Source organism: Paenibacillus brevis, from assembly GCF_018919145.1.
GTDB classification, from domain to species: Bacteria; Bacillota; Bacilli; order Paenibacillales; family Paenibacillaceae; genus Fontibacillus; species Fontibacillus brevis.
Genome location: NZ_JAHLQJ010000011.1, coordinates 1 through 57,671 on the forward strand (window position 1 = coordinate 1; position 57,671 = coordinate 57,671).

Here is a 57,671-nt window from a genome sequence, read left to right on the forward strand (position 1 = left end):
CCAAAAGCAAACGGCACAGGGGTTATCCCCGTGCCATTTTAAATTTCATTGACTTCTTGGTTTTGAAATTACCCTAACTTAATGACATTGCCCGCAAGGGAGCTTCTTTTTTGATCTCTTTTAGAAAATTGGATTTGCTTCAACGATGACCTTCACCTGATTAATGTAACGATCCTCCGGGCCTTTAACTGGCAGCCCGACCTCTACATGATCGACGATATAGTCGATATGGCTCTGGGAGATCACCTCACCCGGCAGCAGGATTGGAATTCCCGGCGGGTAAACATAGATGAACTCCGCAATAATCCGGCCTGCAGACTCCTTGAACGGAATAACCTCAGTATCCGCATAGAAGGCGTCCCGAGGAATCAGCGAAAGATGCGGAATCTCCGGAATTTTAACCACCAATTCGTTAGCATTGTTCTCTTTATAGTAGGTCTCTGACAATTCCCGCAAGGCCGCAAGCAAGGTATCCACCGATTCCTTCGTATCTCCAGGGGTAATGATACAGAGAATATTATACATGTCGCTAAGCTCGACTTCGATCCGGTAATGCTCGCGCAGCCAGTTCTCTGTCTCATAGCCGGTTATGCCAAGGTGCCGAACATGAATCGTTACCTTAGTCGGATCCAGATCAAAGGTAGCCTCGCCGCCCAGAATTTCACGGCCGAAGCTGTACAGACCAGGGATCTCATTGATTTTACTTCGCAAATCATGGGCAAGCTCAAGCGTCTCCCGGATCATCTCATGCCCGTGAAGGGCGAGATTTCTTCGGGCCGCATCCAGCGAAGCCAGCAGCACATAAGAAGTTGAGGTTGTAGTCAGCATGCTGATAATCGTCTGCACCCGCTGAGGGTTGATGTATCCGTTCTTGGCGTTGAGATTAAGCACGGAGCTCTGGGTCATAGACCCGCCAAGCTTATGCACGCTGGTAGCCGCGAGATCGGCCCCGGCCTCCATTGCAGACATTGGCAGCTCCTCGTGGAAATGAATATGCACGCCATGCGCCTCGTCTACGAGCACAGGCACATGGAAGCTGTGCGCAAGCTCAACAATTTCCTGCAAATGAGCACATACCCCGAAATAAGTCGGGTTGATGACAAGCACTGCCTTCGCATCAGGATGCCGCTCCAGAGCGCGGCGAACCGAAGAGGTAGTAATCCCGTGGTCTATTCCAAGATTCTCGTCCTGAGCCGGAGATACGAATACGGGCTTGGCGCCGGCGAAAATAATAGCCGACATCACGGATTTATGGACATTTCTCGGGACGATGATCTTGTCCCCTGGAGAGCAGACAGACATGACCATGGTCATGATGGCCCCGCTTGTCCCCTGAATGGAGAAAAAGGTATAGTCAGCGCCGAATGCATCGGCGGCGAGCTGTTGCGCTTCCTCAATGACTCCGGTCGGCTGATGAAGATCATCGAGCGGAGCAATATTGATCAAATCGATAGCAAGGGCGTTATCGCCGATAAATTCGCGGAATTCGTTATCGGTTCCGAGCCCTTTTTTGTGCCCGGGAATATGAAACTGTATGGGACCAGCAGCAGCGTGCTGCTTCAGTGCGGTGAATAGCGGCGTTTTTTGATGATCCATAGAGCCGTCCCTGCCTTTCATGTAAATTTTCAACAAGCTTGAGTATAGCAAAATGGGCCCGGAATGCAAGCGAAGTTTTAGGAGAAATCCGTCTTGGATACCGCAAGGCAATATACAGGGTTATGATGAAGCCCGGAGAGGAAATAATAGGATAGACGGAGCATAATCAGACTGTAAACGGAGGGGGGAGATCACATGGAGATTCCTTTGCCGAAAGTAAACCGTAAGTTGCTTACGCCCACCTTTATCTGCTTGTGGACGATGATGTTTTTGATTGAATTTGTAAAAGGCGCGCTCTTGGTCTCTATTCTTCCTGTCTATATGGGAGATGTGCTGGGTCTTAGCGCTCTCGCGATTGGTTTGTCATTCTCCACTCAATATATCGGTGACAATCTGTTCCGGGCCCCTGCCGGCTGGCTGATCGGAAGAATCGGCTTCCGGCTCACGATGACGCTGGGCATCAGTATTATGCTGATTGCGGTCCTGCTGATTGCCTTCACGCATCAGATCAGCTACATAGTGCTCGGCTGCGCGCTGCTTGGGGCGGGGACCTCTCCCTTGTGGCCCTGCGTCATGCTGGGGGTGTCATCGGTTACGGAGAAGAATCAGAATTTTGCCACAGCCATGGGTGTGATTCAAATTTCAAGTCTGGGCGGGACAGGACTTGGTCCGGTCCTGATTAATTTTCTCGTCGGAATTTCCTATTCCCTGGTGTTCAGCGTATTGCTTGGCTGCATCGGAGTCGTTCTGCTGATTTCACTGGCATTGCCTGGCGCAGAAAAGCCGGCGGAAATAGAGGAGGCTCCAAGGAGAGAAGAAGCTAATACAGCAAAGCCATTTGACAAACTCAAGCATCTTCAGGAGCGGTTGGTGCAGACGATAGGAGAGGTGCGGCGAAATATTCATGTGAGCCGATTGCTGTATCCGGCGTTATTCCTGCAATCTTTTGCCGTGGGGCTGCTGACACCAGTGATCACTCTGTTTGTGCGAACCGAGCTGGGACTGTCACCTGAGCAGTTCAGCCTCATGCTGATTGTGGGCGGGGGATTTACTGTGCTGGGGCTTATCCCGGTCGGACGGCTGGCAGATCAATGGGGAACGACCTCGTTTTTGAATGCCGGATTCGCTTCGGCTTCCGTGTCCATCGGCTTGTTCGCGTATGCAAAAGGAATGCCGGATTTGCTGGTATGGGGGCTTGTCATTCTGATCGGGGCCAGCTATGCCTGTATCCTTCCGTCCTGGAATACGATGGTATCGACACTTCTGCCAAAGAAAGAAAAGGGGGCGGTCTGGGGATTCTTCCTTGCCATTCAAGGGACAGGCATGGTGATTGGCCCGGTCGTGTCCGGCAGGCTTTGGGACTTCTTCGGTCCGCATGCTCCGTTCCTCGCAAGCGCCGGGGCGATGGGCCTTTTGTTTCTCCTCCATTTGCGGCTCTTACGCAAAAAAGTCCGCCGCGATGGGCAAGAAGCACTTCCACCGGCAGCGGACAGGGATCGCTTAGAATGAAGCTTTGTACAATGGAAGCAGCGCCGTAAATGTCTCCTCAATCGTGGTGGAGAGGCGCCCTCCATCCATCAGCAGCGGATCATCGCGGTCAATGCGCAGGCCGCAGAGAATTTCTGCTTTTTTAACAGTCCGCAGCTTTTCCGCCATTTCTTGCAGGCCCTTGACGCTAACCTCTCCGTTGGGCGTTCCTCCCGGATCCATATGATCCATGGACCAGTAAAAATGGTCTGGCAGCATCTTTTTATACTTGGAGGCTTGTTTCCGTAAAGATTCGGCGAAAATAGACTTATTCGGACTTTCGTAAATAACTGCAAAGATCACGAATAAATGAGATTCAAACATGCCAACCTCAAAATGCGGGAATGCTTTATAGCCCCGTTTATTAGGCGCCCAGGCTACCCAGGTATCCTTTGGCGGGTTTACTTTGCGTCTGGCATGCTTGGCCACATGAGGATACATCTCTTCTCCGCACAGTGCGGAAAGAAGGGGAGCAAAGGACTGTCCGAGCTCCTCAAGCTTCGGTCTGATATGGGTAATGATCGCGTTCATCCGCGGCTCAAGCCCGGGCACAGTCAAGCTATCGAAATCTTGTCCGGTAAATCCGGGATAAGTCATCTTGATTCCTCCTGTCAAAAGTCTTCTCCTGTCGAACATCATGTCCTAAGTCTTTATTATAGCACAGGCCATGACGCCTGCTTGCGTCAGAAATAGCCCGAAACGGGTAAAAATAATCAATAAACCAAGTCCCGTTACATAGGATGTAGTAAACGCAGGAGTGTCATTCGATAGGGAGGGAGTGCCGTGAATAAAAGCTATGAAGTGGAATACTGCAATCTGGAACTCCGTTTTGACCGCCGGCACATACAGCAGCTGATTCGCGATTTGATCCAGGATGGATATTCCTTATATTGGAGCGAAAATGAAGATGTATTCATTATCTCTGTGCGCACGGGCCGCAAGCTGACCAAGCTGCATTTTCAGCGCATGGGTCAAGAATACCGGCTGGCCGGTGACTACGTAATCCGCGATGCGAGGCTGGCGGAGTGGCTGGAGAAGCTGATCGGCGACTTGCGGGGGCATGCCGTAGTGAAACGCTTCAAGGATCGGCAGATCCTGGTGGAGAACATTTTGTTCGGAGAGGTTATCCGTCTTGTTGAGATTACGGGGGTAGAGCATCGGATCCTGTATCAGAAAAACATGATGATGGACGCGGAGCAAATGATCGACCTGTTCATCTCCCAGTCGGCCGAGCGGCAGCTGGAGCAGCTTCAGCGGGAGCTGGATCACGAGCTTGAACGGTTGCATGAAGCGCTTCAGAGCGGGGATCGAACGGCTTCGGAGCAGTGCAAGGAGCGGCTGAAAAAGATCAGACGGCTGCTACTTCAGCTTGAGTGGTAAGGAGAACGATCATACAACAGCTTTCGCCGGGTTTGGCTTAGCCCCCTGAGACTCAGGGGGATTGTTTTGTGGAAAAGGAGATCGGAATTTACGATTTAACGTCTGTACTCAAAAGAGTTAAAATGATATTATTGTTAAAAAAGTGAGAAAAGGATGGAGAATATGTCAAAACAACAGATTGGCGTTATCGGCCTGGCTGTCATGGGCAAAAACCTGGCCTTGAATATTGAAAGCAGAGGCTTCACCGTATCGGTGTTTAACCGTTCCCCGGAGAAGACGCATGACCTTCTTGAACATGAAGGTAAGGGCAAGAAGCTTGTGGGCACATTCTCTGTGCAAGAATTTGTTGAGTCTTTGGAAGCTCCGCGCAAAATTTTAATTATGGTACAAGCCGGTAAAGCGACAGACGCTACGATTGAGAGCCTGCTGCCTTACCTGGATCAAGGCGATATTATTATTGACGGGGGCAATGCTTACTTCCCGGACACGCAGCGCCGCAGCAAAGAGCTGGAAGAAAAGGGCTTCCGGTTTATCGGTACCGGCGTATCCGGCGGCGAAGAGGGGGCGCTGAACGGTCCTGCGATCATGCCTGGCGGACAAGAGAGTGCCTACAAGCTGGTTGAACCGATTCTGACGGCAATTTCGGCTAAAGTAAACGGTGATCCTTGCTGTACATATATCGGACCTGACGGTGCAGGCCATTATGTGAAGATGGTTCATAACGGTATCGAGTATGGAGATATGCAGCTGATTGGCGAGGCTTATCATTTGCTCAAGGATGTTCTGGGTCTGGATGCCAAGGAGCTTCATGAGATCTTTACCGAATGGAATAAGGGCGAGCTGGACAGCTATCTGATCGAGATCACGGCAGATATCTTCTCGCAGTACGATGAAGAGACCGGCAAGCCAATGGTTGACGTGATCCTGGATGCTGCTGGACAAAAGGGTACGGGCAAATGGACAAGCCAAAGCGCGCTGGACCTTGGTGTGCCACTCTCCATGATTACGGAATCGGTGTTCTCACGCTTCCTGTCCGCCATGAAGGACGAGCGGATTGCGGCAAGCAAAGTGCTGAGCGGTCCTGCAGTGAAATCCTTCGCCGGCGACAAGGCGGAGTTCATTGAGCAGGTACGCAAGGCGTTGTTCGCCAGTAAGATCGTATCCTATGCCCAGGGGTTCGCTCAAATGCGCTATGCTTCCGATGAATACGGCTGGGATTTGAAATACGGCAACATTGCGATGATCTTCCGCGGCGGCTGCATTATCCGTTCGCAGTTCCTGCAAAATATCAAGGATGCTTATGATCGTGATCCGCAGCTTAAGAACCTGCTGCTTGATTCCTATTTCAAGAATGTAGTCGAAAGCTATCAGGACGCATGGCGTAAAGTTGTGGCAGCTGCTGTGGAGAACGGAATTCCGGTTCCCGGCTTCTCCAGCGCGCTCTCCTACTATGACAGCTATCGTACGGAGCGTCTGCCAGCCAACCTGCTGCAGGCACAACGCGACTACTTTGGCGCTCATACGTTCCAACGGGTGGACAAGGAAGGCGTATTCCACCATCAATGGTTCTAAGAGCAGACGCTTGCTTGAAGAAGGGCGCCCGGCCGCGGAAAATCCGCAGGCTGCGGCGCCTTTTTTTAATCTGGATGCCGAAAGCTTCCGGCGTGTGTTATGATATGAAAAAAAGTTTGTGATATGAAAAAGTTAAATACGGCGGCCTGATGAAGCAGGCTGTGCCTAAGCGGGTGAGATGGTGAAGGAGAAGCAGGATAACATCGTGCTGATCGGCATGATGGGCACCGGCAAGACAACCGTTGGCGCAAGGCTGGCAGAGGAGACAGGCTATCCGCTTGTTGATCTGGATGCCTTGATCTCTGAGACGGCCGGTTGTCCGATCCCGCAGCTGTTTGCAGAGCGGGGAGAGCCCTATTTCCGAGACTTGGAGGCCGCTGTTCTGAGGGACGTGCTGACACAGGAAGGCATTATCCTGGCTACTGGCGGCGGTGCGGTGCTCCGCGAAGAGAACTGCCTGGAGATGACCTCTCGGGGCTGGGTCGTGGCCCTGAAGGCTACCCTGGACGAGATTGTCAGCCGGGTCGGCGAGGACCCTGGGCGGCCGCTCTTGGCCGGCGGAGCCAGATCTCGGATAGAGGCTTTACTGGAGCAACGAAGGCAGGCGTATGATTTTGCCCATGTGATCATCGATACCTCCGGGAAAAGTCCGGAAGAAGTATCGGCTGAAATTTTAACGCATTACCGCGGTTCATCGAATTAATCAATTAGCGAATTGAATGAAGAGGAGCTGTATCCATGGACTTGATCGTGAGACCTACACCGGAATTGAATGGCGAAATCGGAGCATTATCGTCAAAAAATTATACGACACGCTATTTATTGGTTGCCGCTCTGGCAGAAGGAACAAGTACGGTCTATTATCCGGCTCATAGCGAAGACAGCGATGCCATGCGCCGCTGCATTCAGGATCTGGGCGCTGTGCTGGAAGAGGATGAAGAGAAGATTGTGATCACCGGCTTCGGAGGCCGTCCGCACGATGTGAAGGAGCTGAATGTCGGCAATGCCGGGGCGGTGCTGCGATTTTTGATGGCGATCGCCTCGCTCTGTCCGGATGTTACCTTCGTGAACAGTTATCCTGATTCACTTGGCAAGCGGCCGCACAGCGATCTGATTGTTGCGCTTGAAGGCATGGGCGTGCAAATCGAGCATCAGGACGGCAAGCTGCCGATCCGGATTAGAGGCGGGAAGCCGCAAGGCGGCAAAATATCGGTCTCCGGCGAGGTAAGCTCCCAATATTTGAGCGCCCTGCTGTTCTTAACGCCTCTGTTGGAAGAGGACAGCGAGATTACGGTGCTCGGCGATTTGAAGTCGAAGGTCGTCATCGGCCAGACCCTTGAGGTGCTTGAGCAGGCGGGCATCCAGATCGATGCTTCCTCCGACTACTCCCGGTTCCGCGTGCCTGGACGCCAGATTTATCAGGCCAAGAGCTATACGGTCCAAGGGGACTATCCTGGCTCTGCGGCGATTCTGGCGGCTGCGGCCGTCATGAAATCCGATGTGAAGGTACATCGCCTGATGGAGAAGAGCAAGCAGGGCGAACGGGCGATTGTAGACGTGCTGCAGATGATGGATGTGCCGCTGAAGCACCAGGATGATACGGTTCATGTAACAGGTAATGGCCGCCTTCGTCCGGTTGAATTCGATGGCGATGCGGCGACGGATGCCGTGCTTGCGATGGTGGCGGCCGCCGTCTTTGCGGATGGAACCTCTAGATTCTATAACGTAGAGAACTTGCGGTATAAGGAATGTGACCGGATCACAGACTACTTGAACGAGCTGAAGAAGGCGGGAGCGAAGGTCGAGGAAGGCAGATCAGAGATCATTGTGCACGGCAGACCTGGCGGTCTGGAAGGCGGCGCCACGATCAATGCTCACTTTGATCACCGGGTTATCATGGCGCTTACCGTTGTCGGCTTACGCTGCAAGGAGCCGCTTTTGATCAAGGATGCGCATCATGTAGCTAAATCGTATCCGCAGTTTTTCGACCATTTGCAGGCGCTTGGCGCTTCGGTGGAATGGGTAAAATAAGCTTGAGTCTGAAAGGAGAGATGCTTTGTGGCATTTGAAAATCCGGATCGCGAGCAAATCAAGGAGATTCTTGAAAAGGCAGGCAATATCGCTGTTGTAGGTTTGTCGGACAAAAGCGACCGTACCTCGTATATGGTTGCTGCTGCCATGCAGCAAAAAGGCTACCGGATCATTCCGGTAAACCCTGCGGTGCAGGGTGAAATTCTAGGAGAGAAGGTCTATGCCTCCCTGTCCGACATCCCGGAGCCGGTTGATATCGTGAATGTATTCCGCCGCAGCGAGCATACGCCAGAGGTTGCACGTGAAGCCGTTCAAATCGGGGCGAAGGTGCTGTGGCTGCAGCAGGGCATCGTGAGCGAGGAGGCAGGGAACATCGCTGCCGAGGGCGGACTTACCGCGATCATGGATCGCTGTATCAAGGTAGAAGACAGCATTTTGCTCGGAAAAAGATAAATGAATCAAGCCATGATCGGCAGACCCGGCTGTGTCCAGACCATCCGGGTCTTTTTTCGTTCCGCGGAATTTCCTTTGACAAATTTGACAGGCTGGGCTTACCATAAGGAACTAGAGAGAAGCAAATCCTAACTTGCGAGAATAAGTACGGCAGAAGATTAGGGGGTCGAAACATGATACAGGGTATCGGTGCAGCCTCGGGCGTAGCTATCGGCAAGGCTTTTGTGCTGCCCGCCTGGGAATGGGATGTTCCGGATCGCCGGATGGAAAAGGTGGATCTGGCCAAGGAATTTGAGCGCCTGTACGAAGGAATCCGTACGTCCAAGACCGAGATCGAGGTCATGAAGAACGAAATCAGGGAAACCGTCGGTGCTGAGGAATCCAGCATTTTCGATGCGCACATTGCAATTCTTGACGATCCTGTATTTATGAGTGAAATTCAAGGAATCATCGAGCGTCAGTATAAAGCGGCCGAGGTTGCTGTGAAAGAAGCCATCGACCACTTCGTCACGATGTTCGACCTGCTGGATGATGAATACATGAAGGAGCGGGCACTGGATATTAAGGACGTAGGGAACCGGCTGCTGAAGCATCTGCTGGGTACACCGGAGATCACGCTGCCTTCTGATACACAGCCTTATATTCTGGTGGCTAAGGAGCTGTCTCCCTCCCAATTGGTTCATTTGAATCCGGAAAATGTTCTCGGGATGGTGACCATGTCAGGCGGAAAGACCTCCCATTCCGCCATTATGGCCCGCGCACTCGGAATCCCGTTGGTGTCGGGGCTGGAAAGCCTGACGGAAGAGCCGCTCTCAACCGGCGATCTGCTCATCATTGACGGGGATGAGGGCACGGTATACCGGGAGCCTTCCCGGGCGCTTCTTGAGCAGTTCAACCGTATTGCCGAGGAGCAGCGCCTGCGCAAGGAGCAGCTTCAACTGCTGGCTTCGGTCGAAGCGGTCACCAAGGACGGTTATCGCATGAGACTAGCCGGCAACATTAGCTCTGTGAAGGATGTAGAGCAAGCGGTCAAATATGGGGCCGAAGGGGTCGGATTGTTCCGGACGGAGTTTCTCTATATGGACCGTCCTACCTTTCCATCCGAAGAGGAGCAGTTCGAAGTGTATCGACAGGTCGTGGAAGCGGCGGGCGGGCATCCGGTAGTGATTCGTACGCTTGATATTGGAGGAGATAAGCAACTGGAGTATTTCCCCCTGTTTGAGGAGGAGAATCCTGTCCTCGGCTTCAGAGCGATTAGAATCAGTCTGGATGAGGCTGAGATGTTTAAGACCCAGCTCCGGGCGCTTCTACGGGCAAGTGCCTACGGACAGATCAAGATTTTATATCCGATGATCCACACCCTGGAAGAGGTGCGGCAGGCCAATGCGTTTCTGGAAGAAGCCAAGCAGGAGCTATTACGCCGTGAGCAGCCCTTCAACCATGAGATTGAGACAGGAATCATGATTGAGATTCCTGCGGCAGCCGCAATCGCCGACTTGCTGGCGCGAGAGGTTGACTTCTTCAGTATCGGCACGAATGACCTGGTTCAATATGTGTTGGCCGTAGACCGGATGAACGAGAAGGTTGCACATCTCTATCATCCATATCATCCGGCCGTCATTCGTTTGCTGCGGCAGACGGTGCTTGCGGCCAAGGAAGCCGGGATTTCCGTTAGCGTCTGCGGGGAGATGGCCGGCGATGAGAGGGCGCTCCCGCTCTGGCTCTATCTTGGTGTGACCAATCTGAGCATGTCGCCTCAATCCCTGCTTCGAGTGAAGCACCGGATTCTGAACAGCACATTGGCCGAGGGTATGGAGCAGGGCAAGCACTGCTATACGCTCACAACCAGTGAAGAGATTGAAGCAGCACTTGCTAAATGGACAAAAAGTTAAAGACATAGCGAAAAGGGCAATTTCATGGAATGAACCGATTCCGTGAAATTGCCCTTACCCTTCTATCATGAGTCGAACTAGAAAACTACGTAGAAGGGGCATAAGTGTGAAGTGTACTGAAGAAGCGTTAGCGTTCGCCTTTGTGAGCGGATTTCTACCGTATAATATCTTAGTTCAATTAGAGAAATCCGCGAACAACAGCGATCGTAAGCACACTTCACACGTTGCCCCCAGAACGTAAAATTCAGTAGTTCAACTTAAATAACTCGATTTAGGACTGTCCTGCAACGGCATCCACAAATGCCTTACCGTATTCCGGCAGATCAGGCGGCCGGCGTGCTGAAATAATGTGGCCGTCAACGACGACGGCTTCATCCTTCCAGATGGCCCCCGCATTTTCCATATCATCGCGAATGCCTGGGGTTGAGGTGACAGTGACCCCTTTTAAAATCCCTGCCGAAATAAGCACCCATCCCGCATGACAGATTTGCCCGATCGGCTTCTTTGCTTCGTGCAGCTCTCGGACCACCTCAAGCACTTGCTTGTAGCGGCGAAGCTTATCCGGGGCCCATCCGCCGGGAACAAGAATGCCGTCATAATCAGCAGCAGACAATTCGTCGAAGGAAAGCTCGCTTTCCGCGGGAACACCGTATTTTCCAATGTATTTTTTGCCTTTCTCCGGGCCGGCAAGATGTACAGTCGCCCCTTCTTCACGAACGCGATAAATCGGATACCACAGCTCCAAATCCTCAAATTCATCATCGACCAAGGCAATGATTCTTTTACCATATAATCTCAAATCCGTCTCCTCCTGTCTATTATTTCCGTTGACGAGCAGCCCTTTCCATCCGTAATATTTAGATTGTATCAAAAAGTTGTGATTCATTAAAATTTTTTCCATGAAAATTGCTGATGATTAGATGAGGTGATCCTGTGCGCAAGCTATGCCGTTGCGGACATCGTATGAGCCTCGGCTTCCGTCTGGTTATATACAAGAATGGGATTCAGGTAGACCGGGTGCCGATTATGGAATGTGATGATTGCGAACGCTATGAAGTACTTCCTGCTGTGAAATCCGATCTGCTGGATCTTCTGTTTCAATTGGAGGAGAAGGGCGAGACCGGATTAATCTTGTTTTCTGAGATGAATGAACTGGCTAACGTCCTGTACGGCTTGTTCACGGATCCGATGCTGGAAGGTGAGCTCAATGAGGCCATGTTGGTGAAGAGCTGTGAGGAGCGAATTAATCTTTTGCTCGACTTATATGGCTGTGCCCAAAAATCGGACGACAAAAATTGGATGGATGAAATCACGGTCCGTTTAGCCACTCTGTCGAGTTTTGTTAGCAAACGCCAATTTTCTGGGGCGAAATAATGAGAATTTTAGATGATTTTCTTAAATGGAGTTGTGTTTAACTTTCTTTTTTTGGTAAGATATGATTAGAAAATGAAAAAGCAGTTTTCTGAAAGGGATGAAACTTCATGCCGGAATGGAAAAGAATCGTCTCCAAAGAGGAACTATCGGCCTTGCTGACACAGTCGGCAGACCAGCCGGTTCTGCTGTTCAAGCACAGCACAAGATGCCCGGTCAGTGCGCGAGCCTATCGGGAAGCAGAAGCTTATTTGAATCAGAAGCCGAATGCACAAGTTACATACGGTTTGATTTATGTAGTGGAAGATCGGGAGATATCCAATGAGGCTGCGGACAAGCTGAGGGTCAAGCATGAGTCTCCGCAGGCGATTCTGGTCAAGAACGGACAGGCGGTTTGGAACACCTCCCATTCGAGAATTACTGCAGACGCATTAGAGGAAGTCTTAGCGAATTAAAGCGTTATCATTGCGTAAAGTATTTTTTTGTCGTATCATATTTTTAATTGAAAATCTATTGGCAATGGAGAGAAGAATGTGACGGTAACCATTTACGATGTGGCACGTGAAGCGGGCGTCTCGATGGCTACGGTTTCCCGGGTTGTGAACAACAATCCGAATGTGAAGCCGCAGACTCGAAAGAAAGTCTATGAAGCGATTGAACGGCTCGGATATCGCCCGAATGCTGTGGCAAGAGGCCTCGCCAGCAAGAAGACGACCACGGTAGGCGTGGTCATTCCCGATATTTCCAATTCGATTTTTGCGGAAATTGCACGTGGTATCGAGGATATTGCGAACATGTATCACTACAACATTATTTTGTGTAACGCCGACAAGAAGAAGGAGAAGGAAATCCGTGTAATCAATACCTTGCTTGAAAAGCAGGTGGACGGACTTCTGTTCATGGGCGGCACCGTAACCGAGGAGCATCTTCAGGCGTTCCAGACCTCTGCGGTTCCGATTGTTCTGTGTGCGACGAGTGAAGAGCACGATACAATTCCTTCTGTCGACATCGACCATGAAGCAGCTGCATTTGATGCGGTGAGCACTTTGATTCGTCATGGTCATCGCCATATTGCAATGATCAGCGGTACGCTCCAGGATCCGGCGAACGGATATGCCCGGTTCCAGGGTTACAAGCGCGCGCTGGAGACGGCGGATATTCCGTACGATGAGGATTTGGTCCGAATCGGCAATTACCGCTATGAATCCGGTGTCGAGGCTATGAAGTACTTCCTCGGCTTCAAGAAGCGGCCGACGGCAGTATTCGCAGCCACAGACGAGATGGCAATCGGTGCGATTCACAGCATCCAGGATGAAGGCTTACGGGTTCCGGATGATTTCTCCGTAATCAGTGTTGATAACATTCGCATGGCTTCCATGGTTCGTCCGCAGCTTACAACCGTAGCGCAGCCGATGTATGACCTTGGCGCGGTAGCGATGCGTCTGTTGACCAAGCTGATGAAGAAGGAAGCGGTGGACAACCCTCGGGTTATTTTGCCGCATGAGACGATCTTGCGTCTGTCTGTAAGTCACGTGTAATTAATAGCTGTACAAATTAGAGAAAATTATAAAGACAAATATATGAAAAAGGTTAACACGGAAAAAAGCTCCTTGCATAAGGAGCTTTTTTTGGAATTTCATAAAATCTGACATGATCGAAGGAGCGTGAATTGTGGTAGTGGCAACACTTGGAATCATAGGTGCGATGGATGAGGAAATTCAGCTTTTACTACAGGGCTTGGAAGCAACCGAGACCTTTAGCTATGCGGGCACTTCTTTTAGCAAGGGAAATTTTCATGGTAAAGAAATTGTGGTATGCAAGTCCGGAGTCGGAAAGGTGAACGCGGCAATGACCGCCCAATTGTTGATCGACCGCTTCGATATCGGTGCCGTGTGGTTCACGGGTGTGGCGGGTGCGGTGGATCCGTCGTTGGAGATCGGAGATATTGTGATCTCCTCCTCTTGCCAGCAGCATGACATGGATTGCTCGCCGTTGGGATATCCGGTTGGAGTAACACCATATCAGGAGGTATCCGATTTTCCCGCCCACCCGCCGTTTATCGCTCTTGCGCAGCAGGCTTGCGAGAGGGTCTGCACGAGTAGCAGCTATCTCACAGGCCGGGTGCTCTCCGGGGATCAATTTATCGCCGATTCAGCGCTCATCAAGCAATTCTTTGAAGAGATGGAAGGCGCCTGTGTGGAAATGGAAGGTGCGGCTGTGGCACAAGTATGCTACCGGAACGAGATTCCGTATGTGATGCTCCGCTCCATGTCTGACAAAGCGGACGGCACGGCAAGCGAAAATTACTCGCAGTTCTCCGTAGAGGCCTCCGGCCGTTCTTATGAGATTATAGCAGATATGCTTGCTAATTATGAGGGCTGATCGTTCGCTGCTCCTGAATTTCCGGATACTCCTGCATGGCAACCGCGAGGGTCTCGCGGTTTTTTGCTGTAATCTCCGCTTTCCGGGGAATCCCTTCCCAGTGAGACATATCATCCAACCAGTAGGCTGGCAGCTTGAACGACGTCTGCGGCTGCCATTTTTCGATCCAGGCGGAAGGCAGCGGCAGGAGAGGAGATGACGTCAGTAGCTGCTGCTTGAGCGAATGGTGGCTCATCTCCAGCCACAGCAGACTCCAGGCCCTGGGAACAACCCGCCAGATGTCGTAGCCCCCGCCGCCGATAGCGACCCAGCGGCCGCTGCAATAGGTATGGGCTAACTCATGAAGGATGTGCGGCATCTGGTTATAGATCTCCATGCTGCAATGGATGTGCGAGAGCGGATCTAATGCATGGGCATCGCAGCCATGCAAGCTTAAGATCAGGTCAGGCTTGAAGTGGTCAGCCAGCCTCCAGATCGACTGGGTAAAGCACTCCATCCAGGAGGCATCTTCGGTGTAGGGCTGGAGCGGAATGTTCACAGAGGCTCCATATCCATGGTGCTCCCCGCGTTCCGTGACGAATCCGGTACCGGGGAACAGATATTTGCCAGTCTCATGGATAGAATAGGTGCATACATCAGGATCGGAGTAGAAGCTCCATTGCACTCCATCCCCATGGTGAACATCTGTATCGATATATAAAACCCTCGCCCCATAGCGTCTCCGGGCATATTCGATTGCAACAGCGGCGTCGTTGTATACACAGAATCCGGCTGCTTTGGCAGGGAGTGCATGATGCAGACCGCCGCCCAGGTGCAGGGCGTGCTCACAGTGCCCGGACAGTACAGCTTCTACCGCGGTGACGGTCCCGCCTGCAACATCCGCAGCAGCCTCATGCATGCCTGTAAAGTAAGGTGTATCTTCATCCAGCAGCCCGTAACGTTCCGCGCTCCGGATGATCTCCGGCTGTGGAGATGGCACACTCAAGGCTTTAACCGCTTCGATATATGCCGGCTGGTGAACCCATCTCAGTTCCTCTTCCCCGGCAGACCGGGATTTCAGTACATGTCCGTGCTCGAGAGCGCCTATGCAGGACAGCAGATCGGCGGTAAGCTCCAGACGAATCGGATGAAAAGGATGCTGATCATGAAAACGGTAATTTTCCGCTTTATCATGATTTATAAATAATGCTCTTCCGCTCATAGCCTCCCCCATCCCTTTTCCCATTCAAAACTTAAATTCTTAATAGTGCGAGTTCAAGAAGTCAGCTTTTCAGCACCGAGAAGGTTGCGAGAATCCGAAGAAGGAGGAACGGAGTGTAGTCAGACCTACAAGAGCGAAAGGCTTCCAAAGGAAGCATGCCTCGTAAGCATTCGCTTGGACTTCTAGGGTGAACGCAAGATTCGATGTCGAATCAACCCCTTGAATACACTTCGTGATCAAAAGATGACTTTTTGAACAACCTCTAATACATAAATCGCTGCTGAAACCGGATTCGGTCGAACTTTTCCTCAGACTCTATAGGGACCTCTTTACCTATGCGAACCATTAAGCAATTGGCAGGATGCGAGCAAATTTCCGGATCATCTGTAGCGTACCAGACCATTCCGACCGTCTGCATCAGCCGTTCCATCATTTTGCGGTAATCCCAGACGGAGAGTCCGCTTGTCTTTAAGTCCCAATGCCAGTAATACTCCGTAGTAAATACGATGTAGTTCTCCATTTGCTCCCCCTCGAATGCCGTTTGAATCATCCGGGATCCGATCTTGGAGGAGCGGTACGCATTGGCTACTTCAATGGCTCCGAGCTCAATCAAGTCTTCCATTCTGCCCTGAGACCACCGCTCCATCTCATCGGGATAATGAAAGGTAACGTAGCCGATAATTTCGTCCAGCACTCTTGCGAGAATGATTCGCCCCTCCCGCAACTCGGCGATCTCAATCAGGGCACTCCATTGTTCCTGGGGCCTTCGGAAGGCGTCCAAATCGGGATGCATTCGCAAAGTACGAAGATGGGAGGGGGATACAGGCCCCTCCAGTACGATTTCCTCTTCACCATAGGGCTGGGTGTGGCGGATATACGTTTTTCGATGCTCCATCCTGGCCGCCTCCTTGGCTCATTTCCCTCACTTATACCAAAAAAATCAATTCCTGAAAAGTATAGCCGCTTGCAGAGGGGTGTGCTATAATGTTCTCCGACATAATATTTTCACATTTATATCTTGACAATGTGATTTTAATATCAATTCCTGCTTCTTTCAAGCTCAATTTAGAAATTCTGCAATTTATGTTCTATTCAGATTTGAATCCGTTTTCATTGAAAGGAACAGCTTCAGGTTGAAGATCTTCAAGGGGAGGATGGAACAATGAGTCAATTGCAAGGAGAGATTATAGCTGCAGGAGCTGCTTCTTCCAATTTGGGCAATTATGAAGAGGCCTGCAGTCAATTTCATTGGGAAGACGTGGAGAAGCAGTTCACCTGGTATGAGACTGGGAAGGTCAACATGGCCTACGAGGCGATTGATCGTCATGTGGATGAGGGAAGAGGAGGGCGGATTGCCCTTCTGTATCAAGACGGTGATGGACGACAAGAATCCTATACCTTTGAAGAGCTCCAGGAAAAGTCGAACCAGTTTGCGAATGTGCTTCGAAGTAAGGGGATCTCAAAGGGAAACCGGGTATTTGTATTCATGCCTCGCAGCCCGGAGCTGTATATTTGTCTCCTTGGTATTCTCAAGATAGGAGCGATCGCCGGGCCCTTGTTTGAAGCCTTCATGGAGACAGCGGTTAAGGATCGTCTTGAGGATAGCGGAGCGGTCGCGCTTGTGACAACAACTGCGTTACTGCCGCGTGTACGGCGGGATGAGCTGCCGCTGCTGCAATATGTCTTTGTTGTCGGCGATAATGTCCAGAAGGAAGAAGGGATTCTTGACTATCACAGTGAAATGAATCAGGCTTCCACAAATGCGGAGATTGAGTGGGTAAACCGGGAGGATGGATTGATCCTGCATTATACCTCCGGTTCAACGGGAAAGCCGAAGGGGATCTACCATGTCCATAATGCCATGCTCCAGCACTATTATACCGGTAAAGTTGTACTGGATCTGAAGCAGGATGATGTATACTGGTGCACTGCCGATCCGGGCTGGGTTACAGGCACCTCCTATGGGATCTTTGCACCGTGGCTGCATGGCGTGACTAATGTGGTACGGGGCGGACGGTTCAGCCCGGGGGACTGGTATGACACCATTCAGCGCTATGCTGTCACAGTCTGGTATAGTGCTCCGACTGCCTTCCGGATGCTGATGGGAGCCGGTGAAGATATTGTAAGGGAGTATGATTTGTCCTCCTTGCGCCATGTCCTGTCTGTCGGAGAAGCCTTGAATCCGGAGGTTGTGCGATGGGGGCATAAGACATATGGACACCGGATTCACGATACATGGTGGATGACGGAGACGGGAGGACAGCTGATTTGTAATTATCCCTCCTTGCCAATCAAGCCGGGCTCGATGGGGAAACCTGTTCCCGGCATTCAGGCAGCTATCATCGATGACAATGGCAAGGTACTGCCGCCGAACCGCATGGGGAATCTGGCCATCCGCACCCCTTGGCCGTCCATGATGCGGCTTGTCTGGAACAATGCGCCCAAATTCGAGGAATATTTCCGAATTCCCGGATGGTACATTTCCGGAGACACGGCCTATATGGATGAGGACGGGTATTTCTGGTTTCAAGGCCGGATCGATGACGTGATTAATTCATCGGGGGAGAGGGTAGGCCCCTTTGAAGTTGAGAGCAAGCTTGTCGAGCATCCGGCAGTGGCCGAAGCGGGCGTTATCGGCAAGCCTGATCCGGTACGGGGAGAGGTGATCAAGGCATTTATCTCATTGAGGGAAGGCTATCACCCGACAGAAGAGCTGAAGGCAGAGATATCACGCTTTGTGAAGGAAGGCTTATCAGCACATGCGGCTCCAAGGGAGATTGAGTTCAAGGATAAGCTGCCGAAGACACGTTCAGGTAAGATTATGCGCCGTGTATTGAAGGCGTGGGAGCTGAATCTTCCGGCTGGTGATTTGTCGACAATCGAGGACTAAAAGGTTGAATATATGAGAATGGCTGTCTCAAGCTCTGTAGCAGAGCTCGAGACAGCCATTTTTTAATTCGCGATTTTGGCCGGTGCAGAAGGAGAAGATTCCCCAAGCGAATTCACAGCCGTTACTTGGACCCATCCGCCCTTGTCGCTCATAAAGCTGAATTGTGCAGTGGAGGAGGTGCCAAGCAGGTTAAATGGACCAGCTTCATGATCCGAATAGTAAATATTGTAGCTGATCACTTGATCCGCAAGGCTTCCGGACTGCCAAGTTACCGTAATGCTGTTGTCATGATTCTGTACGCTAACTTGACCTGGTGTACCCGGCGGCAGGAAGATTTCACCCTGCTGTTCCCCGGACGGATCGCTGCCGTTCCCGCTTCCTTCTCCGCCTTCCGAAGAGTCAGGGGAATTGGGGAACCAGTCATTGTAACCGACAATCGCACTTGGTACGGATTCTTTGCCTGCTACGTCAACCGCAGTTACATAATAGGAACTGCTGAAGCCGCCGTTGCCCGGATCCTTGATCACCGTATCTCCGCCGGTCAGTGCAACGCTTCCTGTGTATTGGAAGGTGCTTCCGTCAATAGACCGATAGAGCCTATAACCCACAACATCGCTTTCAGGATTCTTATCGAAGCTTACAACGGCTGCTCCGCTTGAGCTATCCAGCCTTACATTGGCTGGTGCGGCAGGAGGATTACCGTCGTCAACCCGTGGATCCGGCTCGCTAGGCGCATCTTCTCCGGCATCCTTTGGCATATAAAAGCTGAGCGACTTGTGATCCTTCATGACTTTAAAGGCGTTTTCGAGTTCTTCAATCAGCGTCTGGATCGGCTTTTCACGCTTCATAACGACCTTTTCGAGAACCATATCATCAGGCGTGGTCTCCTGAGGAACATAATTGACGCCTTCATAGGTGATGTATTTCATGCGAACCAATACATCGTCCGGTTCTGTAGGCACGAATTTCGAGTTGAAAATATCTGTAACCGTCTTGCCTGCCTGTCTTGTCAGGTCTGTCGGCAGCTTGCCGCTATAGCCGGACACGGTTGCACTGACGATGCCCTCAGGCTTGGCAAATTCGTTAGTAACGAACAGGTCGGGAACATTATCGGTCACTTCATTCATAACGAGTGCCCAGATTTTTCTGGCTCGGGATTTACCTGCATCAGAAAGAGTATTGACCGGCTCCTTGTAGCCAATCCAGATTCCCAGGGTCACATCCGGCGTATATCCCATGAACCAGACATCCGCATAATTTTGAGTCGATCCGGTTTTGCCGACCACAGGAATTTTTCCGTATTTGTCAAAATCGCTTTTAATGGATGACCCTGTTCCGCTTGTGATGACCGTACGAAGCATATCGGTCATCAGGTAAGCAGTCTGCTTGGAGAACACACGCTGCGGGTCATTCTCGTGCAGGTAGACGACATTTCCGTTGGAATCGGTAATCTTGGAGATCATATAGGCGTCATTGAACTGTCCGCCATTGCCGATAGCCGAATAGGCATTCGTCAACTCCTCAACGGATACTCCGTATTTCAGGCCGCCAAGCACCCCGGTTTGTGCCGAATAATCCTGCTCATCCAGAGTGGTAATTCCAAGCTTTTTCGCAAAATCCCACGCTTTATCGATCCCTAAGATGTTGTTGAAGATCTTCAGAGCGGGTACGTTGCGAGACTCGTTAAGTGCGGTTCGGGCGGTTACCAATCCCTTATAGCCTCCGCTTGAATTTACCGGAATGTGATAACCTTTCTGGTAATCGCGCAGGATGATCGGCGAATCGTCAATGATGCTCGCCGGTTGGATGAGTCCTTCTTCCATCGCTGGCAGGAAGGCAGCTATCGGCTTCATGGTGGAGCCGGGCTGCCGGACCATCTGGGTGGCATAGTTCATTTGCTCTGTATAGAAGTCTCGACCTTCAATCATGCCGAGGATGGCTCCGGTTGTATTGTCGATCATCATGCCGGCAACCTGTTCCAATCCCTTGGTCTCGCTATAAGGCGAGAAATTATTCGCATCGTCAGAGATTTTGTGCATGGAGTTATAGACCTTTTTATCAATCGTCGTGAAGACGCGGTATCCGCCGGTCAACAGCTCCTGCCTTGCCTCCTCCAGAATCTGAGAATTGTTGGACGCTTCTTCTTTGGTCAGATCCGGATTGTTGAGCATAGCAATGACGATGGCTGCTTGACGCTCTGTCTCCAGCATCAGGTAAGGGAAGGTATCATAAGCCTTCTTCGTCTGCGGAGCCAGGGATGACTTAATATCAAAGGCGAGTGCTTCATGATATTGAGACTCGGTAATTTTGTTCTCTTCAAGCATTCGCTGAAGCACCAATCGCTGTCTCTTCAGAGCACGGTCGAAGGCTTCCTGGTTGAATTCCCCCTTGCCATTGTAGGCCGAGTAGGAGGAGGGAAGCTGTGGAAGACCCGCCAGATAAGCGGACTGTGCAATATTCAGATCCTCTAGATTAGTAATATTAAAAATTCCTTTGGCCGCAGCCTTGATTCCATAGACCTGATATCCGTTGGAACCGTTGCCGAAGGGAACCTTGTTCAGGTAGGCGGTAAGAATCTCATCCTTACCCAAAAAGCGTTCCAGACGTAATGCAAGCAGAATTTCCTTGACCTTCCGGTTATCCGTCCGATCGAGATTCAGAAATACCCTTCGGGCAAGCTGCTGGGTCAACGTACTTCCGCCGGTTTGAATGTCTTCGTTCAGCAATCTTTGCTTGACTGCACGGAGGGTTCCCTTGAAGTCGATGCCGATATGCTCCCGAAAATGGTTATCCTCAATCGCGAGAACCGCGTCAATGACAGTGGTGGGAATTTCTTGATAATTAACGGGCCGGCGGTCCTCTTCCGAGCGAAGCTGTCCAATCGGCTGCCCATCACGGAAATATGCAAATCCGGTGATGGCATTGTAATTCATCTTTTTCTCAATATCAGCTTGGGACCGTATAGGTTCTTCCTTGACAATGGAAGAGACATATCCGAATACAGCGCCCCCGGCGAACAACCCCCCGGCAATGCCGAGCAGGAATAGCCATCCGAGAGTTGCCCAGACCCAGCGTCCGCGTCTTCGGACAGGCCGCGCTTTTTTCGGTTTCGATCTCCGCTTCTTTCCGGAGTTATTTTCATTCTCTTGAACCATGGATGTTCCTCCTTTTTAACCGTCCTCATTATAGCATAAATTGGCTTTTAAGTTTAGCTTTCGTGCATTTTTGACATCCTTCCGGAGGGTTATCTTTCCAGCTTCGTTTGCTTGTGGAGCTTGTCCGAAGGGGGATATTAACCGGAGAGGAGAAAGGGAATTTGCCATGCTTGTGATAAAATAGACAGGATTTTCGCGCGCGTGGGTCGAAAGTTCTATGATTTTATATAAATCTATTGTAGAATTGGATCGAGATACGATGATTTCTAATTGCTTAACCTAATAGGACAGATTTGTATAAGACCGAATGGACCTTTTCAGGCCCCCATTGGGTCTTTTTTTTCAAACAGCTGACTTTTTTGGAGGAGGAGTGATAGATGAAAAATGATAATGAGGAATCCGATATAATCCGGCGGGTGTGTATCGTTGTTTTGATGGTGCTGGCGTTCGTGAGCACGTTCACTCGCCTGCATCTCATTTTTGGGATCACCGTCATTTTTACAAACATTTTTCTTATTGGGCTTATTCGACTCCAAGGGATCCGGATCGGCATTCTGGCAGCTGCAAGCGCTTACGGAATCATGATTTTACTGAATGCCGCTCCGGCCTTTACACTGATCTTTTTCCTGGAGCTGCTCTGGATTGCAATTTGCATTCACAGAAATCAAGAACACATGCTGAAGCTTGATTTGTATTTCTGGTTTTTGGCCGGATTTCCGGTAACGGTGGCTGTGTTTTTCATAAGCGGCTCCTATACCATGATTGAATTTGCGCTTCTATTTGCAATTACGATGTCTAACGGCCTGTTCAATATTCTTACAGCTGATATGCTGGACTATTATGTCATTGGGAGAATCATACCTCCAGCAAAAGAATGCCGTCCTCCGATTCCGTTAAAGCGTGTATTATTCCATCTAACGGTCACAACCGTATCGCTCCCTTTTCTGATCAATCTGATCATTGGAGGCTGGCATTCTATCGATTCTTCCAAGTTGAATGCTCTTGAAACGGCGGACAGTACGGCTGACCGCATTCTAAGCGAACTTGAGCAGAAGGGGGAGGAGCGACTTCAGGCCGGAGATTTACAGGAAATCGCCTCCCGCTTCGCAATACCTGATCCTGATCTGCTCAATATCGTCATTGCAGGCAAGGAGGGGGCCGTATTGGCTGCCAGCGATGCGAGCTTATATACGAGCTGGAAGCTGACGGAACCGCTGAAGTCGGTCGAGAGCAGATTTGAGATTGACCTTCCTGATGAAATTTCTCTTCTTCCCACCGGACGCTGGCATGATGCGAATTATGTGTACATAGCGTCTTCGGACGCGCAGGATTTTCTGGTATCGGTCGTCTTACCGGTTATGCCTTACCAGACAGCCATTTTTCTGGAGTACATATATCAAATCCTGTACATGCTGGCCAGCGCATCCATTGCGGCTTGCTTGGCTCTGGGGATCAATGCCTGGCTTGAACGAAGCCTGAAACGGCTGGAGATCAATTCAAGCCATTTGCCGGTCAGGCTCAGGCAGATGGCTGTACCGGATTGGTCCTCCAGCGGCATTCTGGAGATTGATTCGCTAGCGCATAATTTCAGAAGAATGTCAGATGAACTGCTGAATAGATTCGAGGAAATGGAGTCGATGAATAGCCAGTTGCGCGTTTCGGAGGAGAAGCTGAAATATCTCGCTTACTACGATACGCTGACCGGACTGCCCAATCGGCTAAAGTTTCGTCAACGGCTCAGTGAAATGATCAGGGATGCAGGTCATGAGGAGAAGATAGCAGTCCTATTTGTCGACATTAACCGGTTTAAGGAAGTGAATGACGCCCTGGGACATATCTCGGGGGATTTGCTGCTGCTGAAGGTGTCTCTTCGCTTTGACCGGCTTGCGGACGAGCAGTGCGAGGTGTTTCGGCTGGGAGGGGATGAGTTCATTTTCCTGTACAGATACTTTCGGGATGACGATCTTCCCGAAATGGCCAAACGGATCAGCAGACTGTTTGATTCTCCGCTCGAGCTGGAAGGCAATTATATTTACATTACGCTGAGTATTGGAATCAGTATTTATCCGGAGCATGGGATTAGTCAGGATGAGATCGTTAGGAAAGCGGATATGTCCATGTATGCGGCCAGAGAGAAGGGAGCCGGCGGCTACTTTATCTTCAACAGAGACAGAGAGAATGTGATGAATGAAACCGTGCTTCTGGAGAACGGCCTAAGAACCGCTTTGCATGAGGAACAATTATATCTGGTCTATCAGCCTAAAGTGAATCCGCTAACAGGACGAATGACAGGCTATGAGGCGCTCATCCGCTGGAATCATCCCGAGCTGGGAGCGATTCCCCCGTCACGATTCATTCCGATTGCCGAATCCTCAGGCATGATTGCAGATATTGATTTCTGGATGCTTCGGGAAGCATGCAGACAAACGAAGGGATGGCATGATCTTAGAATTCATAAACTACCCATCTCTGTGAACCTGTCCACCAAGCATTTCTACCGGATGAATATCGTAGGCCGCATCCATTCGATTCTGCGTCAGACAGGTCTTGAACCGCATTATTTGGGACTTGAGCTTACGGAAAGTGTATTTATGAATCAGGCTGAACAGGTCGTTGAGGCCTTGGAGGAGCTTAGAAGAATGGGAATTGAAATTGTCATCGAGGAATTTGGAACCGGATATACCTCCTTAAGCAGACTTCGTCACCTGCCGATTTCAACCGTGAAGCTGGACCGGACCTTTTTTCATAATGGAGAAGATCTTACCGAAGATAATGCCTCTGTTGTGAAAGGAATTGCCGGCTTGGTTAACAGCATGGGGCTCAGGGTTACTGCGGAAGGTATAGAGACGGAAACAGAGCAGGAATTATTTGTAGAGTTGAATTGTGAGGAATTGCAAGGGAACTTTTTCAGTCCGCCGCTGGACTCCCGAAGTTTTGAAAGGTATGCTGTTGCGGAGCGGGAGGATCCCATAATAAAGAATAGTTAAGGATAGAGGGGACATATCCTTAGAATATAAAGGAACAGCCGTCCAAATGGACGGCTGTTCTCGTTATTAACGGTTGTAGAATTCGACGATTTGCTTCTCGTCGATGTCTTGGGACAACTCGGAACGTTCTGGCAGACGGATGTACTTGCCTTCCATAGCGTTGTCGTTGTACTCCAGGTAAGCTGGAAGATGCGAACGATTTTCCAGGGCTTCCTTCACGGAAGACAAGCCACGGCTTCTTTCGCGAAGACCAATTACGTCACCCAGGCTCACACGGTAGGAAGCGATATCCACTTTCTTGCCGTTCACTGTGATATGACCATGGGCTACCAATTGGCGTGCACCTGCACGGGAATTAGCGAAGCCAAGACGGTATACCAGGTTGTCCAGGCGGCTTTCGAGCAGGGCCATGAAGTTTTCACCGGCAATACCGGGTTGTTTTTGTGCATGTGCGAAGAGTGTGCGGAATTGCTTTTCACCCAAACCGTACATATGACGCAGTTTTTGCTTCTCCAACAGCTGCATACCGTAGTTAGAAACCTTTCTGCGTTGGTTAGGACCATGTTGTCCTGGAGGGAAAGGGCGCTTCAAGTCTTTGCCTGTTCCGCTCAAGGAAATGCCAAGGCGGCGGCTGAGTTTAAATTTAGGACCAGTGTAACGTGCCATTGTATAGGTAGACTCCTTTTTATCAATAATTTTCTGTGTAGGGTTCTACTTGCGCGGGTTTTGTTTGCGCGTGCGGAGGATAGATGTCCGCCCTCCGACAAGAAAGTTCAGCCGCTGTCTTGTCGGCAACAAAAACCGAGAGGGTGCTTCGCATGCGCTACGCCCTAATCAAGATCCTATCCTGATCTTTATCAACAATTAATATTATATGAACTGGGTCCATAAAGTCAAGAGCGGAATATGCATGAGCGTAATATGCATGCTCTCAATGTAAGATGGAGCGACGCAAACGTGCAGAAGGTGAAGAATGCGCCGGCAGACATGGAATGTTTGGGTTTACGAAAGTACATATGGTGATGGGTCGGGGATTTACAGCGACAAACATCAACATACATCAACAGCCTGTATAAGGGACACTTTATATTTTTTGCTGGGCGTCAAGCTTCTTTGACTTATGTCAAGGAACAGTTGGAACAGGCTCGTCCTTCGATTCGAGAGTGGGCGAATTATTAGAAGTCTATAACGTGTTTGGCGTTTGCATTCGGTTCAAATGGGGCACGAATGGTGTTCGCTGCAACGCGCTCAGACAATTTCAGATAATCTTAAGATATTTCTGCTAAATTGATTTGGTAAGTTGTAACTGGGCCCACAAAGGGGAGATCATCTTGTATACCATTTATCTTGTTGAGGACGAAGTCAGTTTAAATCAGCTCATTTGTTCATACTTGCAGCGGGAAGGCTGGAATGTCATTTCCTTTAAGGATGGGGAGGAAGCCAGACGTGCGATAACGCAGGAGCCTCATCTGTGGATACTGGATATTATGCTTCCCGGAATAGACGGCTATCAACTCATTCGCGAGATCCGTAAGGCAAACGAGTCCATTCCGGTTATCTTTATTTCTGCACGGGATTCCGATCTGGACCGGATTAACGGCCTGGAGCTGGGCAGCGACGACTACTTGGCGAAGCCGTTTCAGACGCGCGAGCTCATCATCCGCGTCAGCAAGCTGTTGGAGCGCGTTTATGGAAAAGCACTTCATACACAGTCTGCTGCGCCGATTGCTCAGGACGAATATCCGCCATATACGATTGATAGACAAGCCCGAATTGTGAGGGAGAATTCGGGAAAAGAAGTGGAGCTGACATCCAAGGAATTCGATCTGCTGGACTATTTTGTGTCGCATGCCGGATTGGTTGTGCAGCGCGAACATATTTTGAATGAGGTCTGGGGTCGGGACTACTTCGGCTCGGACCGCGTCGTGGACGATCTCATCTGGCGATTGCGCAAAAAAATGCCGGAGCTACGGCTGGAAACCTTATACGGCCTCGGATATAGGCTGGTGAAAAGATGAAGCATTGGCCTTTGGCAATCAAAATATGGTTCGTCTTCGCCGCTTTGTTGCTTTGCATATTTTTGATGATGGCCTCGGTTCTCCCCTATCTGCTGAAAAGCTTTTTTACCGAGCAAACCTACGCGATGATTCGGGATTCCCAGCAGCAATTAAACTTTCTTACGGACATTTCTGGTGAAGGACATATAGAGTTCAGAGATGACGGCGGTGTGGGGTTAAAGAGGAACCTGCCAACGGATCAAGCGGCGCCGAATGACGATCCCGCAGACGGACGACTCGAAAAAGTCCAGCCGACCGGATACATGGGCGGGCCCGCGATCGGCCATTTATTATTGGTGGAAGGGAAAGCGTATTTTCTGAACAGTGACAGGAGCTTGCCCGATTCATTAACCAGGCGGCTCGAGCAGGAGGCCTCCGGGCAATTAACAGCGCTTGAGACTAACGCAGTCAAAGTGGATGGCAACACCCTTTTTTACGCCATCTCCAAAACCTCGAATGGCGGCTCAAGCGTACTGATCTCCTATGCATGGTCGGAGTATCGCAATGAGATGACCGGAGCGATGTTCCGCAATTTGCTGCTGCTTCTGATCGCATTTATGATACTCAGCTCGATTCCTTGCATCTGGCTCGCTCGGTATTTATCCGGCCCGCTCGCCCGGATGAAGCGCCAAGTGAAACGAATGTCGGAGGGCAACTGGCATGAACCGTTCGAGTCGGGACGAAGAGACGAGATCGGCAAGCTGTCCCTCGCCTTCGACGAAATGCGCCAGCGGCTGCTTCGCCAGGATGAGACACAGCAAGCGCTGCTGCAAAACATTTCTCATGAGTTAAAAACGCCTGTCATGATTATTCGCAACTATGCGCAGTCCATTGTTGACGGCATTTATCCGAGAGGAACGATGGAGGGAAGCGTGGACACCATCCTGCAGGAGTCCGACCGGATCATGGAGCGGATTTACGAACTGATATCGCTTAGCAGGCTACAGTACGTTTCTTCGCGCGAGGTTCCCCACCAATGGTTTAACATCGCTGATGTGGTCCAAGGCACGGTGGAGCGGCTGCGCTTCCGCCGACCGGCGCTTCATTGGATTGTTGAACCGCCTTCTTGGCGAATCCACGGCAATGTCGAGCAATGGCGAGTCGTGTTTGAAAATTTGCTGGACAATCAAATCCGCTATGCCCATAGACAAATTTCCATCACGGCTTCCGTGGACGAGTCCCGCACCCGAATCATTGAAATTCGCAATGACGGACCACTACTCGAAGCCGCAATGCTGAAAGACTTGTTTGAACCGTACCGCACGGGGACGGGCGGCCAGTTCGGGCTTGGTCTTGCCATCGTCAGGCAAATCTTGACCAGCTGCGGGGCGCAGATCGAGGTGAGCAATGAACAATCGGGCGTCAGCTTTCGGCTGAAGCTTGCCAAGGAGGACAGAGAATGAAGAACGAAGCGACCTCAAACGTCTTCAGCAGCCGTTTCTCGCGGTTTATTCGATCGGAAGCAATGGGCGCATTCTGGCTGCTTGCTCCAAGCTTAGTGGGGTTTTCCATCTTCTACCTCATTCCGTTCGGACAGAGCATTCTGGGCTCATTCGAAGACCGATTGGGGGGCGGCCTCACCTTGTCGAACTACCAGGAACTGCTGCTTAGTTCTTCGTTCCAGAAAGCAGCGTCCAACACCTTCTTGTTCACCGCGATCAGCGTGCCGATTCTCGTCGCTATATCGCTATTGCTCGCACTGTTTTTGAATCAGCGTGTGTTCCTTCGGAATTGGCTGCGCACAGCTTATGTGCTGCCGTTGGTCGTGCCGGTTGCTTCAATCGTGCTGGTCTGGCAGATCCTGTTCGATTGGAACGGGGCTATCAATGCGGTTATTCAGCACTTCGGCCTTGACCGCCGAGATTGGATGAAGTCGGAATGGGCCGGTTTTGTAATCATCCTGGTTTATATATGGAAAAACATCGGTTACAACATCATTCTGTTTCTGGCCGGCTTGCAGAACATTCCGGGGCAATATTATGAGATAGCCGATCTGGAAGGGGCCGGGCCTGTGCGTAAGCTGTTTGGCATTACGTTCATCTACTTGACGCCGACGACGTTTCTGGTCGTACTGATGTCCGTGTTGAATTCGTTCAAGGTGTTCCGCGAGACGTACCTGGTTGCCGGCGCTTACCCGCACGATCGCATTTATATGATGCAGCATTACATGAACAACATGTTTTTGTCCCTGGATATTCAGAAAGTGTCCGCGGCGGCAGTATTGATGGCGCTTTGCATCATGGCGCTCGTGTTCATTCTGTTCCGCACGGAACGGATGTTCCGCTCATTCATGGAGTAGGAGCAAGAGGGAGGTGAATGATGTGATAAAGGGATGGGGCGCGCCGTTGCTGCGCTCGCTGCTGTTAATTCCCATCGCGGGTCTGCTGCTGCTGCCCGTCGTCCTGCCCGTCGTCAATTCTTTGATGACGAAGCGGGAAATCAGTGCCAACTACGGCATGTTGGGCAAAACCGATACGAGCTCGTTCGTCAATTTGAAATGGATTCCCGACTGGGTGTCCTTCCAGCAGTATAAAGAAGTGCTGATCTCGTCGCCGCAATTTCTGCACCTGTTCTGGAATTCAGTATATATGGTGGTGCCCATCATCGTCGGACAAACGATTGTGGCAACGCTCGCCGCATTCGCGTTCGGAAAGCTGCGTTTTCGGGGCAGAGAAGCTTTGTTTTTTATCTATCTGATGACGATGCTGATGCCGTTCCAGGTGACGCTTGTGCCCAACTATTTGATGGCCGATCGTCTAGGCCTTCTGAATCATCCCAGCTCCATCATACTCCCCGGCGTGTTCGGAGCATTCGGCGTGTTTCTGCTCAGGCAATTCATGCTCCACATCCATTCGTCTTTTATCGAAGCGGCCAAGATGGATGGAGCGGGAATCATGCGTATACTCGTATCGATCGCGCTGCCGATGGTGAAGCCGGGCATCGCCGCGCTCGTCGTGCTCCTGTTCGTCGACTATTGGAATATGGTCGAGCAGCCGCTCATTTTTCTTCAGGATGCCGCCATGCAGCCGCTCTCGGTCTTTCTCTCCCGCATACAAGAAGATCTGCTCGGCGTATCGTTTGCCGTTTCGGTTGTTTATATGATGCCGATGGTGCTTCTGTTCTTAAGCGCCGAACGGTATTTTATTGAAGGAATCCAGCTTTCCGGCGTAAAAGGCTGAGCGAAAGGAGAATGGCAACATGGTACAGCGAAAACAACAGATTGCCGGCATTGCACTGGCTGCACTGCTTCTCGTACTGGCTGGATTTACGTTGTTCAGCCAAACGCTTCAAACCGCCTTGCTGCCCAAAGTGACGACCGAGAAGCCTATAAAAAAAACGTTGGCCCTTCACATCGAAGGCAGCGGTGAGATCACGCCGCGCAAGCAAACGGAATTAAACAGCGACAGCGGCTGGAAGGTGGAAAAGGTGCATGTTCGCAAGGAACAACAAGTCAAGAAGGGGCAGATTCTCATAACGTTCGACGTAACAGAAGCGCAGCAGCAGCTTCTCGATGCGGAGGACGAATTGAAGAAAAGAAACCTGAACCGGGAACTGCTTAAAGAACAATTCATGGCTGCTCAGCGCTCGGGGGACGAGGAAGAGGTCCGCAAGGCCACACGCGACCTTGAACTGGATCGGATAGATACGGACATCGCGATGCGGAAAATAGAAACACTGCGCAAAGATATAGAACAAAAGCGCACGTTGACTTCGCCTGCGGACGGCAATGTGGCGGACCTTCAAGCCGAGGAAGGAATGAACATCCCACAGGGGCAGCGGGTGTTGACGCTGGTGGAGACCGGAAAGGGATTCCAATTCACTTTTACGATTGAAAAAGAAAGCGCCGATTTGATTCGTAAAGGCGAGAAAGTGTCTGTTGACGTGAACGAGGATAAGCCCCGGCAGATCGAAGGAACCGTCGAAGAAATCAAGGACGCGGTCTCGGGCGGCGGCAACAAGCCGGGCGTTGAAAGCGATAATCCGGACAGCGTCCCCAAGACGCAAAAAACAATCATCGTCTACGTGACAGGAAACAACCTTAAAGGAGGTGAGTACGCCAGCGTCAGTTGGAATAAGCCGTTTAAGGAGCAGGGTCTTGTCATCAACAAAAAATGGCTCAAAAAAGACGGAAGCGGAAGTTATGTATTTGTTGTTCGCGAAAATCGAAGCTCCCTCGGCAACACATACACGGTCCAGAAGGCTTATGTGAATACGGGGAAAGGGAACGGCGAGGAGATCGTCGTGCTTGGTGGCCTTTACCCGGAAGAAGACATTGTGACAGATTCAAGCGAACCGTTGCAGGAAGGCAATCGCGTTCGATTAAATTGAGAGGATGATTCATTTGAGAAAATCGGTTTGGTTAGTCATGCTGTCCATCGTACTGCTGTTATCCGCGTGTGCGAAAAGCGGCGGCGTGTCTCCCGCAAGCAGTTCCAAAGGCGCTCCCATAGGCGCTTCCCAGGGCGTTCCCACAAACGATTCCCAAAGTTTGACGGTGGACGGCAAGAAAACCGTCGTTGTATCTGTCCTGAGGAAAAATCGTTTCATGGAATCCGCTGTGAGGTCATTCGAGGAAAAGCATAAGGACATTCAAATCGAAATAAAAGAATACAAAGCGTCGACAGGAACGGAAAGCGACGGCACCGGGGAGATGCTCTCGGAAGCAGACGTTGAAAAATACGTACAATCGGTAACGACACAAGCTATTTCCGGCAAAGGCGCTGACCTTATTCTCATGAACAACTTGCCGCAAGACAAGTTCGTCGACAAAAAACTGCTGGTCGACTTGAACGACCTGATCGCCAAAGACAGCTCGTTCGATCAAAACGCGGTATACGCCAATATTTTGAAGGCCTCCCAAGACGGGGACGGGCTGTATGTCATGCCGCTCTCCATTTCGCTCGAAACGGTTCAAGGAAATACCTCGTTGCTAAAACAGGCGAATATTTCAGTCGACAAAAATAAACCTTGGAGCTGGAGTGAATTCAAGGACGTCGCCAACAAACTGCAGCAGCAGGGGGGCTACGAAGGATATTACAATATGGCAATGTCACCGCTTCTCTACGATTATATCGAGGAGAATTACGAGGAGCTGGTCGGACAGGGCAAGCCGAACTTTGACTCGGAGATGTTCCTCAGCATGATGAAGGAAGTCAAGTCGATCTATGACGAAGGCTTGCTCAGCGAAGGCTTTACGTCAGACCCTAATAAAGCGATATTTAAAATGGTCGGCATAATGAACCCTATGGTGGCACTGACGATGTCCTCGGACTTTGATTATTACCAGAAGCCGAGCGCAGGCGGAAAGAAGGTAGGCGTACCGTTCAAGACCATGGACAGCTTTGGAATTAACAGCAAATCCGACGTTCAAGCCGAAGCATGGGAATTCATCAAGTTTTTGCTCTCCGATGAGACGCAAGCTTCGCCAGATCTTTTTGGATTGCCGGTCAACAAAGTCGCCCTCGATAAGAAATTGAATGAAGTTCTGCAAGTTATCGAGAGCGGAACCATTGAATTGCCGATCCCGAAAGAACAGCTGCCGAGCAGCGAAACGTTGAAAAGCCGGATTGCGGAAGTACAGAAGCTGGTCGCGGAAGCGGGCGCTCTCAGATCCGGCGATATGAAAGTGTTAACGATCGCTCTGGAGGAGTTCGAAAGCTTTAAGAGCGGGCAGAAATCGGCAGAAGAAGTCAGCAAGCTGATCCAGAATCGGGTAACAACGTATTTGAATGAGTAACGAAAAAGAGCAGCGGGATATGTCGAACGCCGAACTGCTGCACATGCTGTACACCCGTTATTTCAAACTGGTTTACTTTACGGCCTACTCGGTTACCAAGGATCGGGAGCTGGCGCAGGATGCGGTTCAGGAGACGTTCTTGAAGGCTTACTGCCGCATCGACTCGTTGAAGCAGCAGGGCCAGATACACGCATGGCTCAAGGCGGTCTCCCGAAATGTGGCGATTGACATGTATCGCAAGCAATGCCGGGAAATGTACAGCTATCGGTCGTTGCAGGACGCCTGCTTGGGAGAAACCAGCGTGGAAGGGGCAATCGTCGATCAGGACTTCCTTAGTGGATTACTCTCTTCGTTGAAGCCTATCAACCGGCAGGTGCTACTGCTCGTCTACAAGTATGGCTTCACCTATGAACAACTTGCCGATTGTCAGAAAACGTCGATCAGCGCTGTGAAGTCGAGAATCCATCGCATTAAACGGAAGTTGCGTGGCATGGCTTTGCATATGGAAACTATTGTGGAAATGCCTGCACATTTGTTGGAGGCAAAATGAGCAATTGACGAGGATTGGAAAGGCTGCCGGACTCGCAGAGAAAAGCGGTCCGGCAGTGGCGCGTATATGCTTCAATGTCAAAAAAAAGGGGTTGTGAATGATGTCTAAAAGATTTCGCGCGGCTGTCGCCGGGATGCTGTTGTTGCTTTTGTTTATTCAAAATACTGCCATTACAATGGCCGCGGAGGCGGAAATCTCACGGCTGATCTTGAATAAAAATGAAGCGACGCTTGAGGTTGGGGCCTCCGTCTCTCTGACTGCAACAGCGGTATATGTTACGGGAAGCACAAGCGATGTGACGATCAAGACAGACTGGAGCAGCAGCAATTCGGAGATCGCTGCGGTGTATGCGGGCACCATAACGGCCAAAAAAGAAGGGACGGCGGTCATTACCGCTACCTATCAGGGAAAGACCGTCATCGTAAACGTATCGGTGAGCAAAAAGGTCAAGGCATTGACGATGGATGTTAATGACTTCGATCTGCGTGTAGGGAAGGAACAACAAATTGAGTTGACCGCTATTTACGAGGATGGATCCAGCGAGAATGTAACGAAGAAGGCTGCGTGGTCTGTCGATAATTATAGTGTAGCAACTGTCGTGAATGGTTTGGTGACAGGCAAGAAGTCCGGAACAGCCCAAGTCTCTGCCAAGTACGGCAACCAAAGCCTGTCAGTGAAAGCTTCGGTCGAGCTGGCCAGACGAATTGATATGGAATATGAGGAACTCAACTTATTAGTTAACGAAAATAAGCAAATGGTTCTGACCGCTACCTATCCCGATGGTTCCATGCAAAATGTATCCGATAAGGCAGAATGGGGGAGCGACAATGAGAAGGTAGCGGACGCAATAAAGGGCGTTATTAAAGCATACAGCGCCGGAACGGCGACGATTACAGCTACATACGGAACGAAAACCGCTTCCCTTAAAGTGCAGGTCGAAGCTTCCCGCAAGCTGGAAGTCAACAAGCAAGAATTGTTCCTGCGTGTCGGAAAATCCGAGCAGCTTGAGTTGACATTGACTTATATGGATGGGAAAACTGCAAATATTACAAATAAGGCACAATGGAAATCCTCCGACGAGTCGGTCGCTTATGTGGTAAATGGCGAAGTGTTCGGGCAAAAGTCCGGAACTGCAGAGATTACGGCCGCTTATGGAGACAAAAAAGTGACCGTTCATGTGGATGTAGAGGTGCCTAAGCGTCTGGATTTCGATTCGGCTTCCTTAGACTTGGAATTGAATAAATCCTACGATTTAAAGCTTTACGCCACTTTTGCGGATGGGACGCAAGAGTTGATAACGGATAAAGCACAATGGTCGTCCGATGATGCGTCGATTGCCGATGTCATCAAAGGCAAGGTGACGGGCTACAAATCGGGCACAGCCAACATTAAAGCAGCCTACGGCGGCAAAGAGGCGACAGCGACTGTCAGAGTGGATATTCCCAAACAGATCGTTCTGAGCAAAACAAGGGTGGACATGCAAATCGGAGAATCGGTGGCCTTGGAGGCCAATGCCCACTACATCGATAACCGTATAACGGATGTCTCCGCGCTCGCCCAATGGAGCTCCTCTAATCCGGATGTTGTCGAGGTCCACAAAGGAACCATAACCGGCTTGAAGAGCGGCACATCGACGATTACCGTGACATACGGCACGCGCACAGGGACGATGGTGGTGTCCGTTGGCGTCATTGAGAAGCTGACGCCAAGCCAGAAGACATTGTCGCTCCGCAAAAACGATTCGTCCACGGTCACCCTGACCGCTACCTACAAGGACGGGCTTGTAAAGGACGTTACGACGGATACGGAATGGAGTTCGTCCGAATCGAACGTTGCGTCGGTCTACAAAGGTCAAATTACGGCGAACAGTCCGGGCACAACTGCCATCAAGGCTTCCTTCGGCGGCGAATCGGTGACCGTATCTGTTGATGTGGATGTCGCCAGCAAGCTGACGGCCGACACCTACGCACTCATGCTGGAAGTGAACGAGAGCAAGCAGGTTAAACTCACTTCGACGGACGCTCTCGGCAATAAAAGCGATGTAACGGATACAGCGGAGTGGTCTTCTTCCTCGAAAACGATTGTCGATGTTAACGGAGGTTTCATTCAGGCGCTTTCTGCTGGCAAGACAAGCGTAACCGCAAAATATGGCGGAAAAACGGTAACCATTACGGTTGAAGTCGGTGCTGTCCAGAAGCTGGAGGCGGATGCAGGGATTTTGGCGATGCAATCCGGCAAGACCCATGCTGTACAATTGACCGCGACGCTGCCGGATGGCCGAACGAAGGACGTCACTTCTCAGGCCGAATGGACGAGCGGCAGCTTGAAGATCGCTTCCGTATCGCAAGGCAAAATAACGGCCATCGCTGCCGGAAAAACGAAAGTAACCGCCAAGTATCAGGGGAAAACGGTCAGTATCAGTGTCGATGTCGATCAACTAAAGTATCTGGATGCCTATAGAAGCGGCAAACCTGTAACCCAGCTAACGTTAAAAAGCGATCAAACGATCCGACTGGAAGCCATCGCGACCTACATGGATAACTCGGAACGGACAATCACCACCGACGGGATCTGGAGTTCCTCCAAGATAACGGTTGCTCATGTTAAGCACGGCATAGTTACTGCGCAAGGTAAAGGAAACGCCATATTAACAGTTAAGTTTGGCAGCAAGTCAGCTAAGATTCGCGTGGTCGTAGAATAGGCGCCTGTTAGCATGATCAAAGGAAGAAACCGATGGAGCGAGGAACCTTAATAAGGGCTCTCGCTCCTTGGTGACAGAGGAACTCGAATCGTGTTGACAAGTGAAGTAAAGGCCCTTATATTAAGGATAGACTGAACGGTCGGTCTAAATACAAGGAGGTGATCGGATGACAAAGTATACGGACCACGGCGAACAAACAAAGCGCAACATTGCTTCCAAAGCCAAAAAATTGTTCGAACTAAAGGGTTATTCTGCGACGACCATGGACGAGATTCGGCTGTTATCGGGATCGAGCAAGGGCAGTATTTATCATCATTTTAAGAATAAGGAATCGCTGTTTTTGTACATCCTTGAGCTTTCCATGCTGGAGTGGACCGGGAAGTGGCAAGAGATAGAGAAGCCGCTTAGTACGGCGCGGGAGAAATTGTACCGGCTTGCCGAGCATTACGCCCAGGATTTCCGGAACCCGCTGCTGCGGGCTGCAGAAGAATTTTCAGGAAGCCAGAACGGGGATCGCGAGATACTAGACAAGCTGCAGACGTTGACAAGCATGCATTATCCGATCTTTGAAAGGCTGTTGGAGGAAGGAATAAGAAGCGGGGAGTTCCGGCCGATCCCGCTTGAAGATCTCACTTTAATTGTACACGGTCTCGTTGTAGGCTTAGGTATATCATCGTATGACACATATAAAGGCGAGCGGATTGTCGGCTTGTACCGGACTGCGATCGACCTCTTGCTGCAAGGAATAGCGATGCAATAAATTTTTTTATCCAACAATTAGACCGGACGGTCGGTTTTGTATCGTCCACAAGGAGAGATGTCATATGAAAGCCTTGATTTCCAACAAGGTATTCCGGATCGTAGCATTCGCTGATCTTCTGCAGCAGTCGGCCATCTGGATACGGAATATCTCGCTACTGTTCTACGTGATGGAGCAGACCAATGGCGATCCCGTCGCCGTATCCCTGCTGAATGTAATGGAGTATGCTCCGATATTCCTGTTTTCCTTCATCGGCGGTGCCTTCGCTGACCGGTGGAATCCGAAGCGGACGATGATCACCGGCGATCTGCTAAGCGCAATGTCGATAGGCGTCATTCTATTGTTTGTGCTTGTGGGCTCTTGGCAGGCCGTATTCGCCGCGACGGTCGTGTCGGCCATCGTAAGCCAGTTCTCACAGCCTTCCTCGGCCGTCATGTTCAAACGGCATGTGCCCGGGGAACTGCTGGCGCCGGCTATCAGTATTTCTCAAGGGATCATGTCCTTGTTCATTATAGTAGGGCCTGTCGTAGGAACGCTTATATATTCAACGCTTGGCCTAGTCTACTCGCTGGCTGCGATGATCGGATTGTTCCTTGCGGCGGTACTGGTCCAGCTCGCTCTTCCTCCATCGCCGCGCCCGCCTGAACGCAGGGCTGTGCCGATTCTTGAGGATGTGAAGGCGGGGTTCCGCTATATCCGCGGCAAACGTAATTTGATTGTTATCGCGATCACGTTCGCCTGTATCGGGCTTGGGTCCGGTTTGATCTAGCCGTTGGACATCTTTATCGTGACCGAACGTCTTCAACTCCACAAAGAAAGCGTCCAATGGTTCCATGCACTATCCGGCGCAGGCATGCTGGTTGGAGGCGCGGCTGCAGCGTTTCTCGGTCAAAAATTAAATCCGCGGGTTGTCATCTTCGTAGGCATCGCATTCCTGTCCTGCTCCATCATTGTCGAGGCTCTATCCGTCTGGGTGTACCTGACAGCTGCGATGCGCTTCTCGGTCGGCGTCATGACGGCGTTCATGCAAATCGTGCTCGGCGCTATTATGATGAAACTGGTTGAGGAAGCCTATATCGGGCGCGTGAACGGTGCGATTACGCCGCTGCTCATGGCTGGGACGCTGGCCGGGACCGCTATGGCGGGCCCGCTCATGAAGGCCTTTACGCTTGTCCCCGTTTATGGCATGTCCGCTGCGATTATTCTGATTGCCGCTTTTGCAAGCCTCTCGTTGAAATTGGGAGGGAACGCAGCCAACACGGAACGATCCGCAGTGCATCTGGATTGATCTGCGCTACTCAAGCAGGAGCTGTCATTCATTCGTTGCGATTGACGATTGGATGGCAATTCCCTGCGGGAGAGCCCGTTGATGAGGAAGCCAATAATGAATTTCTCATCATGGAGCCGAATGATACGAAGAAAGGCATTCGAGTACGGCACGGTATGACGTTGGTCGAACTTGTTGCCCTTTTTACTTTCAGCAACAAGTTTTCGAGTGAAAACGGGGGTGAAATTAATGCTCAAAGACGAAATGCCTCTCTATATTAGAATAAAAATCCAGATCCGCAATGCCATTATTAGAGGAGAATATCCACTGGGATCTAGACTGCCGTCTGTACGAGAGCTATCAGCCGAATTCGGTTGCAGCTTGATCACGACGAAAAGGGTATATCGAGACTTATCACGTGAAGGATATATTCTGGCCTCCCAGGGAATGGGAACTTTTGTTCACGCAGACGAACAGAAAATCGCGAAAGATAAGGAGCGCCTCGTAACTGAAGCTATTGTGCAGGCCGTTGAATTCGGAAACAGACTTAACTACTCAGCCGATCAATTGCAAGTCATTTTTCTTAATGCCTTATCGCGTTTGCCGTGAAAGGGGTTTTTAAAATTCATTATGAAGCTTGAGCGGATGTAGTTTCTAACTGTTTGTTCAACTTTTCTAGAGCGAATTTACTGAGATTATAGGCAAGCATACTTAATTGAAAATCAACGGTAGCACGTACGCCGCGATGCCTTGTCCGTCCTAAACCGAAGTATTCCTTCAGATAGACAAAGACACGCTCGACAGCTGTTCGTTTCAGCAAAACGTTCGCTGCCTCTAGCTGGATACGTGTGTCTGCGCACGTCGGTTTCAAGTCGAATCTTAAATACCTTTTGGCAGCCTTCTTCGGCAAACGAACAGTGCTTGCACTCGCCGGGCCGTGTATACCGAAGCGTTTCGTACTTGGAATCAAAGCTGTCGTACCGGTAAGCGTGACCTTCTTTGCAGCCGGGACGGAAGTCGCTGTTCCTTGCCCAGCATGCTGAGCGCGTCTACGGTGTCGAAATCGTCAAAGAAGCGATCGAAGACGCTCGCGCCAACGCTGAATTGAACGGCATGAAACATGTGACGTTTGAGGTGGGACTTCCGAAGACGTCATCCCGCGCAGGGCATCGAAGCCGACGTCATCGTCGTCGATCCGCCCTGCAAAGGCTGTGACCCGCGCCTGCTGGAGACGATCCTGGAGATGAAGCCGGAACGGGTGGTATATGTGTCGTGTAATCCTTCGACATTGGCGAGGGATTTGCGGATCTTGGAGGATGGTGGGTACCGGACAGTAGAGGTGCAGCCAGTGGATATGTTCCCGCATACTTCACATATAGAAAACGTTGCGTTGATTGTGCGTAAATAATACAGAGTGAAGAACTCCTGTATATCAAGAGTTTTTAATATGTAACAGGTATTGAATTTTTAATAGAAAGATACTTAATTTCTGTAATGATGTGAAATTGATGTGAAACTCAATTTTACTTATGCAATATATGGTTACAATTCGACACGCAAAAAGACACTCAGCATAATTAACCGAGTGTCTTTTTGTTATGCTTATCCCTGCGTGTGGAAAACAGAGAAGCCAGTTTATCAGCAGCTGCCTGGTCAGCGGATCGCAGTGCATGGCCGTATATGTTCATAGTTGTCGTAATATTTCCATGTCCCAAACGTTCAGAAATAATCTTAGCATGTACACCTTGATTAATCAGCAGCGCTTGCTCTCTTTTACTCTATGGGCGTAGTATTCCCTGATCCCCTTCCTTTAACATTGCCAAAGACACGCTTATGCAAAATAATACGCAAACGAATATCAATCAATCCATGACTGAGGCGGAGGTCAGAATATGCTGCACGCCAGGATCTACGTCCGTATGTTAAATCCGACTTATCCGTGCTATTGTTGTCATGGTTTTTGCTATTAAAACTGTTACTTAGGCGGCAACCGGTTCACTTGCGAATCGAGGATATCAGCCAGCATCTTGTTCTCCCAGAATGCATGACTTTTCTTCAAGATGCCAAACAGAATCCGGATCAATTTGTTGCATAGCGCAGTGAGCCTTGCCGTTACTTGTGATACGGTTCAGCGTATCATCTGCAACGGCAAATTTTAAGGCCACCCTTGACAGGATGACCTTTTCTTTGATCACGCGGAGGTCAGGAAAGAACTGCCACGCTGGATCGAAATACAACTCCAAAAATGACGGCACATAAAACAATTGAAATAGTGATCCACAAACTGACATAATTTTTTTTGGCGCCCGCTCCCAGCGCAATGCCGGCTGAAAGGTGGAATCCTAACAAAACACCTGCCAAGGAGACGCCTGGAACCCCGTACTTTTCAAAATATCGTCTTGCTTTTATTGCACGTTTACTTGGTTCTTTTTTTATTTTGTTCTTAACTATTTTGGCACGCAGCTTACTAATGATCCAGATAAATGCCATTACGGATACAAGGTTGCCGGCAATTGCCGATAAAATAACGGGGATCGCAGGAAACCCTAAAACGATTCCTAAAGGTATTGCACCGTGGGCTTCGAAAAACGGGATGATAGAAAGAATAAAGATGCTTGCGATTTGCAAATATACGTTACCTTCCAGTCCGGGTACAAAGCTTAAAAAATAATCGCGAATATGCTCCATAATAAATGTCCTCCTGGGAAGTTATTGGTTTAATAAAGGCTTTCCATCCTGGTCAACCAAAACGGTAAGTCCTGAACCGATATTAGGAAATACAGCCAATAAATAATGAACGGTGTTAGTCAAAATAAAACAGATCCTCAAACTTCACGTCAAGAGCGATGCAAAGAATCAATGCTAGCTTTGCTGTGGGATTGAATTGGCCGGTTTCAATAGAACTTATGGTATTTCTGGAAACCCCGACTAATTTTGCGAGCTGTGCCTGCGACAGATTTTTATCAGCCCTTACTATTTTCAAATGATTTCTCAGTATTAATTTATCTTCCACGGACTCACCATACAAGATCTTTCGTTAGTGTAATAATATGGGCAGTTGATAAAATCAACGTCGCAAGGGTAAACACAGTTGCCAAAATTATTTCTTTTCTGTATTTTAATCGGATGGCTTTAAAGATGAAGCTAGCAGCGAAAACAGACAAGATAATGGCATACAAGCCAAAATCGAAACCTTTACCAATCAGAGCTTCTGTTACAAAAAAGAAGGTGGCCAATAAAGTCGCCGTCTGCGAGCCGATATTTCCCGCTTGGACCTGGACTTCAATCTTATATAAATCTTGCTCTTTATTTTCTTTCCTGCTTCTGGACAGGATTTCTTCTCTGTTAATTCTGAATCCCTCCTCATTTTTTTGCCAAGTGTGCTTGGCATACTCTTATTGTAATGTTGCCAAGCAAACTTGTCAATGCTCTCAATGTAAGATGTAATATGCATAGAGCGTAATATGTATGTTCTCCCGGAATTTTGTCGATAGTTCTTTTGTCCTAAGAAAAGCTTGGAAAATAGAGATTTTTTAATGCAAACGGGTTAATTAGATAGTAGAATGGATGTACATAAATAATACGGACAAGCGGCTGTCAATTCGTTAATCATCCTGCATCCAGAGTCGAAAGGCTTCGAGTACATAACTTCTTCGCTTCTCAAGAGAGGCGAGAGTGAAAGGGAGCTTATCTATGGCCAAACATCCCCATGACGATCTGATGACGACATTGCAAGGCAACGCTGGCTTTTCTCCCCAAACCGTAGATTCAGCTCGGAAACGTATGGACTATACGGACTGGCTTGAATTCGTGGATATCACTTCCTATGATTATCCTTATATTACACCTCTGATCCTTGAGACCTATGAAGAATGGTCGAAGGAGTTGCCTTTGCTTCCGGGCACGGATGATGTTGTCTGGTTTATTGCGGATTACTCCGGCCAGCTGCTTCTTCACCAGGAGATGGTGGAGGGGAACCGGGTTGTACAGGATTGCGTGAATCACCGCGCAGCCGTATCTTCACTCTCCGAAGGCAGCCACTACCTTGCTGTCCCCTTGCTGTCCAGGCATACAGGGGAGTTGTTTGCCGTGCTGGGCTGCAGGATCGGCGGATTACCGCCTGAGGGCGAATCGTTTGCACTGTCATGGGCGGAGATGGCGGGAAGGTATTTTTTGTCGTGCTTCTACAAAGCCTTTGAAGCGTTGTTCGTCTCGGATGTACTGAATCTCCAGCACAAGTCCAGACAGGAGGAGCACCGGAGAACCATCCTGTTCCAGGTGGTTCAGAAGCTGCATGATCAAATAGATGTGGATGCTGTGCTTACCGAAGTGTTCGAGCGGATTTCGGGGATGTATCCGGGAGCCGAGGTTGAGCTTCTGATGTCCCAGGATTATCTTAGCCGGGACCCGCGGGTTAAATCCTTGCAGCTTCAGGGTGAAGACGACCACATGTGCGTCAGGGCATTTATGCAGGGGAAGATGCTTCAGCACGAGTGTTTGAACGAAATGCAGCAGCCGTGTCTGGAAGCTGCAGTTCCGCTGACCGGAAAACAAGGAGTATACGGCGTGTTTCACTTGGTGATTCCCCGGAGCGATATTGAGGAAGCGGATCTGCGCTTGATCGAAATGTTGGCGGACACGGCCGGTTCAGCCTTTGAAAATGCCAAGTTGTACGAGCAGTCCAATCTTCTGGTGAGTGAGTTTAGGCTGATAAATGAATTGACTAAGCGGTTAAATGAGAGCCTTCGTCTGAAGGAAGTATTCAAATTCGCCACTGAAGAACTTCTGTCTATTTTTCATGCGGAATACTGCTGCATCTGTCAGATTGATAAGGACAGCGAATTTTTTGAAGTGATGGCCTGCAATATTCCGGAGTTAGCCAAGGAGTATTTTCCTAAGGACTATGGATTCTCAGGCGTGGTCTATTCCACTCGGGAGCCGATGATATTATCAGATTACAAGGCCGATAACAGATTGCAGTCCAAGCTTATGGAGGAAACGGGTTCAAGATCATTGATGGTCACGCCGCTTATTGTAAGGGGAGAGGTGATCGGCACCATTATGCTTGCGCATCGGATGGAGCATTTCTTCTCCTACGAAAACTACCGGCTTCTGCAAGTGCTGTCCTCTCATATAGGCCTGTCGATTGCAAATGCTTCCCTGCATGCGGAAGTGCAGCGAATGGCTAACCAGGACATGCTGACTGAGCTGTACGCTAGGCGGTATCTGGATGATCGGGTTTCGGAGATGCTCAAGCTTCATGAAAAGGGATGTTTGATTATCGTTGATATCGATTCCTTTAAGCAGATTAATGATACTTATGGTCACCAGGTGGGAGATCGGATATTAAAGCAAGTATGTGCAATTATAAGAAGCGCGGTTCGGAAAAGCGATATTTCAGCCCGCTGGGGCGGAGAAGAACTGGCGATCTACTTGCCGGAGGCGGACATTCATATCGGGCATCAAATTGCGGAGACGGTGCGTTTGAGAGTCGCCTCCGAGACCCAGCCCAAGGTCACCGTATCCTGCGGAATTTCAGGATGGACACTTGAATCCGAAAAGGTCAGCGTGGAGTCCTTGTTCTATTTGGCCGATATGGCCTTGTACAAGGCTAAGAAGAGCGGGAGGAACCAGTCTCGCGTTGGATAAGTAAGCCATCGGTGCGGGAAGCCTGCAGGTTGAATTATGCAGGCTTCTTTTTTTGTATAGATTTTCATGCGAAGGACAGTCTAAGCCTAAATAAACACCGGAATAAGTAAGGCGAAGGCTCCAGCGTATGCTGTTGGAAGGAGGGTAAAGATCAGATGAGGAAATCTACAATATGCAGAGTGGCTTGTCTGTGCATGGTAATGCTTCTTTTAGCGTCTTGCGGCTGGCAGGAATCAAAAACGGCTGAGGAGTGGTTTGATTTTACCTGGTCAGGGCTGGCAGGGATTGATTCGCTGAAGTTTAAAGGTCAGGCGGCAGTGGCTAGGGGAGAGCGCTGGAATTTGGATGAGCAGTTGGGGTACAGCGGCGAACTGAAGGATCACCAGAAGCTAAGCATGCAGAGTACGCTTCCTTCAACGGACGGAGGCCAGAACAAGGGGCAGCAGATCGAGGCGGCCAGTACCCCGCAAGCTCAGATTCAGCTGGCCTGGAACGGAGAAACCTGGAAAGTAGCAGATAGCCAAGTATCCGCGCTCACGGCAGGGCTGTCCAGATTTAATCCGCTGGAACAGATCGAATCTATTCGCCGCGTTGCCAAGACCATTACCGAGGAGCATGCGGCGGCGAGAGGAACTCGGGTGTTGCGCATCCAGCTTGACCCGGAGGCTGCGAAGGAGACACTGAACAAGCAACTGATCAAGGAGATGGAAGCGGTACGTACCGGCTGGCAGAACAGACTGCAGGATCTCCCGGAGGGACAGCGCAGCGAGGTCGAGTCGGAACTGGAACGGGAATGGTCGAAGGGGAGGAAACATCTCGACAACATGCTTGCTGCTTGTCAGGCAGAGTCCGTCTATTATTTGACGATTAACCGCAACACAGGACTTCCACAGCGCATGACCTCAGAGACCAGGCTGCTCTATACGAATACCCGTGGAATTCAGGAACAGGAGGCATTGCTTACAGACAGTAAATTTGAATACGGTAAATAGGCTGTGCTGACTTCTGTTCTGTGCCGTGCTACAATGAAATAGATAAATTAACCATTGTTCAACTAATGTCGAACGATGTTCAGGCAGCGGGTTCGTTGCGAAAATAGCGAGAGCAAGTATTTGGAGGAGGCTTACTGTACATGAAAGATCCAAGAATTCAGAAATTAGCGGAGAACCTGGTCGGCTATTCAGTCAATGTTCAACCGGGAGAGAATGTGCTCGTAGAGATGATTGGCGACGAGCGCGACCTGCTTAAGGCAGTTGTCGAGGAAATCGGGAAGAAGGGCGGCAACGCCTTTGTGGAGCTTACAGACAAGGCCGTGCAAAGCTCGCAGCTGAAAAATGCAACCGAGGAAGGTATCAAAGCTTGGGCCGAGTATGATCTGGTCCGCATGAAGATGATGGATTGCTATATTGGCATTCGTGCAGGCTCTAATGTCAACGACATGTCTGACGTGCCAAAGGACAAGATGAAGCTGTATAACTCGCTGTACTCTCATCCGGTACATAGCGAGCAACGGGTAAAACGGACGAAGTGGGTTGTGCTTCGTTATCCGAATGCCAGCATGGCTCAGTTGGCGAATATGAGCACAGAAGCCTTTGAGGATTTTTATTTTGACGTCTGCAATTTGGATTATGCCAAGATGGACCGGGCTCAGGATGCATTATCTGAACTGATGAACCGGACCGACAAGGTACGCATCACAGGACCAGGCACAGACCTGTCCTTCTCCATCAAGGGCATCGAATCTGAAAAATGCTCCGGTCAGAAGAACATTCCTGACGGCGAGGTATACACCGCCCCTGTACGTGATTCCGTTAATGGTACGATTAGCTATAACACAGCAACGCTCTATAATGGAATTACCTTTGAAAATATCAAATTCCGCTTTGAGAACGGCAAAATTGTAGAAGCGACCGGCAGCGATACAACTCGTCTGAATGAAATTTTGGATTCGGATGAAGGAGCAAGATATATCGGGGAATTTGCAATTGGCTTTAACCCGTATATTCTGCATCCGATGAAGGACATTCTGTTTGACGAGAAAATTGCGGGAAGTCTGCACTTCACTCCAGGGCAGGCCTATGAGGGTGTAACGGATAACGGCAACCGCTCCTCCATCCATTGGGACCTGGTTCTGATTCAACGTCCGGATTACGGCGGCGGGGAAATTTACTTTGATGATGTGCTTATTCGCAAGGACGGAATTTTTGTCCTTCCTGAATTGGAAGGATTGAATCCGGAGAACCTGAAATAGGAGAATTCCCTTGCTTGGAAAGCGGATTCAATGTATCATTAAGTTATGTTTTTAATGTTGCTCACGGAGGGATTACGATGTCGAATAACAATCAGGCTGTAGTAGAAATTGCGCAAACCGCTGGTAAGTACACTTCTTCGATCGTGCTTCAAGCAGACAATAAGTATATCGACGTAAAGAGTATTCTTGGACTCTTCACTACTTTGGTTAATACGAAAAGCTATGAACTCCATGTTCACGGGCCAGACGCTGACGAAGCTAAGGCTGCCGTATCCGCTGTTTTTGCCAAACACGGTCTGGATGTAAAAGTTGTAGCCGAGTAAGAAGCACGAAACACCCTCGCTCATGGGCGGGGGTGTTTTTTTTCAGGCTTTATTCCGATGCTTCTTCTTGTATTGGTCTGCAATTTCGTCTAATATTAAGAATAGAATAGATTTGTGGTTTATGCGGAGGATATAGGGGGGGATATACATGACTTCATCTGATTTACAGGAGCAACTGAATCTCAGGGCATTACATCTTCTGAAGGAAGATGCCGATAAAATAGAAAAACTGATTGAAGTACAGATGGAGAATCTGGCTACTCGATATTGTCCTCTCTATGAGGAAGTATTGGATACTCAGATGTACGGCTTCTCCCGGCAAGTCGATTATGCTGTGCGTGTCGGGCTTGTACAGGAGGCCGTCGGCAAGCAAATCCTCAGCAAGCTGGAAAGAAACTTGGCAACGCTGTATGAGGCGCTGAATAATAAAGAATAATCATTCTAATTCAAGAACAAAGCGCACGATCTCAGAGATCGTGCGCTTCTTTTATTAGCCGTTCTTTTAGACGAGATAGAACGAGTATCCCAGTATGCAATAGACGGCAATGAGCAACAGTCCCTCATACCAGTTCGTCTGACCGTCCTGCGTGATGGACTTCGCGATAAATACGGAGACGCCGATCGCAGCAAGCTCCACAACAGTAAAGACGATATCCATCGGTCTGCCGAGCAAATGGCTGATGAAGATCATGACTGGAGCGACAAACAAGGCGATCTGCAGACTGCTTCCTACTGCAATCTCGACGGCGGCACCAATCTTGTTTTTCATCGCCAGCATGATTGCCGCGCTGTGCTCGGCAGCATTTCCGACGATCGCAACGACGAAGGCACCCACGAAAATCTCGCTAAGCCCGAACTTGGCGGTGAACGTATCCAGCGTATGAACCAGCCACTCACTGACAAAGGCCACCATGACGGTTGCAACAACCAAATAGATGATGGAGCGTTGCTTGGACCAGGCAGGAGCATGCTCGTGAGGCAGCTCTTCCTGCGAACTATCCGCAACATCGGCTAGAACATTTTTATGCGTGATCATCGAGAAGACGAGCCATAACAGATAGGCCGCAATCAGGATACCGGCTACAACAAGACTGACAGAGTTACGATCTTCCTCGTGAAGCACATGCGTATTAAGAAAGATTGCGGGCACAAATAGGGCGATGATGGCTACGATCATGAGCGAACCGTTCATTCCGGCCAGCGTAACATTATATTTCTGTACCTTATGCTTGAGCCCGCCCGCAAACAGACTTAGCCCAAGCACGAGCAGCAGGTTCCCGATAATCGAGCCGGTGATGCTGGCTTTAACCATATCGAAGAGTCCTTCACGGATCAGCAGCACGCCGATTATAAGCTCGGCTGCATTGCCGAAGGTTGCATTCAGGAAGCCGCCCAGACGCTGTCCTGCATAGTGGGCCACGCTTTCCGTCGCCTTGCCTAGAAAACCTGCCACGAAGATAACGGCAACCGCTGACACGATGAATTCAAGAGTTGCCGGAAAATGGGCGTAATGCCCGATGGCGCTGAGTAAAAAGAAGAATATCAGCAAGCCGGGAGATATGTACTTTTTCACGAATCCAACACCTCTGCCTCCATAAGAAATAGGAATCTAATTCAATATTCACCAATAACGTGAAGATTATAAACGATGGGTCGGATTTGGTCTATAATTTGCGAAAAAAGAAGTTAGGATTTACAATGAAATTAATGAGGTTAAAGGAGGAATGACCATGACCGAGCAATTACAATTAGATATGGGACATATTCGAATTTCAGATGACGTGGTTGCCAAGATCGCCGGAATGGCGGCCCTCGAAACGCCAGGCATTGCCGCCATGTCAGGAGGCTTGTCGGAAGGATGGGCCAAGCGTCTTAGCGGCAAGAATGTGCAAAAGGGCGTCACCGTAGAGGTCGGTCAATTGGAAGCCGCAATTGATCTCAGAATCATCGTGCTGTATGAAACCCCGATTCATGAAGTGTGCCGCATGCTTCAGCAAAACGTGCGAGAAGCGGTTGAAAATATGAGCGGACTGAAGATTGTAGAGGTCAATGTGAAGGTTGAGGGCGTGGCCTTCAAGGATGACGAAATTTAAAATTCAACAGTAACAAAAAGACTTCAGGAGAGCTGCATGCAGCGATCTCCGGAAGTCTTTTTTTGCGGTATGCCAATATGGCCCATTTAACTCAGATGATGGCGTCTTCGGCGGTCAGGCTCAAAGGGCATAGTTCCGGCCGTCTTGACGACGACGGATTTAGTGCGTTCCTGCTTGACAGGAATTGATGAATCCCTGGAAATGCTAAGCACGATTCCCATGGATACCATCATAACAAGCAGGGAAGAGCCCCCGTAGCTGATGAACGGCAGGGTTACGCCGGTGATCGGAATGGTTCTTGTCACGCCGCCAATATTAATGAATGCCTGAATGGCAATCAGGCCCATGACTCCGACACCCATCAGCGTACCATAGGTAGTGTGCGAGCGCAGGGATACCAGAATTCCTCGCCAGATAAAGTAGATATAGATCAACAGAAACAGAATGCTGCCGATAAATCCGAATTCTTCGCCGATGACGGAGAAAATAAAATCGTTGTAGGCATTCGGAAGATAGTGCAGCTTCTGGATACCTTGTCCAAAGCCGGTGCCGGTTAATCCACCGTGTCCGATAGCAGTCATGGACTGGATCAAGTTGTAGCCGGCATACTGAGGATCCTCCCAAGGGTCGATAAAGGCTTGAATCCGATTCAGCTTATAATCACTTTTGGCAGTTACTGTCTCACTGGGGTTGATCTTGTCCCATAGTGCGCTAGCGCCCATGACGATGCTGGCGCCAAGTATAAGCAAGCCGATTGAGCCCAAAATATGCTTCAGGTTTGCCCCGCCGGCAAAAATCAGGAGACCGGCTGTTGCAACCAGAATGAAGCACGAGCCAAGGTCAGGCTGCAGCATGATCAGGCCGGCGACAAAGCCGACGATCACCATGACCGGAATATAGCCGGTACGCAAATCCCGAAACCGTTCCCCTTTCTTGGAGATCAGGGCCGATAGATACATAATAGTCGTAATTTTCGCAAGCTCAGTAGGCTGAATGCCGAAGGTTCCGACCTTGAACCAACTGCTGGCACCGTTAATGCTGCCGGCAAAGGGGACGATCATCAAAAGAATAATCGCCAGAATAAACACCGGAACGAATAATTTCTTGAACTTCTCATAGGGGATGTTCATCGTAATTAACATTCCAAGCATTCCTGCGGCGCCAAAAGCGATCTGCCGCTTGGTAAAGTACATCGGATCATTATTAAAGGTCTGACTTACCTGTGCGATGCTGGAGCTGGAGCTGAACACCATGACGATCCCGAATCCAACGAGCAGCAAAGTCAAAATCAGCAGTTGAAAATCGGGAGCGCCGCGTCTCTCCTCTTCTTTGTTGTCTCTCATGATGGCTGGCTTACGCCTCCAATAGCTGCTTGAGCTCAGCGAGTCTCGCGCTTGCGGTCTTCATGACCTGAGCGGGAACCTCTGATTCATATTCAAGTCCGTGAGGGAAAGTGGCCCGCCCCATATAGACCGCTTCAATAGCCAGAACGGTATCCGGACGTTCCAGCTTACCCTCAATTGCGCGGGTATTAATCCGCAGGAAGTATTCATCTTGCTCAAACTCAATCTTATAGTCATATGTAGCACGGTAGTACTCCCACTGCCAACGGATAAAACCAACCTTCTCGGCGGATTCATCCAAATAGGCCAGATCGCTCTTAAGCCCGTCTAATCCCGAGTTTTCCACAATCATCTTCCTGAAGGCCCCCTTTAAAAGTTCGTAAAAAAGACACCAAAAGTTCTTCTCCCATGATATTATGTTTCCAACGCTTGTGCAAGCATGGGAAAGCCTTGCAGATCGTGAATTTTTCGCTATAGAACGAGTGTGGGAGCTTACAGGAAGGCCTGAAGTTTTTCTGCTACAATAAAGTACATACATATCAGTAAAGAGGAAGTGGACCGCATGGACAAGGAATCGCTCGTACAGTTATACCCTGTCATGGTAGAACACCGCCGCTATCTGCATCGTCATCCGGAGTTGTCCTTCAAGGAGAAGGAGACCTCGGGCTATGTTGCCGGTCATTTGCAGCGCATGGGTGTTGAGCTGGTTACCGGGATCGGGGGAAATGGAATCATCGGGAGGATTCAAGGCGGTAAACCCGGGAAGACTGTGGCTTTTCGCGCGGATATGGATGCCTTGCCGATTCAGGATGAGAAGCAGTGTGATTACGCTTCGCAGGTCCCCGGTGTCATGCATGCTTGCGGACATGATGGACACACCGCCACGCTGCTTGCCCTTGCGGAATACTATTCGTCACGGCGGAAAGAGGTTGAAGGAAATATCGTATTGATCTTTCAGCCTGCTGAAGAGGTATGTCCGGGGGGCGCCCTCTCCATGATTGCGGCAGGCGCCCTTGACGATGTTGACGTCATTTATGGAGTTCATCTGTGGACACCGATTCCAATCGGAACGGCAGGGAGTGCGCCGGGAGCGCTGATGGCCTCCAACGATGATTTTGTGATTGAGCTGCGAGGCAAAGGGGGGCATGGCGGAATGCCGCACATGGCGATTGACAGTGTTGTGGCTGCCTCTGCCCTGGTACTCCAACTGCAGTCCATTGTCAGCCGATCGGTCGATCCGCTTCAGCCCGCAGTGTTGACCATTGGTTCGATTCAGGGAGGCATGGCCCAGAATGTGATTGCAGACCGTTGCCGGCTCTCGGGTACGGTTCGCTGCTTCAACGAGGAGACGCGGGACATGATCGCCCGTCTGGTTCGCCAGGTGGCCGAGGGGACTGCCGCAGCTTACGGAGCTGAAGCAGAGATTACGTATATCACCGGTTATCCAAGCCTGATCAACCATCAGCAGGAGTACGAACGCTTTTATTCCATTGCCGGACCGGAAGCAGGCTTGGAGCCTACGCTGGCTGCGCCTATTATGCCAGCCGAGGATTTTGCTTATTATTTGAAGAAAGTACCGGGATGCTTTGTGCTGGTTGGGGCGGGCAATCCGGAGAAGGGAATCATCTATCCCCATCATCACCCGAAATTCGATATCGATGAAGAGAGCATGCTGCATGCCGCAACCCTGCTGGTTGCCATGAGAGAGGCGTATTGTCTGGAAAGTAAAGCTTAAAGTGCGCATAAATTTCCTGCTTTGCCGGAATGATATAGCTCAAGGAGAGAAGTTCGCGGTTTACAGCCGGCGGGCTTCTTTTTTTCAAACCGGCTATACGCCCGAACCGTAAGGAGGTAGTCTGCCCCGTGAACCAGAATGGTGCCTGTATCGTGCAGCGGGATTTCACTATATTGCTGGAGACGAATCATCCGGGATATGAGTATGCGCGGGATTGTCTGGGAAGATTTGCGGAGCTGGTCAAGAGCCCGTCGAGCTTCCATACGTACCGCATTACCCCCTTGTCGCTCTGGAACGCCGCTGCGGGAGGCAGCTGTCCCGAGGATGTTTTAGAAATGCTTAGCAGTGTGTCTCGTTGGGAGCTGCCTCAAGGCTTTGAGCTTGAGATCAGAGAGCGCATGTCCAGATATGGACTGCTCAGACTGAGCGGACTTCCGGAAGAGCATGACAGGCTCCTTCTCAGCAGCAGCTCTACGCTGCCGGGACTTCTCCTCAAGCTGCTAGGCGACAAGAAGAAGGATTTCCAACTGCATTTTACAGAGGATGGGTCCGACTCCTTAACGTTCCCGGCGAAATGGCGGGGGGCTATGAAGCAGGAGCTTATCCGCATGGGATATCCTGTCCTGGATCAAGCGGGATATCATACGGGTCAAGCCTTGCCGCTTCAGCTTGCATCCCCCTCTGAAGCCGGCGGATTTATGCTGCGCCCTTATCAACAAGACGCGGTGGAGGCTTTTGCGGGATCCGAGGAACAAGGCGGGAGCGGGGTCATCGTTCTTCCTTGTGGGGCAGGAAAAACAATCGTTGGACTGGCGGCCATGGAGAGACTGCAATGCGAGACGCTGATTTTAACATCCAATGTCACATCTGTCCGGCAATGGATACACGAGATCGAAGCAAAGACGACATTGCCCCGAGAGTCAGTCGGGGAGTATACCGGTCTCCACAAGCAGATCACTCCCGTTACCGTGTCCACTTATCAAATTTTGACGCACCGGGATCGGGCCAGCAATGAGTTCAAGCATATGCGATTGTTTGGAGAGCGGGATTGGGGCCTGATTATTTATGATGAGGTTCATCTTTTGCCGGCTCCCGTATTTCGTGCCACGGCGGAGCTACAAGCAACCAGAAGACTTGGATTGACCGCAACACTTGTCCGTGAGGATGGCTGCGAGCAGGATGTATTCTCGCTGATAGGACCCAAACGGTATGATCTGCCCTGGAAGGCACTGGAGGAGCAAGGATTTATTGCAGAGGTCGAATGCAGCGAGGTTCGCATACCGCTCCCGGATCCGCTTAAGGAGTCTTACCAGAAGTCGACGAGCCGGGAAAAGCACCGGATAGCAGCTGAGAATCCAAGAAAGCTGGAAGTCATCCGGAGGCTGCTGCTGCGCCATGAGGGCTGCGGAATATTAATTATCGGACAATATTTGGAGCAGCTGCGTCTGATTGCCGAAGAGCTGGAAGTTCCTTTAATCACCGGAAATACGCCTCAGGAAGAGCGGGTTCAGCTTTTTAGCCAGTTCAGAGAGGGTGGGATACCGGTGCTTGTCGTATCGAAGGTCGCCAATTTTGCCGTTGATCTTCCCGATGCCTCGGTTGCGATCCAGATATCAGGGAGCTTTGGGTCCCGTCAGGAGGAGGCTCAGCGCCTCGGGCGTATTCTTCGTCCCAAGACGGACGGGCGAACGGCGCATTTTTATACCATTGTCTCGGAAGGGACGAGAGAGCAGGATTTTGCCCGGAAACGGCAGTTATTTCTTATCGAGCAGGGATATCAGTACGGAATTGTTCTGGAACAGGAGGGGACAGGGGCATGATGGAGTGTCTGTACCGCCGTTTCGCAGGACTTCCGTTCACGCTTGATCATGTGAATGGAGCGGCAGCGGGCGGCGTGAGCGGGGCTGAACTGCGTGCATCGATTCCGGGTATGCTCCGAAGCGGACGGCTTATCGCAATGAAGAGGAGCCGGGATGAAAAAATGTATTGTATCCCCCGCTCCGTCATTCCGGTAATTTGGGAAGGACTAAAGCCTGCAGCACCGGAAGCTATGGACGGATCAATGGCAAAAAGGGTCAGAGAACCTGGAAATGGGCTGGCTGCCGATCTGTTCCGTACGCTGTCGTGGATAGGGCAGCAGGGTTTTCTTCGGTTTACTTCCAAAGGAAAGATTCATCGCAGAACCATCGATAAGCTTAATGAAATCATAAGTCTGCGCGAGGAAGATTTGTCGGCCCTGGGGCTGCAGTATTCTCGCCAAGACTGGTGTCCGTTAGGGCTTGCAGTTGTCTTGGACATGCTGCTGTCCCTTGGCCTGTTGTCTCAAGACCAAGACGGCTCCTGTCTTTCGGTTGTACCGGAGCAGCTGGCTATCTGGCTTGCCCTGAATACATCAGAATGGGATGCAATTCTTCTTCAGGAGCTGCTGGATCGCTATCTTCCAGACCAGCCCGGAATATGGCATATCGCTTATCGGCTGGTACAGCCTGATCTGGACATGGGGCATTGGTATTCAGCCGATGGCCTGCTCCGATCGATGATCGAGAGCGGCCTGCTCCCGGGGATTACCGACCGGGAGCAGAGCTGGCTTCATGGCTGGCTCTACGCCTTGAGTGCATTTGGTTGGCTGGAGCTTGGGAGGAATCCTGAGGAGGATTTAATATTTCGCTGGCACAGCAAACCAAAGCTAAAGGGTGAATTCCTTGCAGTAGGGCAACAACTCAGCGCTCCTGCCGGAGAGACGGGAGGAAGCTGCTTTGTTCAGCCTGATTTCGAGATTCTGGTTCCTCCCGACGTCTCGTTTCACATTCGCTGGGAGCTGGAGTGCTGCTGCGAATGCCTGGTTAATGACAAAATGACAGTATACAGGCTGACCCGAGACCGGGCGGCCTATGCTTATCAACGGGGGCGTACGCCGCTTGATCTGCTGGGGCTTTTGACGGCCTGCTCCCATGGTGTCCCTGGTAACATTACGCAGGTGCTTACGGATTGGGAACGTGAACTTCGAGGCACTGAGCAGCAACAGCCCACAGATCAGGCGGGGCTGTCATTGGCCATGAAAGAGCGAAAGCAACCCGTACTGCCGTACCCGCGGATTAATTCGAGTATGCATGGTGGGGGCATCTTTGTAACGAGGCACGATCAGGCATGGGTTCATCAAGGCTTCAGGCCTTATCTTTATGAACCTGTCACCGAGATCCCGGAGACGGAGGAGCTATTTCCGGGAAGAAGCCGTGTTCCTTCCATGTGGATTAGAGAGCGGAGGCATTATCATGACTCGACGGCCCGCAGTCTGATGGATCAAGCCATGCAGTGGCGGACCGGGGTCGAAATGAATTTGAAAAGCGGAGAATATGCCATATTCCTCCCTGTTCAAATTTCCGGAGATCCTAGCTGGACGGTTCAAGGGAACCTTGTAAGGGGAGATTCTCAAGAGCGGCATGTCGAGGAGAGCATCCTGCTTAGACCTGATCAATGGGAGGAGATCGGCTTGCTTCTGCCGCTGATCAATTAGTCATGTTCGGCGGGAAGAGTACGGGAGCTTGCTGCCTTCTTCCGCACATAGACAGAGTATGGTATGATGATGAAGTCTGCATCATTGCAGATGGTGATAACCATTTTACAAGAATCGAGATGAAATTCATGAGCGTAACGGAATCCCACACGGTCGATATGGCCGAACTGTTGATTAACGCCTATGAATTAGGCGATATGATAAACAATTCCACCGCCGTCTCCGATTATTTATATTGGAAGCAACGGGTGGAAGCAGACAAGGATATTCAGGCCCTGATCCGGAAGCTGGATGCCCAGAAGGTATTGTTTGAAGAGACGCAGCGTTTCGGCCATTTTCATCCTAACTACCATGAAGCCAAGGATAAGGTGACAGAGGTGGAAGTGGAGCTGGAACAATTCGAAGCGGTGAGAAGATTCAAAGCAGCGGAGAAGGAACTGGATGATATATTGCACCAGATGTCGGAGACGATTGCCTATGCTGTCTCCGAGAGCATCAAGGTGCCGAGCAATGATCCTAATGTGAAGACGGGCGGCTGTGGAGGCGGCGGAAGCTGCGGATGCGGCTAAAACCGTCATAGAACTTCCGTGGATTGGAGAGGGGGACAGCATGTTTCCAGAACGTACAGGTTATATCATTTGGGTAAGTGATTTGAAAGCAGCAAGAAATTTGGATAAATACGGGAGCGTGCATTATTTATCCCGCCGAATGCATTATGTTGTGATGTATGTGAATGCGGATCGTGCCGAGGAGACAATGAAGAATGTGCGCAAGCTTCCGTATGTCCGTAAAATTGAGCGCTCCTATCGGAATGAGATTAAGACGGAATATTCCAAGGATGTTCAGGATAAAACCCAGTATTACGGGTTGTGATGAGTTATACAGCTTCATAAAGCACTTTGATGCAAAGCGGCCCTACAGGCCGCTTTTTTCTATATGTTTTTATAGGTTTGCACAAAAAATTGCATGAAGTCTTGTCGAAAGATAGCCAGTGCTGTAATATAATAGGTAATTATACTTAGTCTTTAAGACCTAACATTGCGAGGTGCGGCATGAGGGAAAAGGGCACGGCACTAAAGAGCGGCGCTATACATATTCCATTGGGTGACAAGCGGGTGGCAGACATTGTCATTACACATCATGCCGGAAGACGTTATGCGGATCGAATCGGTCAGGGTGACAGCGAGGTTTATGAGATTGCTAAATGGGCATGGACCTGGTTAAGGGAAGGCAGAATCACCCCTTATTACCGAAATGAGCAGGATGTATATCTTGTCGATGATGATCTGGTGATGGTGGCTGAATTTGCGGATTTGCCGGATCAATTTGATGAGGGAGGACGTCCGCTTCACCGGATGATTGTCGTCACCTTTTTGGGGCGAATGTCGGAGACGATCGAGCTGCGTGATCTGAAATCCTATTATTCCTGGCTCCGCCATTCCAGACGAATGACTTTGATGAAGAATACGCGCAAGCGGAGATAGAACCTTAATGAATGAGCGTGCCGGCAGGCGCGCTTTTTTTGTGCTTATACCGTTTGTGGTTTCAGGGATGGAAATGATATTGTATAGGCAGTAAAGGAGAGATCGGTGACATGCCTCTAAATTATCATCAACTGCATATTTTCTATCTGGTGGCCGAACAGGGAAGCTTCTCCGCGGCCGCCCAGGCGCTGCATATGACTCAGCCGGCGGTGACAATGCAGATTCAGTCGCTTGAGGATTATTTCGGAAGCAAGCTGCTGATCAGATCGACCAAAAAGCTGGAGCTGACCGAAGCAGGCAGAGCGCTGCTGCCTTATGCTAAGGATGCCATCGGGCTGATGCGCAGCACAGAGGAAGCGATGGCGGCCTTTGCCACCAAGCTTCAGGGCAGACTGCAGCTGGGAGCGAGCCTGACAATCGGAGAGTATGTGCTGCCCCGGCTGCTCGGTCCCTTCGGAAAGCAGTACCCGGATATTTCAATTGCATTAAAAGTCATGAATACGGCGCAAATTATGGACGAGATTGCAGGACATCAGTTGAATTTCGGACTAGTGGAGGCACCGGTCCATCATCCGGATATGATATCCGAGCCGGTTATGGCGGATGAATTGAAGCTGATCGTTCCTTCGGGCCATCCGTTAGCATCTCGAGAGCGAATTACCTTGGATGAGGTCGTGACTTACCCATTTGTCCTGCGGGAAAAGGGATCAGGCACACGTCAAGTGATGGAGACCGAACTGATTAGGCTCGGGTTTCAGCCTGAACGGCTGGATGCGACGATGGAGCTGGGCAGTACGGGGGCTGTAAAATCTGCGGTAGAGGCGGGGCTAGGCATCACCATCATCTCGCCCTCCTCGGTTAAGCATGAACGCGAGCTGGGGCTTGTTGAGGTGCTTGATATCGAAGACGCACGCTTCAAACGGCAATTTTACTCCGTTCACTTGAAGTCCATGCTTCTGCCGGGCTCGGCGGTTACCTTCTTGAATTATTTGCGCGAACAAACATTGACTGTATAGACTGGCTATTGCCGAACACACAGTAGCTGCATGTAAAGGAGTAGAAATGATGGGGACAGAGACAAAGCGATATGATATGCACACCCATACTCGTGCATCGGACGGAATGAATTCGCCTTCGGAGCAGGTTCGCTTGGCTGGAGAACGAGGCTTGGCGGGCGTTGCAATTACAGATCATGATACTGTGGCCGGAGTGAAGGAGGCGCTTAGGGAAGGAAGCCGACTTGGCATTACTATCATTCCCGGCGTTGAGATCAGTACCCGTGCTGAAGAGAAGGACATTCATATTCTGGGGTATTACCCGGATATCGATAATGAACAGCTGCAGCAGCGTCTGACTGGGCTGCGCGCAACCCGCGATTCACGTAATGAGCTGATGATTGCCAGGCTGCAGGAGCTCGGCCTTGAGATTACTCTCGACGAGGTTATTGCTGCTATGGGCAGACCGCTGCGAAGCGATGAGAGTCTTGGAAGACCGCATATTGCCGACGCGCTCGTCCATAAGGGTTATGCAAGAGATCTTAGGGACGCCTTTGACCATTATCTGGCGGAAGGCAAGCCAGGGTATGTTTCTTTACCGCGTATAGCACCGCTTGAGGCGATTGACTGGATCCGGGAGGCAGGCGGGGTGGCTGTTATCGCTCATCCGGGATTATATGGCGATGACCGGCTGGTGGAAGAGATCATTCTGCAAGGACGGCCCGATGGGATTGAAGTATATCATTCCGATCATGGCCCGGACGAAGAGGAACGT

The 57,671-nt window shown here is 50.3% G+C and carries 55 protein-coding genes and 2 pseudogenes (1 of these 57 running past the window's edge); 40 read left to right on the forward strand and 17 right to left on the reverse strand.

Annotation, left to right across the window (positions count from 1 at the left end; genetic code table 11):
* Positions 1-120: 120 nt before the first annotated feature.
* A complete protein-coding gene (locus tag KQJ23_RS13435) occupies positions 121-1,596 on the reverse strand; it encodes an aminotransferase class I/II-fold pyridoxal phosphate-dependent enzyme (RefSeq protein ID WP_216479406.1) in 1,476 nt (491 codons plus the stop codon).
* Positions 1,597-1,791: 195 nt separating this feature from the next.
* Here KQJ23_RS13435 and KQJ23_RS13440 point away from each other — a divergent pair, with 195 nt between their 5' ends.
* Positions 1,792-3,105, forward strand: coding sequence for an MFS transporter (locus KQJ23_RS13440; RefSeq protein ID WP_216479407.1), 1,314 nt, complete (start codon positions 1,792-1,794; stop codon positions 3,103-3,105).
* Here the strand turns inward: KQJ23_RS13440 and KQJ23_RS13445 are convergent.
* The gene (locus KQJ23_RS13445) at positions 3,097-3,720 is read right to left on the reverse strand and encodes a YktB family protein (protein WP_216479408.1); all 624 of its coding nucleotides are present in this window, start codon (positions 3,718-3,720) and stop codon (positions 3,097-3,099) included. The two genes, KQJ23_RS13440 and KQJ23_RS13445, sit on opposite strands and share 9 nt — an antisense overlap.
* A 186-nt stretch (positions 3,721-3,906) precedes the next feature.
* Between KQJ23_RS13445 and KQJ23_RS13450 the strand changes: the two genes are divergently transcribed.
* From KQJ23_RS13450 to ptsP, 6 genes are all read left to right on the forward strand, one after another.
* Positions 3,907-4,503, forward strand: coding sequence for a hypothetical protein (locus KQJ23_RS13450; RefSeq protein ID WP_216479409.1), 597 nt, complete (start codon positions 3,907-3,909; stop codon positions 4,501-4,503).
* Between the two features lie 162 nt (positions 4,504-4,665).
* Complete coding sequence (gene gndA / locus KQJ23_RS13455) at positions 4,666-6,075, forward strand: NADP-dependent phosphogluconate dehydrogenase (protein WP_216479410.1); 1,410 nt, start codon at positions 4,666-4,668, stop codon at positions 6,073-6,075.
* 181 nt (positions 6,076-6,256) lie between these two features.
* Complete coding sequence (locus tag KQJ23_RS13460; RefSeq protein WP_430522301.1) at positions 6,257-6,778, forward strand: shikimate kinase; 522 nt, start codon at positions 6,257-6,259, stop codon at positions 6,776-6,778.
* A 35-nt stretch (positions 6,779-6,813) separates the two neighbouring features.
* Positions 6,814-8,106: a 3-phosphoshikimate 1-carboxyvinyltransferase gene (gene aroA, locus KQJ23_RS13465; RefSeq protein ID WP_216479412.1), complete on the forward strand. Its 1,293-nt coding sequence runs from the start codon at positions 6,814-6,816 to the stop codon at positions 8,104-8,106.
* Between the two features lie 27 nt (positions 8,107-8,133).
* On the forward strand, positions 8,134-8,559 hold the full coding sequence (locus KQJ23_RS13470; protein WP_216479413.1) for a CoA-binding protein: 426 nt from the start codon (positions 8,134-8,136) through the stop codon (positions 8,557-8,559).
* Positions 8,560-8,732: 173 nt separating this feature from the next.
* On the forward strand, positions 8,733-10,451 hold the full coding sequence (gene ptsP, locus KQJ23_RS13475; protein WP_216479414.1) for a phosphoenolpyruvate--protein phosphotransferase: 1,719 nt from the start codon (positions 8,733-8,735) through the stop codon (positions 10,449-10,451).
* 271 nt (positions 10,452-10,722) lie between these two features.
* Here the strand turns inward: ptsP and KQJ23_RS13480 are convergent, their stop codons facing one another.
* Positions 10,723-11,250 (reverse strand): type 1 glutamine amidotransferase domain-containing protein, encoded by a 528-nt coding sequence (locus KQJ23_RS13480; protein WP_249529767.1) that lies wholly within the window; start codon positions 11,248-11,250, stop codon positions 10,723-10,725.
* Between the two features lie 134 nt (positions 11,251-11,384).
* On the opposite strand from KQJ23_RS13480, the gene KQJ23_RS13485 reads away from it, so the two are divergent.
* The 4 genes from KQJ23_RS13485 to KQJ23_RS13500 all read left to right on the forward strand — a co-directional run bounded on the left by KQJ23_RS13485 (position 11,385) and on the right by KQJ23_RS13500 (position 14,204).
* The gene (locus KQJ23_RS13485; RefSeq protein WP_216479416.1) at positions 11,385-11,825 is read left to right on the forward strand and encodes a hypothetical protein; all 441 of its coding nucleotides are present in this window, start codon (positions 11,385-11,387) and stop codon (positions 11,823-11,825) included.
* Positions 11,826-11,932: 107 nt separating this feature from the next.
* Positions 11,933-12,277 carry a bacillithiol system redox-active protein YtxJ gene (ytxJ, locus tag KQJ23_RS13490; protein WP_216479417.1) on the forward strand — a complete coding sequence of 115 codons (345 nt, stop codon included), beginning with the start codon at positions 11,933-11,935 and terminating at the stop codon, positions 12,275-12,277.
* Positions 12,278-12,355: 78 nt separating this feature from the next.
* The gene (gene ccpA / locus KQJ23_RS13495; RefSeq protein WP_212941008.1) at positions 12,356-13,360 is read left to right on the forward strand and encodes a catabolite control protein A; all 1,005 of its coding nucleotides are present in this window, start codon (positions 12,356-12,358) and stop codon (positions 13,358-13,360) included.
* A gap of 133 nt (positions 13,361-13,493) precedes the next feature.
* Complete coding sequence (locus KQJ23_RS13500) at positions 13,494-14,204, forward strand: 5'-methylthioadenosine/adenosylhomocysteine nucleosidase (RefSeq protein ID WP_346779400.1); 711 nt, start codon at positions 13,494-13,496, stop codon at positions 14,202-14,204.
* Here the strand turns inward: KQJ23_RS13500 and KQJ23_RS13505 are convergent.
* Entirely contained in the window at positions 14,188-15,405 is a 1,218-nt protein-coding gene (locus tag KQJ23_RS13505) for an acetoin utilization protein AcuC (protein WP_216479418.1), read from the reverse strand. The genes KQJ23_RS13500 and KQJ23_RS13505 overlap by 17 nt on opposite strands.
* Positions 15,406-15,667: 262 nt before the next feature.
* Positions 15,668-16,300: a GNAT family N-acetyltransferase gene (locus KQJ23_RS13510; protein WP_216479419.1), complete on the reverse strand. Its 633-nt coding sequence runs from the start codon at positions 16,298-16,300 to the stop codon at positions 15,668-15,670.
* Between the two features lie 267 nt (positions 16,301-16,567).
* On the opposite strand from KQJ23_RS13510, the gene acsA reads away from it, so the two are divergent.
* On the forward strand, positions 16,568-18,295 hold the full coding sequence (gene acsA, locus KQJ23_RS13515; protein ID WP_216479420.1) for an acetate--CoA ligase: 1,728 nt from the start codon (positions 16,568-16,570) through the stop codon (positions 18,293-18,295).
* Positions 18,296-18,357: 62 nt separating this feature from the next.
* On the opposite strand, the gene KQJ23_RS13520 is transcribed toward acsA, so the two are convergent.
* Positions 18,358-21,450 (reverse strand): transglycosylase domain-containing protein, encoded by a 3,093-nt coding sequence (locus KQJ23_RS13520; protein WP_216479421.1) that lies wholly within the window; start codon positions 21,448-21,450, stop codon positions 18,358-18,360.
* A gap of 377 nt (positions 21,451-21,827) precedes the next feature.
* On the opposite strand from KQJ23_RS13520, the gene KQJ23_RS13525 reads away from it, so the two are divergent.
* The gene (locus KQJ23_RS13525; RefSeq protein ID WP_216479422.1) at positions 21,828-24,437 is read left to right on the forward strand and encodes a putative bifunctional diguanylate cyclase/phosphodiesterase; all 2,610 of its coding nucleotides are present in this window, start codon (positions 21,828-21,830) and stop codon (positions 24,435-24,437) included.
* 66 nt (positions 24,438-24,503) lie between these two features.
* Here KQJ23_RS13525 and rpsD read toward each other — a convergent pair whose 3' ends face one another.
* Positions 24,504-25,103: a 30S ribosomal protein S4 gene (rpsD, locus tag KQJ23_RS13530; protein ID WP_044479201.1), complete on the reverse strand. Its 600-nt coding sequence runs from the start codon at positions 25,101-25,103 to the stop codon at positions 24,504-24,506.
* A 662-nt stretch (positions 25,104-25,765) separates the two neighbouring features.
* Between rpsD and KQJ23_RS13535 the strand changes: the two genes are divergently transcribed.
* From KQJ23_RS13535 to KQJ23_RS13585, 12 genes are all read left to right on the forward strand, one after another.
* Complete coding sequence (locus KQJ23_RS13535; protein WP_216479532.1) at positions 25,766-26,455, forward strand: response regulator transcription factor; 690 nt, start codon at positions 25,766-25,768, stop codon at positions 26,453-26,455.
* A gap of 11 nt (positions 26,456-26,466) precedes the next feature.
* Positions 26,467-27,897 (forward strand): HAMP domain-containing sensor histidine kinase, encoded by a 1,431-nt coding sequence (locus tag KQJ23_RS13540; RefSeq protein WP_216479423.1) that lies wholly within the window; start codon positions 26,467-26,469, stop codon positions 27,895-27,897.
* A complete protein-coding gene (locus tag KQJ23_RS13545; protein ID WP_216479424.1) occupies positions 27,894-28,793 on the forward strand; it encodes a carbohydrate ABC transporter permease in 900 nt (299 codons plus the stop codon). The genes KQJ23_RS13540 and KQJ23_RS13545 overlap by 4 nt, the downstream gene beginning before the upstream one ends.
* Positions 28,794-28,815: 22 nt before the next feature.
* Positions 28,816-29,673: a carbohydrate ABC transporter permease gene (locus KQJ23_RS13550; RefSeq protein ID WP_216479425.1), complete on the forward strand. Its 858-nt coding sequence runs from the start codon at positions 28,816-28,818 to the stop codon at positions 29,671-29,673.
* A 19-nt stretch (positions 29,674-29,692) separates the two neighbouring features.
* Positions 29,693-30,823, forward strand: coding sequence for an efflux RND transporter periplasmic adaptor subunit (locus KQJ23_RS13555; protein ID WP_216479426.1), 1,131 nt, complete (start codon positions 29,693-29,695; stop codon positions 30,821-30,823).
* Between the two features lie 4 nt (positions 30,824-30,827).
* Positions 30,828-32,231: an ABC transporter substrate-binding protein gene (locus KQJ23_RS13560; protein WP_216479427.1), complete on the forward strand. Its 1,404-nt coding sequence runs from the start codon at positions 30,828-30,830 to the stop codon at positions 32,229-32,231.
* Positions 32,224-32,781: an RNA polymerase sigma factor gene (locus KQJ23_RS13565; RefSeq protein WP_216479428.1), complete on the forward strand. Its 558-nt coding sequence runs from the start codon at positions 32,224-32,226 to the stop codon at positions 32,779-32,781. Before KQJ23_RS13560 ends, KQJ23_RS13565 begins: the two co-directional genes overlap by 8 nt.
* Positions 32,782-32,881: 100 nt before the next feature.
* Positions 32,882-35,482 (forward strand): Ig-like domain-containing protein, encoded by a 2,601-nt coding sequence (locus tag KQJ23_RS13570; RefSeq protein ID WP_216479429.1) that lies wholly within the window; start codon positions 32,882-32,884, stop codon positions 35,480-35,482.
* Between the two features lie 166 nt (positions 35,483-35,648).
* Positions 35,649-36,242 carry a TetR/AcrR family transcriptional regulator gene (locus KQJ23_RS13575; RefSeq protein ID WP_216479430.1) on the forward strand — a complete coding sequence of 198 codons (594 nt, stop codon included), beginning with the start codon at positions 35,649-35,651 and terminating at the stop codon, positions 36,240-36,242.
* A 64-nt stretch (positions 36,243-36,306) separates the two neighbouring features.
* Positions 36,307-37,011, forward strand: coding sequence for an MFS transporter (locus KQJ23_RS23760; RefSeq protein ID WP_249529755.1), 705 nt, complete (start codon positions 36,307-36,309; stop codon positions 37,009-37,011).
* 3 nt (positions 37,012-37,014) lie between these two features.
* Positions 37,015-37,530 carry an MFS transporter gene (locus tag KQJ23_RS23765; RefSeq protein ID WP_249529756.1) on the forward strand — a complete coding sequence of 172 codons (516 nt, stop codon included), beginning with the start codon at positions 37,015-37,017 and terminating at the stop codon, positions 37,528-37,530.
* A gap of 228 nt (positions 37,531-37,758) precedes the next feature.
* Entirely contained in the window at positions 37,759-38,118 is a 360-nt protein-coding gene (locus tag KQJ23_RS13585) for a GntR family transcriptional regulator (RefSeq protein WP_216479431.1), read from the forward strand.
* A 19-nt stretch (positions 38,119-38,137) separates the two neighbouring features.
* Here KQJ23_RS13585 and KQJ23_RS13590 read toward each other — a convergent pair whose 3' ends face one another.
* Positions 38,138-38,380: a transposase gene (locus tag KQJ23_RS13590; protein WP_216479432.1), complete on the reverse strand. Its 243-nt coding sequence runs from the start codon at positions 38,378-38,380 to the stop codon at positions 38,138-38,140.
* Positions 38,381-38,517: 137 nt separating this feature from the next.
* Between KQJ23_RS13590 and KQJ23_RS13595 the strand changes: the two are divergent.
* Positions 38,518-38,917: pseudogene (locus tag KQJ23_RS13595) on the forward strand (class I SAM-dependent RNA methyltransferase); the annotation flags it as partial.
* A gap of 169 nt (positions 38,918-39,086) precedes the next feature.
* Here KQJ23_RS13595 and KQJ23_RS24230 read toward each other — a convergent pair.
* The 6 genes and pseudogenes from KQJ23_RS24230 to KQJ23_RS24195 form a co-directional block, all read right to left on the reverse strand.
* Positions 39,087-39,269 (reverse strand): annotated as a pseudogene (locus KQJ23_RS24230) (site-specific integrase); the annotation flags it as partial.
* A 255-nt stretch (positions 39,270-39,524) separates the two neighbouring features.
* Entirely contained in the window at positions 39,525-39,704 is a 180-nt protein-coding gene (locus KQJ23_RS13600) for a hypothetical protein (RefSeq protein ID WP_216479433.1), read from the reverse strand.
* Between the two features lie 7 nt (positions 39,705-39,711).
* On the reverse strand, positions 39,712-40,197 hold the full coding sequence (locus KQJ23_RS13605) for a small multi-drug export protein (RefSeq protein ID WP_249529757.1): 486 nt from the start codon (positions 40,195-40,197) through the stop codon (positions 39,712-39,714).
* Positions 40,198-40,218: 21 nt separating this feature from the next.
* Positions 40,219-40,338 (reverse strand): DUF6440 family protein, encoded by a 120-nt coding sequence (locus KQJ23_RS23775; RefSeq protein WP_346779401.1) that lies wholly within the window; start codon positions 40,336-40,338, stop codon positions 40,219-40,221.
* Positions 40,313-40,522 (reverse strand): helix-turn-helix transcriptional regulator, encoded by a 210-nt coding sequence (locus KQJ23_RS13610; RefSeq protein WP_216479434.1) that lies wholly within the window; start codon positions 40,520-40,522, stop codon positions 40,313-40,315. The genes KQJ23_RS23775 and KQJ23_RS13610 overlap by 26 nt, the downstream gene beginning before the upstream one ends.
* A 4-nt stretch (positions 40,523-40,526) precedes the next feature.
* Complete coding sequence (locus KQJ23_RS24195; RefSeq protein WP_430522302.1) at positions 40,527-40,859, reverse strand: DUF6442 family protein; 333 nt, start codon at positions 40,857-40,859, stop codon at positions 40,527-40,529.
* A gap of 343 nt (positions 40,860-41,202) precedes the next feature.
* Between KQJ23_RS24195 and KQJ23_RS13615 the strand changes: the two genes are divergently transcribed.
* The 5 genes from KQJ23_RS13615 to KQJ23_RS13635 all read left to right on the forward strand — a co-directional run bounded on the left by KQJ23_RS13615 (position 41,203) and on the right by KQJ23_RS13635 (position 46,168).
* On the forward strand, positions 41,203-43,158 hold the full coding sequence (locus KQJ23_RS13615; protein ID WP_249529759.1) for a sensor domain-containing diguanylate cyclase: 1,956 nt from the start codon (positions 41,203-41,205) through the stop codon (positions 43,156-43,158).
* A 200-nt stretch (positions 43,159-43,358) separates the two neighbouring features.
* Entirely contained in the window at positions 43,359-44,150 is a 792-nt protein-coding gene (locus KQJ23_RS13620; RefSeq protein WP_216479435.1) for a hypothetical protein, read from the forward strand.
* A 140-nt stretch (positions 44,151-44,290) separates the two neighbouring features.
* Positions 44,291-45,409: an aminopeptidase gene (locus KQJ23_RS13625; RefSeq protein ID WP_216479436.1), complete on the forward strand. Its 1,119-nt coding sequence runs from the start codon at positions 44,291-44,293 to the stop codon at positions 45,407-45,409.
* A 77-nt stretch (positions 45,410-45,486) separates the two neighbouring features.
* Positions 45,487-45,732, forward strand: a complete 246-nt coding sequence (locus tag KQJ23_RS13630) for an HPr family phosphocarrier protein (RefSeq protein ID WP_044480002.1) — start codon at positions 45,487-45,489, stop codon at positions 45,730-45,732.
* Between the two features lie 148 nt (positions 45,733-45,880).
* Positions 45,881-46,168, forward strand: coding sequence for an Fpa/YlaN family protein (locus tag KQJ23_RS13635; RefSeq protein WP_044479198.1), 288 nt, complete (start codon positions 45,881-45,883; stop codon positions 46,166-46,168).
* 66 nt (positions 46,169-46,234) lie between these two features.
* Here KQJ23_RS13635 and cax read toward each other — a convergent pair whose 3' ends face one another.
* Entirely contained in the window at positions 46,235-47,305 is a 1,071-nt protein-coding gene (gene cax / locus KQJ23_RS13640; RefSeq protein WP_216479437.1) for a calcium/proton exchanger, read from the reverse strand.
* Between the two features lie 157 nt (positions 47,306-47,462).
* Here cax and KQJ23_RS13645 point away from each other — a divergent pair, with 157 nt between their 5' ends.
* The gene (locus KQJ23_RS13645; RefSeq protein ID WP_216479438.1) at positions 47,463-47,825 is read left to right on the forward strand and encodes an Asp23/Gls24 family envelope stress response protein; all 363 of its coding nucleotides are present in this window, start codon (positions 47,463-47,465) and stop codon (positions 47,823-47,825) included.
* A gap of 86 nt (positions 47,826-47,911) precedes the next feature.
* Here the strand turns inward: KQJ23_RS13645 and ftsW are convergent, their stop codons facing one another.
* Both ftsW and KQJ23_RS13655 read right to left on the reverse strand, forming a co-directional pair.
* Positions 47,912-49,168, reverse strand: coding sequence for a putative lipid II flippase FtsW (gene ftsW / locus KQJ23_RS13650; RefSeq protein WP_216479439.1), 1,257 nt, complete (start codon positions 49,166-49,168; stop codon positions 47,912-47,914).
* A gap of 10 nt (positions 49,169-49,178) precedes the next feature.
* Positions 49,179-49,520 carry a YugN family protein gene (locus KQJ23_RS13655; protein ID WP_044479194.1) on the reverse strand — a complete coding sequence of 114 codons (342 nt, stop codon included), beginning with the start codon at positions 49,518-49,520 and terminating at the stop codon, positions 49,179-49,181.
* Positions 49,521-49,730: 210 nt separating this feature from the next.
* On the opposite strand from KQJ23_RS13655, the gene KQJ23_RS13660 reads away from it, so the two are divergent.
* The 8 genes from KQJ23_RS13660 to KQJ23_RS13695 all read left to right on the forward strand — a co-directional run.
* Complete coding sequence (locus tag KQJ23_RS13660; protein ID WP_216479440.1) at positions 49,731-50,903, forward strand: amidohydrolase; 1,173 nt, start codon at positions 49,731-49,733, stop codon at positions 50,901-50,903.
* A 128-nt stretch (positions 50,904-51,031) separates the two neighbouring features.
* Positions 51,032-52,723, forward strand: coding sequence for a DNA repair helicase XPB (locus KQJ23_RS13665; RefSeq protein ID WP_216479441.1), 1,692 nt, complete (start codon positions 51,032-51,034; stop codon positions 52,721-52,723).
* Positions 52,720-54,417: a hypothetical protein gene (locus KQJ23_RS13670; RefSeq protein ID WP_216479442.1), complete on the forward strand. Its 1,698-nt coding sequence runs from the start codon at positions 52,720-52,722 to the stop codon at positions 54,415-54,417. The genes KQJ23_RS13665 and KQJ23_RS13670 overlap by 4 nt, the downstream gene beginning before the upstream one ends.
* Before the next feature lie 128 nt (positions 54,418-54,545).
* Positions 54,546-54,986, forward strand: coding sequence for a YlbF/YmcA family competence regulator (locus tag KQJ23_RS13675; protein WP_216479535.1), 441 nt, complete (start codon positions 54,546-54,548; stop codon positions 54,984-54,986).
* A gap of 40 nt (positions 54,987-55,026) precedes the next feature.
* Entirely contained in the window at positions 55,027-55,290 is a 264-nt protein-coding gene (locus KQJ23_RS13680) for a YlbG family protein (protein ID WP_044479191.1), read from the forward strand.
* Positions 55,291-55,469: 179 nt separating this feature from the next.
* Positions 55,470-55,901, forward strand: coding sequence for a hypothetical protein (locus tag KQJ23_RS13685; protein WP_216479443.1), 432 nt, complete (start codon positions 55,470-55,472; stop codon positions 55,899-55,901).
* Between the two features lie 110 nt (positions 55,902-56,011).
* Entirely contained in the window at positions 56,012-56,917 is a 906-nt protein-coding gene (locus KQJ23_RS13690) for a selenium metabolism-associated LysR family transcriptional regulator (protein ID WP_216479444.1), read from the forward strand.
* A 49-nt stretch (positions 56,918-56,966) separates the two neighbouring features.
* Positions 56,967-57,671: the 5' portion of a PHP domain-containing protein gene (locus KQJ23_RS13695; RefSeq protein WP_216479445.1), read on the forward strand. The gene runs 159 nt beyond the window's last position; the window shows 705 of its 864 coding nt (coding positions 1-705); the start codon lies at positions 56,967-56,969; its stop codon lies off the right edge, out of view.

Bases quoted from the DNA above. Each gene is read 5' to 3' on its own strand.
- KQJ23_RS13435 (WP_216479406.1), bottom strand. From the start codon at position 1,596: ATGGATCATCAAAAAACGCCGCTATTCACCGCACTGAAGCAGCACGCT.
- KQJ23_RS13440 (WP_216479407.1), top strand. From the start codon at position 1,792: ATGGAGATTCCTTTGCCGAAAGTAAACCGTAAGTTGCTTACGCCCACC.
- KQJ23_RS13445 (WP_216479408.1), bottom strand. From the start codon at position 3,720: ATGACTTATCCCGGATTTACCGGACAAGATTTCGATAGCTTGACTGTG.
- gndA (WP_216479410.1), top strand. From the start codon at position 4,666: ATGTCAAAACAACAGATTGGCGTTATCGGCCTGGCTGTCATGGGCAAA.
- aroA (WP_216479412.1), top strand. From the start codon at position 6,814: ATGGACTTGATCGTGAGACCTACACCGGAATTGAATGGCGAAATCGGA.
- ptsP (WP_216479414.1), top strand. From the start codon at position 8,733: ATGATACAGGGTATCGGTGCAGCCTCGGGCGTAGCTATCGGCAAGGCT.
- ytxJ (WP_216479417.1), top strand. From the start codon at position 11,933: ATGCCGGAATGGAAAAGAATCGTCTCCAAAGAGGAACTATCGGCCTTG.
- KQJ23_RS13505 (WP_216479418.1), bottom strand. From the start codon at position 15,405: ATGAGCGGAAGAGCATTATTTATAAATCATGATAAAGCGGAAAATTAC.
- KQJ23_RS13510 (WP_216479419.1), bottom strand. From the start codon at position 16,300: ATGGAGCATCGAAAAACGTATATCCGCCACACCCAGCCCTATGGTGAA.
- acsA (WP_216479420.1), top strand. From the start codon at position 16,568: ATGAGTCAATTGCAAGGAGAGATTATAGCTGCAGGAGCTGCTTCTTCC.
- KQJ23_RS13520 (WP_216479421.1), bottom strand. From the start codon at position 21,450: ATGGTTCAAGAGAATGAAAATAACTCCGGAAAGAAGCGGAGATCGAAA.
- KQJ23_RS13525 (WP_216479422.1), top strand. From the start codon at position 21,828: ATGAAAAATGATAATGAGGAATCCGATATAATCCGGCGGGTGTGTATC.
- rpsD (WP_044479201.1), bottom strand. From the start codon at position 25,103: ATGGCACGTTACACTGGTCCTAAATTTAAACTCAGCCGCCGCCTTGGC.
- KQJ23_RS13545 (WP_216479424.1), top strand. From the start codon at position 27,894: ATGAAGAACGAAGCGACCTCAAACGTCTTCAGCAGCCGTTTCTCGCGG.
- KQJ23_RS13555 (WP_216479426.1), top strand. From the start codon at position 29,693: ATGGTACAGCGAAAACAACAGATTGCCGGCATTGCACTGGCTGCACTG.
- KQJ23_RS13560 (WP_216479427.1), top strand. From the start codon at position 30,828: ATGATTCATTTGAGAAAATCGGTTTGGTTAGTCATGCTGTCCATCGTA.
- KQJ23_RS13565 (WP_216479428.1), top strand. From the start codon at position 32,224: ATGAGTAACGAAAAAGAGCAGCGGGATATGTCGAACGCCGAACTGCTG.
- KQJ23_RS13570 (WP_216479429.1), top strand. From the start codon at position 32,882: ATGTCTAAAAGATTTCGCGCGGCTGTCGCCGGGATGCTGTTGTTGCTT.
- KQJ23_RS13575 (WP_216479430.1), top strand. From the start codon at position 35,649: ATGACAAAGTATACGGACCACGGCGAACAAACAAAGCGCAACATTGCT.
- KQJ23_RS23760 (WP_249529755.1), top strand. From the start codon at position 36,307: ATGAAAGCCTTGATTTCCAACAAGGTATTCCGGATCGTAGCATTCGCT.
- KQJ23_RS13585 (WP_216479431.1), top strand. From the start codon at position 37,759: ATGCTCAAAGACGAAATGCCTCTCTATATTAGAATAAAAATCCAGATC.
- KQJ23_RS13605 (WP_249529757.1), bottom strand. From the start codon at position 40,197: ATGGAGCATATTCGCGATTATTTTTTAAGCTTTGTACCCGGACTGGAA.
- KQJ23_RS13615 (WP_249529759.1), top strand. From the start codon at position 41,203: ATGGCCAAACATCCCCATGACGATCTGATGACGACATTGCAAGGCAAC.
- KQJ23_RS13620 (WP_216479435.1), top strand. From the start codon at position 43,359: ATGCTTCTTTTAGCGTCTTGCGGCTGGCAGGAATCAAAAACGGCTGAG.
- KQJ23_RS13625 (WP_216479436.1), top strand. From the start codon at position 44,291: ATGAAAGATCCAAGAATTCAGAAATTAGCGGAGAACCTGGTCGGCTAT.
- KQJ23_RS13630 (WP_044480002.1), top strand. From the start codon at position 45,487: ATGTCGAATAACAATCAGGCTGTAGTAGAAATTGCGCAAACCGCTGGT.
- KQJ23_RS13635 (WP_044479198.1), top strand. From the start codon at position 45,881: ATGACTTCATCTGATTTACAGGAGCAACTGAATCTCAGGGCATTACAT.
- KQJ23_RS13645 (WP_216479438.1), top strand. From the start codon at position 47,463: ATGACCGAGCAATTACAATTAGATATGGGACATATTCGAATTTCAGAT.
- ftsW (WP_216479439.1), bottom strand. From the start codon at position 49,168: ATGAGAGACAACAAAGAAGAGGAGAGACGCGGCGCTCCCGATTTTCAA.
- KQJ23_RS13655 (WP_044479194.1), bottom strand. From the start codon at position 49,520: ATGATTGTGGAAAACTCGGGATTAGACGGGCTTAAGAGCGATCTGGCC.
- KQJ23_RS13660 (WP_216479440.1), top strand. From the start codon at position 49,731: ATGGACAAGGAATCGCTCGTACAGTTATACCCTGTCATGGTAGAACAC.
- KQJ23_RS13670 (WP_216479442.1), top strand. From the start codon at position 52,720: ATGATGGAGTGTCTGTACCGCCGTTTCGCAGGACTTCCGTTCACGCTT.
- KQJ23_RS13675 (WP_216479535.1), top strand. From the start codon at position 54,546: ATGAGCGTAACGGAATCCCACACGGTCGATATGGCCGAACTGTTGATT.
- KQJ23_RS13680 (WP_044479191.1), top strand. From the start codon at position 55,027: ATGTTTCCAGAACGTACAGGTTATATCATTTGGGTAAGTGATTTGAAA.
- KQJ23_RS13685 (WP_216479443.1), top strand. From the start codon at position 55,470: ATGAGGGAAAAGGGCACGGCACTAAAGAGCGGCGCTATACATATTCCA.
- KQJ23_RS13690 (WP_216479444.1), top strand. From the start codon at position 56,012: ATGCCTCTAAATTATCATCAACTGCATATTTTCTATCTGGTGGCCGAA.